The sequence below is a fragment of the Bifidobacterium intestinale genome (assembly GCF_023656765.1).
Lineage (GTDB): Bacteria > Actinomycetota > Actinomycetes > Actinomycetales > Bifidobacteriaceae > Bifidobacterium > Bifidobacterium hominis.
This window is the reverse complement of record NZ_JAMOKR010000002.1, coordinates 403,701-448,464: the sequence shown is the minus strand read 5'-3', so window position 1 is coordinate 448,464 and position 44,764 is coordinate 403,701. Positions and strand designations below refer to the sequence as shown.

General features: G+C 56.9%; 36 protein-coding genes and 1 tRNA gene (1 of these 37 running past the window's edge). 13 read left to right on the top strand and 24 right to left on the bottom strand.

All coding sequences use genetic code 11. The features are described 5' to 3' along the window. The 3 genes from NBH13_RS04775 to NBH13_RS04765 all read left to right on the top strand — a co-directional run. The coding region (locus tag NBH13_RS04775) for a hypothetical protein (protein ID WP_250779136.1) at nt 1–196 on the top strand (196 nt) is incomplete at its 5' end. 43 nt (nt 197–239) lie between these two features. Further along, a complete protein-coding gene (locus tag NBH13_RS04770) occupies nt 240–599 on the top strand; it encodes a MarR family transcriptional regulator (RefSeq protein ID WP_099570789.1) in 360 nt (119 codons plus the stop codon). Next, nucleotides 596–1,396 carry a dioxygenase gene (locus tag NBH13_RS04765; protein WP_099570790.1) on the top strand — a complete coding sequence of 267 codons (801 nt, stop codon included), beginning with the start codon at nt 596–598 and terminating at the stop codon, nt 1,394–1,396. Before NBH13_RS04770 ends, NBH13_RS04765 begins: the two co-directional genes overlap by 4 nt. Before the next feature lie 130 nt (nt 1,397–1,526). On the opposite strand, the gene pafA is transcribed toward NBH13_RS04765, so the two are convergent. The 5 genes from pafA to arc form a co-directional block, all read right to left on the bottom strand. Beyond that, the gene (gene pafA, locus NBH13_RS04760) at nt 1,527–2,993 is read right to left on the bottom strand and encodes a Pup--protein ligase (RefSeq protein ID WP_099570791.1); all 1,467 of its coding nucleotides are present in this window, start codon (nt 2,991–2,993) and stop codon (nt 1,527–1,529) included. Beyond that, nucleotides 2,993–3,184 carry a ubiquitin-like protein Pup gene (locus tag NBH13_RS04755; protein ID WP_099570792.1) on the bottom strand — a complete coding sequence of 64 codons (192 nt, stop codon included), beginning with the start codon at nt 3,182–3,184 and terminating at the stop codon, nt 2,993–2,995. Before NBH13_RS04755 ends, pafA begins: the two co-directional genes overlap by 1 nt. A gap of 85 nt (nt 3,185–3,269) precedes the next feature. Continuing rightward, nucleotides 3,270–4,100 carry an inositol monophosphatase family protein gene (locus NBH13_RS04750; protein WP_099570793.1) on the bottom strand — a complete coding sequence of 277 codons (831 nt, stop codon included), beginning with the start codon at nt 4,098–4,100 and terminating at the stop codon, nt 3,270–3,272. A 132-nt stretch (nt 4,101–4,232) separates the two neighbouring features. Beyond that, a complete protein-coding gene (gene dop / locus NBH13_RS04745) occupies nt 4,233–5,816 on the bottom strand; it encodes a depupylase/deamidase Dop (RefSeq protein ID WP_180753648.1) in 1,584 nt (527 codons plus the stop codon). Between the two features lie 43 nt (nt 5,817–5,859). Continuing rightward, entirely contained in the window at nt 5,860–7,404 is a 1,545-nt protein-coding gene (gene arc / locus NBH13_RS04740) for a proteasome ATPase (RefSeq protein ID WP_099570795.1), read from the bottom strand. A gap of 119 nt (nt 7,405–7,523) precedes the next feature. Here arc and serB point away from each other — a divergent pair, with 119 nt between their 5' ends. Beyond that, nucleotides 7,524–8,198, top strand: coding sequence for a phosphoserine phosphatase SerB (gene serB / locus NBH13_RS04735; RefSeq protein ID WP_250779135.1), 675 nt, complete (start codon nt 7,524–7,526; stop codon nt 8,196–8,198). Between the two features lie 124 nt (nt 8,199–8,322). On the opposite strand, the gene fmt is transcribed toward serB, so the two are convergent. From fmt to rpoZ, 5 genes are all read right to left on the bottom strand, one after another. Beyond that, the gene (gene fmt, locus NBH13_RS04730; protein ID WP_099570797.1) at nt 8,323–9,285 is read right to left on the bottom strand and encodes a methionyl-tRNA formyltransferase; all 963 of its coding nucleotides are present in this window, start codon (nt 9,283–9,285) and stop codon (nt 8,323–8,325) included. Between the two features lie 116 nt (nt 9,286–9,401). Beyond that, nucleotides 9,402–10,112, bottom strand: coding sequence for an HAD family hydrolase (locus NBH13_RS04725; RefSeq protein WP_250779134.1), 711 nt, complete (start codon nt 10,110–10,112; stop codon nt 9,402–9,404). 76 nt (nt 10,113–10,188) lie between these two features. Next, the gene (locus NBH13_RS04720; protein WP_099570799.1) at nt 10,189–12,420 is read right to left on the bottom strand and encodes a primosomal protein N'; all 2,232 of its coding nucleotides are present in this window, start codon (nt 12,418–12,420) and stop codon (nt 10,189–10,191) included. A 14-nt stretch (nt 12,421–12,434) separates the two neighbouring features. Then, nucleotides 12,435–13,649 carry a methionine adenosyltransferase gene (metK, locus tag NBH13_RS04715; protein ID WP_250779133.1) on the bottom strand — a complete coding sequence of 405 codons (1,215 nt, stop codon included), beginning with the start codon at nt 13,647–13,649 and terminating at the stop codon, nt 12,435–12,437. Between the two features lie 176 nt (nt 13,650–13,825). Further along, entirely contained in the window at nt 13,826–14,110 is a 285-nt protein-coding gene (rpoZ, locus tag NBH13_RS04710; RefSeq protein WP_003836480.1) for a DNA-directed RNA polymerase subunit omega, read from the bottom strand. Between the two features lie 213 nt (nt 14,111–14,323). Here rpoZ and ilvD point away from each other — a divergent pair, with 213 nt between their 5' ends. Beyond that, nucleotides 14,324–16,183: a dihydroxy-acid dehydratase gene (ilvD, locus tag NBH13_RS04705; protein WP_250779132.1), complete on the top strand. Its 1,860-nt coding sequence runs from the start codon at nt 14,324–14,326 to the stop codon at nt 16,181–16,183. A gap of 134 nt (nt 16,184–16,317) precedes the next feature. On the opposite strand, the gene gmk is transcribed toward ilvD, so the two are convergent. From gmk to NBH13_RS04650, 11 genes are all read right to left on the bottom strand, one after another. After that, on the bottom strand, nt 16,318–16,905 hold the full coding sequence (gene gmk / locus NBH13_RS04700) for a guanylate kinase (protein WP_250779131.1): 588 nt from the start codon (nt 16,903–16,905) through the stop codon (nt 16,318–16,320). 74 nt (nt 16,906–16,979) lie between these two features. Continuing rightward, the gene (gene pyrF / locus NBH13_RS04695) at nt 16,980–17,924 is read right to left on the bottom strand and encodes an orotidine-5'-phosphate decarboxylase (protein ID WP_099570803.1); all 945 of its coding nucleotides are present in this window, start codon (nt 17,922–17,924) and stop codon (nt 16,980–16,982) included. Then, nucleotides 17,924–21,304 carry a carbamoyl-phosphate synthase large subunit gene (carB, locus tag NBH13_RS04690; protein WP_099595468.1) on the bottom strand — a complete coding sequence of 1,127 codons (3,381 nt, stop codon included), beginning with the start codon at nt 21,302–21,304 and terminating at the stop codon, nt 17,924–17,926. Before carB ends, pyrF begins: the two co-directional genes overlap by 1 nt. After that, complete coding sequence (gene carA / locus NBH13_RS04685; RefSeq protein ID WP_284703013.1) at nt 21,297–22,487, bottom strand: glutamine-hydrolyzing carbamoyl-phosphate synthase small subunit; 1,191 nt, start codon at nt 22,485–22,487, stop codon at nt 21,297–21,299. The genes carB and carA overlap by 8 nt, the downstream gene beginning before the upstream one ends. Nucleotides 22,488–22,601: 114 nt before the next feature. Continuing rightward, nucleotides 22,602–23,045: a transcription antitermination factor NusB gene (gene nusB / locus NBH13_RS04680; RefSeq protein WP_099570806.1), complete on the bottom strand. Its 444-nt coding sequence runs from the start codon at nt 23,043–23,045 to the stop codon at nt 22,602–22,604. Nucleotides 23,046–23,067: 22 nt separating this feature from the next. Continuing rightward, nucleotides 23,068–23,631, bottom strand: a complete 564-nt coding sequence (gene efp, locus NBH13_RS04675; protein ID WP_003836469.1) for an elongation factor P — start codon at nt 23,629–23,631, stop codon at nt 23,068–23,070. Nucleotides 23,632–23,811: 180 nt separating this feature from the next. Then, nucleotides 23,812–25,011 (bottom strand): elongation factor Tu, encoded by a 1,200-nt coding sequence (tuf, locus tag NBH13_RS04670; RefSeq protein ID WP_003836467.1) that lies wholly within the window; start codon nt 25,009–25,011, stop codon nt 23,812–23,814. Nucleotides 25,012–25,180: 169 nt separating this feature from the next. Beyond that, nucleotides 25,181–27,310 carry an elongation factor G gene (gene fusA / locus NBH13_RS04665; protein ID WP_022244930.1) on the bottom strand — a complete coding sequence of 710 codons (2,130 nt, stop codon included), beginning with the start codon at nt 27,308–27,310 and terminating at the stop codon, nt 25,181–25,183. 30 nt (nt 27,311–27,340) lie between these two features. Continuing rightward, nucleotides 27,341–27,811 (bottom strand): 30S ribosomal protein S7, encoded by a 471-nt coding sequence (gene rpsG / locus NBH13_RS04660; protein ID WP_003836460.1) that lies wholly within the window; start codon nt 27,809–27,811, stop codon nt 27,341–27,343. A 5-nt stretch (nt 27,812–27,816) separates the two neighbouring features. Next, nucleotides 27,817–28,188, bottom strand: a complete 372-nt coding sequence (gene rpsL / locus NBH13_RS04655) for a 30S ribosomal protein S12 (RefSeq protein WP_003808601.1) — start codon at nt 28,186–28,188, stop codon at nt 27,817–27,819. Nucleotides 28,189–28,932: 744 nt separating this feature from the next. Beyond that, nucleotides 28,933–29,973 carry a bile acid:sodium symporter family protein gene (locus tag NBH13_RS04650; RefSeq protein ID WP_033501328.1) on the bottom strand — a complete coding sequence of 347 codons (1,041 nt, stop codon included), beginning with the start codon at nt 29,971–29,973 and terminating at the stop codon, nt 28,933–28,935. Between the two features lie 277 nt (nt 29,974–30,250). Here NBH13_RS04650 and NBH13_RS04645 point away from each other — a divergent pair. Beyond that, nucleotides 30,251–30,323: transfer RNA gene (locus NBH13_RS04645), tRNA-His, on the top strand. Between the two features lie 111 nt (nt 30,324–30,434). Then, nucleotides 30,435–31,460, top strand: coding sequence for a threonine aldolase family protein (locus NBH13_RS04640; RefSeq protein WP_126016117.1), 1,026 nt, complete (start codon nt 30,435–30,437; stop codon nt 31,458–31,460). Nucleotides 31,461–31,616: 156 nt separating this feature from the next. Here the strand turns inward: NBH13_RS04640 and NBH13_RS04635 are convergent, their stop codons facing one another. Next, complete coding sequence (locus NBH13_RS04635; protein WP_126016115.1) at nt 31,617–32,795, bottom strand: glycosyltransferase; 1,179 nt, start codon at nt 32,793–32,795, stop codon at nt 31,617–31,619. 26 nt (nt 32,796–32,821) lie between these two features. On the opposite strand from NBH13_RS04635, the gene purT reads away from it, so the two are divergent. From purT to NBH13_RS04620, 3 genes are all read left to right on the top strand, one after another. Beyond that, nucleotides 32,822–34,075, top strand: coding sequence for a formate-dependent phosphoribosylglycinamide formyltransferase (gene purT / locus NBH13_RS04630; RefSeq protein WP_099570810.1), 1,254 nt, complete (start codon nt 32,822–32,824; stop codon nt 34,073–34,075). 169 nt (nt 34,076–34,244) lie between these two features. Continuing rightward, nucleotides 34,245–34,997: a phosphoribosylaminoimidazolesuccinocarboxamide synthase gene (gene purC / locus NBH13_RS04625; protein WP_099570811.1), complete on the top strand. Its 753-nt coding sequence runs from the start codon at nt 34,245–34,247 to the stop codon at nt 34,995–34,997. A gap of 108 nt (nt 34,998–35,105) precedes the next feature. Beyond that, entirely contained in the window at nt 35,106–38,840 is a 3,735-nt protein-coding gene (locus NBH13_RS04620; protein WP_099595477.1) for a phosphoribosylformylglycinamidine synthase, read from the top strand. A 120-nt stretch (nt 38,841–38,960) separates the two neighbouring features. Here NBH13_RS04620 and NBH13_RS04615 read toward each other — a convergent pair whose 3' ends face one another. Next, on the bottom strand, nt 38,961–39,188 hold the full coding sequence (locus tag NBH13_RS04615) for a hypothetical protein (RefSeq protein ID WP_099570813.1): 228 nt from the start codon (nt 39,186–39,188) through the stop codon (nt 38,961–38,963). Beyond that, nucleotides 39,185–40,810 (bottom strand): Y-family DNA polymerase, encoded by a 1,626-nt coding sequence (locus NBH13_RS04610; protein ID WP_250779130.1) that lies wholly within the window; start codon nt 40,808–40,810, stop codon nt 39,185–39,187. Before NBH13_RS04610 ends, NBH13_RS04615 begins: the two co-directional genes overlap by 4 nt. A gap of 262 nt (nt 40,811–41,072) precedes the next feature. Here NBH13_RS04610 and purF point away from each other — a divergent pair, with 262 nt between their 5' ends. The 3 genes from purF to purD form a co-directional block, all read left to right on the top strand. After that, a complete protein-coding gene (purF, locus tag NBH13_RS04605) occupies nt 41,073–42,587 on the top strand; it encodes an amidophosphoribosyltransferase (protein WP_250779129.1) in 1,515 nt (504 codons plus the stop codon). Between the two features lie 18 nt (nt 42,588–42,605). Next, nucleotides 42,606–43,640, top strand: coding sequence for a phosphoribosylformylglycinamidine cyclo-ligase (gene purM / locus NBH13_RS04600; RefSeq protein WP_250779128.1), 1,035 nt, complete (start codon nt 42,606–42,608; stop codon nt 43,638–43,640). 99 nt (nt 43,641–43,739) lie between these two features. Then, nucleotides 43,740–44,764: the 5' portion of a phosphoribosylamine--glycine ligase gene (gene purD / locus NBH13_RS04595; RefSeq protein ID WP_250779127.1), read on the top strand. Its footprint extends 235 nt past the window's final position; 1,025 of the gene's 1,260 nt are visible here — the first part of the coding sequence; it begins with the start codon at nt 43,740–43,742; the stop codon falls past the right edge of the window.

Here is a 44,764-nt window from a genome sequence, read left to right as displayed (position 1 = left end):
TCCAGCGCCTCGCGGCGGAACCCGTCGTCGTAACGTCTCCTTCGATCCTCACGCATACGAAAGAACCGCACCTCCGATCATCGAATCTGAATTTCTTCAGTCCAACAATCGGGGTGCGGTTCAGTTCACGATGGTCGGGGCATCTGTTTTTTCTGATTCCCGCATGCAACCGTTTCTCAGGTTGATTCTGCGCTAGACTATGCATATTAGACATCGTGTCCATATAGATGGGGAATCTCATGACCGACCAACGCAAAGAAGTCATCAACCAACTGCACGAACTCAACATCTTGATACTGCACACTAAGCTCAAGGCGACGCGCACACAGAGCGTGCTTCGCGCCGCGACACGGGTACGCAACGTCGAAGCGGCCCGTCGGGGCGTGGCGCCACTACAGCAGCTTCCAAAATCATCAGGCACGGCAGCGCATATGCTTGACTGTCTGAACGAAGAGGAGCTTTCCACTCTCAGCGAACTTCTGCGGCGTATCATCGACAACACCGACACCAGACTCCTCGACGAAGAGTACGCGGAACGACGCAAAGCCATCCATGAATTTCTTATGCTGAATCACACAGACACGGAGGTGCGGGAATGAGCGACGAGCAGGAGGCCACTCCCGAGGCAAACGACCCCAAACCAATTCGTATCGGCAAACGATCCCTATTCGCTCCAAGTGAGGCCGTGGCCGTGGAACAGCATTCCGTGACGCCTCACGTGTCACGCACCCGTTATGGAACCGCGCGCGTCGAAGGTCGTCTCTCCTCCCCCAATGCGCGAGTGCCCGAAGTCATATCGCAGCATTGCGGCGGCATCACAGTCAAAGGCCATACTCTCAAATCGTTCGCCTATACCACCGATGCCGTGATTATTCGCAACACCAATGCCAACGCCATTCTCGCCGTCTACCCGTTCACCGGCGAGCCGGTTATCACACAAGCGCTGCTCACTGTAGCCCAAATGCCGTTGTTCGTGGGCGTGGGCGGTGGCACCACCACAGGTCCACGTGTGGCCGAATTGGCTATGGTAGCCGAAATGCAAGGCGCGGCAGGCGTTGTCATCAATGCGCCAGCTCCTGCGGAAACCATCGAGACCACCATGTTGATGGTTGACATTCCAGTCATCGCCACAGTCACAGAAGACGATGAGATCACCGAATGCAAGATCCTTGCCGGCGCGGCTATCATCAATGTGGCGGCAGGCGCACGCACCGCTCAGGTTGTGGCAAGCATCCGCATGCATCACCCGGAAATCCCGATTCTCGCATCAGGAGGCGGTTCCGAAGAACGCATTCTCGCTACCATCGAAGCGGGTGCGGACGCCATTACATGGACGCCGCCAAGCGCGCAGCAGCTGCAATCGCAGATGATGGCGAAATACCGCGGTGAAGCCTGACTTGAATCGGTCTAAAACGACACTAACCGCTTTAGAATCACGTAACGAAATAGCGGAACACGAATACGAGAGTGGGGCACGGTCCATAAACCTCGACCGTGCCCCACTCTCGTAGATGCATGCAGACCATCTATGCCAAAGCATCAAGCATGGCCTGGAAATCCTCGTTCCCTTCACATTGAAATGGATCGAGCAAGACCATGTCCATCTTCTGCGGCGTCTGCAACGACAACCTGGTCCAATCGCAGGAATACTGCGCGCCATACGCCTTGGCCGCGCAGACAAACCTGCCACGCAATGCGGCACGTGTATCTGCCGGAGGCGTGGTGCGGGCCTTCTGAGCCTGCCGATCGCCAATCAATGAACACAAAGCCCCACGACGAAGCAACGAGTCATACAACGTGCCGTTGGCCACGTCATGATAATCCAAATCCAGTTGCTCCAATTTACACTGTGCAACCTTCCCACCGGAACGGGTACGCAGCGCTTCGAACAGGCGATGCTTGCACACCCAGTCCACCTTGCCGCTCAAGGCATCCACATTGCCGGAACGGAATGTTTCCAACGCATTGCGCCACAGACGAATCACATCGTGCACATCGGTGCGAGGCAACGACGAAGCCACTTCCGGATGCTCATCCACGAACTGTTCCACAGTCTGCAGATAACGTTCCTGCATGGCTACGGCACCACCCTGCAACGTCGATCCGTCGGCCATGTCAAACGACGCATTCACGCCGCTCAGATCATGGCTGACTGCACGATTGGCAGCGCCGGGATCCGTGAACGCGAAACGTGAGAATCCCGATTCATGCCCTTCACGCCCCGCCTGTTCAATGACACACAACACCAGATGCGTGGTGGCAAGCTTCATCATCGTGGCCCATTGGGAACGATTTGAATCGCCGATGATCACATGTAGTCTCCGGAAAGCGTCGGGATCAGCGTGCGGTTCGTCCCTGGTGTTGACCATTGGACGCGATCTTGTGGTGGCCGACGAAACGGCCTCATCCAGAAAATCGGCGCGCTGCGTGATCTGGAAACCCGATTCCGTCACCCTGCCTGCGCCAGTGAACACCTGACGCGTGATAAGAAACGGCAGCAATTCGTGTTCGATGACTTCCAACGGTACAAAACGTCGTACCAAGTAGTTTTCATGGCATCCGAACGAATGCCCCGCGGAATCCACGTTGTTTTTGAACACATGCACTGTGGCATGCGCCCCGTGAGTGGAACGGAGCCTCTGCTGGGCATCCTGCGCAAGGTCACGCATCACCAGTTCGCCAGCCGCATCCACAGCCAGAGCATCCATGGGATCGCAGGCCTCGGACGTGGCGTATTCGGGATGCGAGCCGACATCAAGATACAGTCGCGAACCGTTTTCAATATACGTATTGGTCGATCGCGCGGAGGCAACGATCGGCTGGAACATCATCATTGCCGTCTGGCTGGCGTCGCATGGCGCATCCGCGCCAGTCACACTGACGCCATATTCGGTTTCAATGCCGAAAATACGAGCGAAAGAATGAACCTCACGCAACGTTCCCGCATCAAGCGGAGACGAGGAATGATTGCCGCTGTCTCGCAGCTGTGGCATCACTCGCCGCCTTTTTGCACGAAACTACCGACGTATTCCTCGGCATTGGACTCGAGCACCGATTCGATATCGTCAAGCACGGCATCCAACGCATCAGTGGTTTCGTCGACTTGCACACCGGCGGATTCGACAATGTCACCCACCTCTTGACCTGCGGATGCGGATTGAGCCTGTTCAAATTCCTGAGGCATGACGTTCCTCCCTGTAACTCCCGGTTGCAAATCTACAAAAAACACTGCGCCACACCTTATATCAGGTGTGGCGCAGCATGCAACGCTATGCCAAATACTGGCTCAGATCGTTGGTGATCAGGCCGTTGGTGGCCACCACATCGTTCTCCTGACGCCAGTGAACGCCTTCGCCGTTCCACTGGGTCAGATGGCCTTGAGCCTCCCAAATCACCATGGCACCGGCGGACACGGCAGGCACGTCCCACTCATGCAAGTGCGGTTCGAAATACGCGTCGTACGTGCCGTCGGCCACCTTGCACAAATCAAGGGACGCCGGGCCGACACGTTTAATATCGGCAGGACGCCCGGCGATCTTCGCCACCACATCGAGCGCGCGCTGCGATTCGGACGATACCGGGGACATGCCGAAACTCACCACCGAACCATCGAGGGATGAGGCGGTTGAAGGAATGATTTTCTCGCGTTTGTCTCCCAGCGGGGTCCTGCGAATACGGATCGCGCCGGATCCACGCACCGCAAGATACGTCAATCCCAACGCCGGAGCGTGCACGACCGAAAGAATCGGCTGTGCGGAGCACCGGTCGTTGAATTCGAATAATGTCACGGTGATGGTCCATTCCGGCATGTTGCGTGCGAAATTGATCACGCCGTCGATGCCGCCCACGCACCAGTATCGTTGGCCGGGATAACACTGCTCCGGCCTCAGCTGCCAGAAGCCATCGAACACGTCGACATAGGTCAGACGGTTGCTGATGAACTGCTGTAGGCGCTCGTCGGTGTTTGAAGTGAAGTGGAAGCAGTCTTCGGACGCTTCCAGTTTTCTCATGTCGCGCGGATTCGTCTGGTCGCTCAACGCATGCTTGCCTGCGTCCTGCAGGATGCGTGCGACTTCGAGGGCGATTTGCCTCAGTTCCATAGATATGCCTTTTCGTTTCCTCTGTACAGTCCCGGCACGTCCTCTCCTCAAAATACCGGGATGATGTTACCTGTTGCCAATGGTCGTTCTTCGCGACCAATTGATGGCAATGTTACCCGCACAGATAGCATTTCACCGTAACATTTCCAAAATCGATGCCGCATCTTGGACACGTTCACAATAGCCAGAACATTGAGATTTGCTATATTTCAGAGGGTCTGACATATCCAATGAGACCATCGGATTCTCCACGGTATTATCACCAATCGTTCGATGACGCACGGTGAGATGAGACCATGACGCAGCCACGACCTGCTCGGGGAAGCGACGAATAATCTCAGCACGCAACCACGCACGAGTAGCCGATGGCGCTTCAACCGAAGCCTGTTCCAACTGCTCGTCCGTGACCAGACGTTCCGTTTGGTCACGCAACCGATCGAAAATCGAATCGACGGGATCGATCGCAGCCCATTTCAAATCAACGGCCGCGATGCGCGCATCATCCCAGCCAGAGCCGATCTTACGCCGCAGCTTCTCCAACAACTGCCATTTCAACAGCCATTCGACACGGGAAGCTTCCCCACGCATCGCAAGTCGCATATCATCGTCGGCATGGCGAATGGCCGCCACATCGGCGAGCGCCTGCCCCCACATCACCATGATGTTGCGGGTGGAGCGGTCCGGCCACGCCGGTTCGCCAGACGCATCGGTCCCATACACCACGGCCGAGGCGGCATACACCAGGGAACGCAATGTGACTTCGATCTGCCATGCCGTGGTTTCGCCGCCGTATTCCAGCGGCAACGCGGCACCCAATGTAAGATCGTGCGACACCTCATGCATGGCGTGCACCGGATCGGCAAGAGTGACCGGCTTCAAGGCCTCATCCATGTTCAATCCCGCCTCTTCGGCATGTTCAAGCAGCCAAAGCAGCATGCTGGTGGTGCCAAGCTTCAGCGCTTGCGGCACATCCATACGGTTTGCGTCGCCGACAATCACATGCAGTCTGCGATATTCGTCGGTGCTATGCGATTCGTCCCGCGTGTTGATGATCGGCCTGTCGAACGTGGTCTGCAAACCGACTTTCATATGGAAGTAGTCGGCACGTTGGCTGAGCTGGTAGCCTGTGGTTTCGCTCCGCTCGCCAATGCCGACGCGACCTGATCCCGTGAAGATCTGCCTCGCCACAAAATGGGCCGTCATGAGTTTCGCAACCTGGTTGAATGGCACCGAACGCAGCATCATGTAGTTTTCGTGAGTGCCCCAGCTTGCGCCTTTGCCGTCGACGTTATTGCGATGCAGCACGATTGCGGTGCCGGTCTGTTCGCTGGCTTTGCGTGCGCAGACGCGCATGATGCAGTCTCCGGCATGGTCATAGAGCACGGCATCAAAAGGATCATTGGTTTCGGGAGACGAGTATTCCGGATGCGCATGATCCACATACACACGTCCGCCATTGGCTGCGATCACGTTGGTGATGTTGAGTTGCGGCGCGTCGGTAAGCAGGTCGGGATGTGCCGCGGCGCGTTCCAGTCTGGTGCCTCGCGCGTCGTTGATGGGGTCTTCCTGCCGATAATCCCAGCGGATATGCTTAGTTCGTTCGTTCGCCGCGGCCCCAACCACGTCAAACGACAATTGCACGGGATTGTAATGCCCAAGTTTCGGCGCCGAGACCGCATATTCGGTTTCCGTGCCCATAATTCGACGAACGCTCATCGATATGACTTCCTTTCGTCTGTTTTCACATTGTTCGACGGCATTACGCCACCTGGCGGATGCTGGTCACATGCCCGGCATCCAAACCGTTGATGCGGCTCCACTGCTCCGGATCGGCATCCAGCACCGCATCTTGGGTTTCCATGAATTCCTCGTCGACTGCTTTGGCCAGCAAGTCGACACCGATCGCCGCGGGCTGGCCATCCTCAATGGAGATCTTCACGGCGCGGGTTTTGGCACGATCCACAATGTTCTTCAACACCGCTCCAGACACCACATCTGCCAGATATACCGGATGCCATTGGCCATGCTCATCACGCACATCGCACAGATGCCGATGTTCGTCGTTGGCATAAATGTCGTTGACCAGCACGCCAATCAGGGCCTTCGCATCCAGTCCCGGCGCCAGCGGCAGGTCATCGGTCAGATAATGGCGGATGATCTGCGCCGCCTGTGCCAATTTCGGACGTTCCACACGAATCTTCACGTCCAAACGTCCAGGGCGAAGCACGGCTGGATCAATCATGTCGATACGGTTCGATGCGCCAATCACCATAACATTGTCAAGCGTTTCCACACCGTCAAGTTCGGCCAAAAATTGCGGAACAATGGTTGTTTCCACGTCCGATGACACTCCAGATCCACGCGTGCGCAGCAACGAATCCATCTCATCGATGAACACAATCACCGGCTTGCCTTCCGCGGCACGTTCGCGCGCACGCTTGAAAATCATGCGGATCAACCGTTCCGACTCGCCCACGAACTTATTGAGCAGTTCCGGCCCCTTCACCGACAGAAACACACCCCTGCCGCCGGCCGCGCCTTCGGCAAGCGCATTGGCTACGGCCTTGGCGATCAAGGTTTTGCCATTGCCCGGAGGCCCATACAGCAGCACACCTTTCGGTGGCTTCAAATCATACCGTTCAAACAGTTCACGATGCAGGAACGGCATTTGCACGGCATCGCGAATGCGTTCGATCTGCTCGTCCAAACCGCCAATGTCGGCAAACGTGACATCCGGCACTTCCTCAAGCACCAGATCAGCATCATTCTGCGCGGGAACCAGCGCAAACGCGAATCGCATGGACGAATCGACCGTAACACGATCGGCCACATTGATCACAGCCTTCGCCAACGTGCCCGAACGGCGGACCAATGCAACATTACCGCCATTGTCGGCTACCAGTAATCGTCCATCATCAATAACCTGCTTCACCGTACGCACTGCACCCAACGTGTCGGTGTCAGCCTGCGAAACCACCACCATGTTTTCGTTGAGCAGCACGGTACGTCCCGCCTCAAGCCTGGACGCCTGCACATTCGCCGCAACCGGCACAATCATGCGTCGCGTACCGGAAATCACTTCGGCGCTGGCACGCTGTACACCCTGTTCGTCCGTTCGAGCGGAATACACGCGCACCATGGTGGCAAAGGTCATGGGAGGACCGGCCAACTGGTTCAGTTGCGCTTTGGCTTTGGTGAGCTCCTGAGTGGCGCGGTTCAATGCCTTGGCCAGCGCATGGTTCTTGGCCATCAACTGATCGTTTGCCTCGCCCAATGATGCCAACGTATCGTCACGCCGATCCATGCAGACCCCACTTCCAACACGCGGAAACACTCCGACAAACCCAAACCGGAATGCAACCGTCTCATACATTCACCCATTAAGAATACTCATTGTCCGCATGATTTCCGACAATCAAAACCATGCTTGAACAAGAATCGCCGAACATCGCACCCACGCCCACCCTTTCTCAGCCGGGTCTGCTGGTCATGGATGTGGATTCCACACTGATTGACGAGGAAGTCATCGACGAGTTGGGCGCCGCTGCTGGAATTGGCGAACAGATTGCGTCGATTACCGCACGCGCGATGAATGGCGAACTTGATTTTCGTGAGGCATTGCAGGCTCGCGTCGCATTGCTGAGGGATTTGCCGACTTCGGTATTCGATGATGTATATCGTCGTGTGCATTTTACGCACGGTGCGCTCGATTTGATTGATGCCTTGCATGCGCATGGTTGGAAGGTCGGCGTGGTTTCCGGCGGTTTTCATGAAGTCGTGGATCGTCTTGCCACCGACGCACATCTTGATTTTTGGATTGCGAATCGTTTGGAAGCCGCGGATGGCCGTCTGACCGGCCGTGTGCTTGGCGATATTGTTACGAAAGATGTGAAGTTGCAGTCGCTGTATGATTGGGCTTCACACATGGGCATCAGTATGGACCAGACTGTTGCGGTTGGTGATGGGGCCAATGATCTGCCGATGATTCATGCCGCCGGGCTCGGTGTGGCGTTCTGCGCCAAGCCTGCGGTTCAGGCGGACGCTCCACATCGTGTGAACGAACGCGATTTGATGCGGATTCTTGATTTTCTTCGTTGATTTGCCAAGCTTCGACTCTTCTGATGATTCGAACCGCAGTATCACAAGCTTGATATAGCAAAAGTTGCCGTGTGAAATCATGAGATTCACACGGCAACTTTATACGGCCTACCTGTTTCCGACTCTACTTGCAGTAGGCGCCGTCGAGATGAGCGCCTCTCGCCCAGTCGGCGGCACGCATGGCCTTTTTGCCTTGGGCTTTGACCTCAAGCAATTCCAGAGGATCTGAGGAAGTGCCCACCCATACGTTCTTCTTTCCGGCCACGATCCGCCCCGGCTCAAGCGAAGAGGGCGTGTTGGGATTGCCCATATCGGCGCTCTGCGCTCGAAGCACGTGCAGTATGGTCGGTTCGGCTTCAGCGTTGGCATGCAGTTCGCACCATGCGCCCGGATTGGGTGTGCAGGCCCGAATCTGACGATCCACCGCGAACACGGGAATGTCGAAACGAATATGCGCGTCTTCAACGGTGATCTTCTGAGCCACCTCATATGCGCCGGCAGACTGCTCCACCGGAGCGATCTGATCGTCGGCCATGGCCTGCAACGATGCGGCAAGCAGGTGCGATCCATCTTCGGCAAGACGGTTCAGAAGCTCGCCGGCAGTTTCGTGCGCTCCAATTTCCACGGTGGATTGCGCCAGAATCGGACCGGCATCCATGGCGCGCACAATACGGAACACCGTGGCACCAGTCACCTTTTCGCCGGCCCAAATGGAACGCTGCACAGGAGCCGCGCCACGCCACTGCGGAAGCAGCGAAAAATGCAGGTTATACCAGCCCATCGGCAACGCGTCGAGCACATCCTGCTTCAGGATTTTGCCGTACGCCACCACTGCGGCAGCCTGAGCTCCGGTGGCCGACAGTTCGGAAATGAAGGTTTCCTCGCTCGGATCGGATTCGATCACCGGCAGGCCAAGTTCAAGAGCGGCCTGCTTCACGGGATTCGGCACCAACTTGCGTCCACGACCGGTAGGCGCATCCGGTCGGGTGAGTACTGCGACCACTTCAAAATGCTCGGTGTCTTCAGCCAGCATCTTCAACGACGGCACAGCAACATCCGGAGTACCGGCAAACAGCACTTTCAGCATAGAAAGTCCTCCTTATCAAATCCTCATTCACATCGTTATCATCGTGGAATCATTCCGTCATATCAACAGCACACATATCAGCAGCGTGTGCAACAGGGGAACGCGACGCACCAACACTATGCCTGGCGCACTGCAGGAATCTTCACACCTGCATCGATGAGCAACGCACGCAATGCACGCGAATCCTTGAATCGAACGCCGCGAATGCCAGCATTGTTCGCACCTACGATATTCATGGCCTTATCATCCACGAATACCGCGCCGGAAGCGTCAATGCCGAACTGCTGCAACGCGAACTCGTAAATATCCTTGTTGGGCTTGCGCAGGGAAATGTACCCCGAAACCACACGATCGTTAAGACTGCGCAGAATATCGAAATTCTCAAGCGCGATCGGGAACAGGTCCTTCTGCCAGTTGCTCAATCCCCATACGCGCACGCCGGCAGCTTTCAAATCATTGATGAGCACGCGAGCGCCCGGCACCACGCCGGTCAGCGAGTCAACGAAATTGTCGAGATAGTACTGCAGCATGTCGGCCCACTTGTCTCCGTGACGTTCACGCATCAAGGCGACACCATCATCGTTCGACATGCCACAATCCAACTTGTCATTGATGTCATAAAAGCCGGAAATATCGTTGTCAAGGAACTGCTCAACAAGCTCGTCGCTATACCGTGGCGCCATCACGGCAACCGGATCCCAGTAGATGAGCACATTGCCGAAATCGAAAATCACATCGGTGATCGGTTTGTCCGCATTCGCCGCGGCTTCGCCGTCTGCCATGAGCACGTCGTACTCCATGTCAGGCTCTCCTGGCCAGCCCTTCATATGATCCTCCATTCATGCCATACGGCCTTATGCCGAACTTCAACCTATCTAGTTTTTCACGGCGAGGGGACGTGCGTCAGATTCGCTCCTTCGGATCAAGCTGGAAACGCAGCTCACCGGGCTCACGAGCGGCCACATGGCGGGCACTGGCGGAGCGCAAACGCAACGCCAATTCGCCACGTCGGCTTTGCGGCACACGCACCACGGCCTTGACACGATCCGCAGTACCTTCCAACTCACGTGAATCAATGGTTCGCGGCTGCGGAATGGGCACCGGCCCCAATACGGACGGCAGTACGCCTTCGGCGGTTTCGATGGTAGACATATCTCCCCCGCCCAATGCACCAATCCGCTCCAACGTGGCTTTCACCGCGTCACGGCGGCCCCACACGCAGGCAGCGGCGAACACTGGGGGCAATGCCGTCTGCTCACGTTCCTGTAGTTCGGTTTGCGCCAACAACGTTGAATTCCAAAGCATCAACGATTGGGCAAGCGTGGGATCGGTTTCTCCGATCAGCAGTGCCTGACCTCCCCTGATTCGCGGCGCGCATAGCGAAACCGCACGCATCCACGACGTTAACGTGTCTACGCCCGCGTCGATACCGAACGCGTACAGGCTGGTCCATGCGTCAAGAATGGCCACAGCACGGTATTCACACTCCGAAGGATTCCGCCCACGCACACGGGGTTCGGCACCGGGAGTGGCGATGACCAGCTGCGGCGTAAATCCAATATCGGGAACAATGCCACGCGGCTGGCTCGGCGTTGAAAGCACAATAGGAACGCCACGAAACAGCCGGCTCAGTTCCTGTGCAGTTCCCGCGGCCCCGACACGAACCACTCGCATGCGCTCGCCCTGGCATGCCGGGCAAGCCCATTGCACTGTGGCGGAGCCACACCAGCGGCATCGCACGGACCCGTCCAACAATCGTTCCAAAGGCCCGGTGCAATACGAACATCTCGCCTGTCGGTGACATTTCGCACAGCTCAATGCCTCGCTGATGCCGTCTTGCGGAATACTCAACAACACCGGGCCGCTTTCCAACGCCTTCGACAACACTCGCACCGCGGTGTGCGGCACACGCGCGCCAATGGTTGCATCCGCAAGTCTCGCCAGTTCATCGCGGTTGAGCCAACGAATCCACGGACTTGCCTCCTTGGTCACCGCAGGAAACGCATGAATAGGCGTGCTGAAACCGCTGACCTGAGTGGCTCTGACGTGCGCCGCATCGGTCTCCCACTGGCTTTGCACACTGCGCGCATTGGCCATCGCAACGAACACACCGTTATGCGATTTCGCGCGCAACCGCAGCACTCCACGAGCGTTGGCGTATGGCATCATGCCATCGGCATCCTGATAGCACACGTCGTCGAGTATGAAGAACAACGCATTGCCGTCCACCGGAGCATACATCGCCGCACGCGTGCCGATCACGCACCGAACCTGCCCCTCGCAGATGGCCAGATAGGCACGATACCGTTCCGCCGGCGCCATCTGCGCATTCAGAATGGCGAAATCGCCGTCATACGCTCCATTGGAGGATTGCATCGGTGCGAAAAGGCGCAAACCAATAGCCTGCAGGGTCTCAGCCATATCCTCAATCTCACGCATGGTCGGCAGCACCAGCACTGCCGGTTTACCCTGCAACAGCGCCGAAACCACCATCCATGCCGCACACTGCCGCCAATGATCGGCACCTGGAAGCGGATCGAACACGAACGATTGAAAACGTTGCGATTCCAATGCTTCATGAAGCAGATTGATATTGCCGTATTGCCGTTGCAGTTGTTCGTATGATTCCCGTTCGGCCTTGGCGAGCGACTCCCTGCGCCTGTTTTTTTCGATATTCGTCCGATTGCCGAGGCGCTGCTCCTGTTCGACTCGCGCCACGCGCGCAGGCACCGACAAACGTAGGATGTTGGCTCGTGTTCCACCGAACGCATCCGCGATAAGCGTAGCGTCATTCCGCATGGACGCAGGCACCAGCACACGATCGGAGACCACTCGTTCAATGAATCTCAACGACGATTCCGGGGTTTCGCTGGTGTCAGTTCTGTTCCATACAATGCCGTTAACCCGTTGCCCTCCGAAACGCACGCGCACCATTACGCCGGGTTGCGCATCTTCGGAATACTTCTCCTCGACGTAGTAGTCGAAGGTCTGCCCCAAATGGGTGGCTTGAATGTCCAGCACCACTTGGGCGATGGGATGCTCGGCAGCCGGCGTTTTGGGCGCAGGTGCACGTTTGCGCCGCTTGCGCGGGGCAAGCCCGTCAAGCGCCAGCTGTTCGGCATCCTCAGTACTCATGATTCAAGGGTAGCTCAGCCCTCGATGGCGGCTTTCAGCTCGTCGACCTTATTGGTGGCCTCCCAGGTGAAATCAGCATCGTCGCGTCCGAAATGACCATAAGCAGCGGTCTTGGAATAGATCGGACGCTTCAGGTCGAGCTCGTCGATAATGGCGGCCGGTCGAAGGTCGAACACCGTGCGCACAGCCTGCTGAATCTGCTCGCGGGTCACACCAATTTCAGTGCCATACGTTTCCACATTGATGGACACCGGATCGGCCACGCCAATGGCATACGCCACCTGCACTTCAACCTTATGCGCAAGGCCAGCGGCCACAATGTTCTTGGCCACCCAACGTGCCGCATAGGCCGCGGAACGATCCACCTTGCTCGGATCCTTGCCGGAGAACGCGCCGCCGCCATGATGCGCCGCACCACCATACGTATCGACGATGATCTTGCGACCGGTCAAACCGGCATCCGCGGCAGGACCGCCAAGCACAAACGAACCGGTCGGATTAACGAGCACGCGATATTCATCATGCGCCACACGATCGGCAAGCACATCGTCGAGCACCGGACGAATCACATGCTCCGTCAGCTGCTCCTTAAGCCATGCCTGATCGATTTGAGGATCATGCTGAGTGGAAACCAACACCGTGTCGAGACGAACGGGAGTATCGTTCTCATCGTATTCGATGGTCACCTGGGTCTTGCCATCCGGACGCAGATGAGGAACTTCGCCATTTTTGCGCACTTGCGTAAGACGATATGCCAAACGATGCGCCAAGTAAATCGGCAATGGCATCAACGCATCGGTCTCATCGCATGCATAGCCGAACATCACACCCTGATCGCCGGCACCTTGTGCTTCGTAACGCTGCTCGCGAGATGCCTGCGATTCCGCCTCACCACTCAAACGAGCCACACCCTGATTGATTTCGGAGCTCTGCTCGGTCAACGACACGGTCACACCGCAAGAATCAGCATCAAGACCGACACGGGAACTGGTATAGCCGATATTACGCACCACAGAACGCACAATGTTCTGAATGTCAGAATACCCATCACTCGTCACTTCTCCGAACACGAAGAACTGACCGACAGTGGCGCACGTCTCCACAGCGACATGAGACTGCGGATCCTGAGCAAGCATATCATCAAGAATCGCATCGGAAATCTGATCACAGACCTTGTCCGGATGCCCCTCCGTTACCGACTCAGCGGAAATCAACTTCAATTCAGCCATCTGGCTGCTCCTTTCACGAACGCCCCACACGTTCGTCCCTTCTGATTGCTACGAAAAACGCCCCGTCCTTCGCATACGCAATCAATAGTTTCATTGTGGACTATTCAAAGCGCACCGCTCAGGTATCGGGGCGAATGAAAATTCAAGATTTAGCTCTTGTTTCAAGAGCCGTCTCGTCAGTTGCCTTCGGTCAGATCGTCTTCGCCGAGGGTCTCCTCAAGCAGACCGTCGTTGATTTCACGGAAGGCGATGGATAGCGGCTTCTCCTGATTCTGATACTCCACCAGCGGACCGACGTTCTGCAGCAGGCCCTCGTTAAGCTGGGTGAAATAGGAATTGATCTGACGGGCGCGCTTGGCTGCAAAAATAGCCAGTGCATACTTGGAGTCAGCATGCTCCATCAAATCATCGATCGGCGGTTCCGCAAGACCGGTCGGGGTTGGCTGAGTGCCGAATGCCATATTGATTATCTCCCAATCATCAGATAAGCCAAAAGCTTCTTTTTCAAAGTCTCAAGTATAGGGCCGCCACTGGACCTGATTCAAGCCCTTTCTCTCATGTTTTCGGCAAACGCAAGCATCTTCGTCAACGCTCGCGAATGTAACGCTTCTGGAAATTCCACATAGTGACTCTTGACAAAACGCGTGTCCCACTTAACTACCACAATAGAGAACATGGAAATGCGATCTGCAAAACTGATGAATGGACGAGTATTCGCGGGCGCACGCGCCCTCTACCGTGCCGCTGGCGTGGACGGCAAGGATTTCGGCAAACCGATTATCGCCATTGCCAATTCCTTCGATGAGTTCCTGCCCGGCCACGTGCACCTGAACAAGGTCGGACGACTGATCTCCGAGGCCATCAAAGAAGCCGGCGGCATCCCGCGTGAGTTCAACACGATGGCCGTTGACGACGGCATCGCCATGGGCCACACCGGCATGCTGTACTCCCTACCGAGCCGTGACATCATCGCCGACACCGTCGAATACCAGGTCAACGCGCACTGCGCCGACGCCCTGATCTGCATCCCGAACTGCGACAAGGTCGTACCGGGCATGCTGATGGCCGCGCTGCGTCTGAACATTCCGACCGTCTTCGTCTCCGGCGGTCCGATGGAGGCCGGCACGACCGTGCTGCCTGACGGCACAGTGAAGAAGAACACCGATCTGATCGACGTGATGTACGCCTCCGCCGACGACAATCTGAACGAAGAGGATCTGCTCGCCTATGAGAAGACCGTCTGCCCGACCTGTGGTTCCTGCGCCGGCATGTTCACCGCGAATTCGATGAACTGCCTGACCGAGGCCATCGGTCTGGCCCTGCCAGGCAATGGCACCATTCTGGCTTCACACTCCTACCGCAAGGATTTGTTCAAGCGCGCCGCCGAACAGATCGTCAAAATCGCCAAGCAGTATTACGACGATGATGACGAGAGCGTGCTCCCGCGTTCCATCGCCACCAAGGAAGCGTTCGAGAACGCCATGACCATGGATGTGGCCATGGGCGGCTCCACCAACACCGTGCTGCACATCCTCGCCATGGCGCAGTCCGCCGACGTGGACTTCACGCTTGACGACATCGAGCGCATCTCCCACACCGTGCCCTGCATCTGCAAGGCTTCGCCGTCCGGCGAATGGGAGATCTCCGACGTGCATCGCGCCGGTGGCATCACCGGCATTCTCGGCGAGCTCGACCGCGCCGGCAAACTGCACCGCGACGTGCATTCCATCGATTACAAGACACTGGAAGACAAGCTCAACGACTGGGACATCATGCGCGATACCTGCACCGAGCAGGCCAAGCAGATGTATCTGGCCGCTCCGGGCCACATTGTCTCCCCGGATCCGTGGACGCACACCACCCTGTTCGATTCCCTCGACCGCGACCGTGTGAACGGCGCGATCCATGACATCGACCATCCGGCTGTCACCGAAGGCGGTCTGGCCGTGCTGCGCGGCAACCTCGCCCCTGACGGCTGCGTGGTGAAGACCGCCGGCGTACCGAAGGAGATCTGGACCTTCCGTGGACCGGCACTGGTCGTCGAATCCCAGGAGCAGGCCATCGAGGTCATCCTCAACGATACTCTGAAGCCCGGCATGGCGCTGGTCATCCGCTACGAGGGCCCGAAGGGCGGACCGGGCATGCAGGAGATGCTGTACCCGACCTCCTTCGTCAAGGGCAAGGGCATCGGCAAGCAGGTCGCCATGCTGACCGATGGCCGCTACTCCGGCGGTTCCTCCGGTCTGGCCATCGGCCATATCGCTCCCGAGGCCGCGAACAAGGGCCCGATTGCCCTGATCAAGAACGGCGACATCATCAATATCGATATCCCGAACCGTACGGTGAATGTCGAGCTGACCGATGAGGAGCTGGCCCAGCGCCGCGCCGAACTCGAAGCTGGCGACGGCTATGTGGCGCACCGCGACCGCAAGGTCTCCCAGGCGCTTAAGGCTTATGCGGCCTTCGCCCGTTCCGCAGATAAGGGCGCCACACGCGATCCGGAGCTGATCGACAAGCTTTCCGGTCTCGCCTGAGTTCTGGTGAATCTCAAATAATACATAATGAGGATTGCGCAGTTTATTTACTGCGCAATCCTCATTTTCTTTTTTTTTAAAAAAACATGCGCCCGATATATTCGAACGCATGTTGCAGTCTTTAATTATTATGATTACAGATTGAATTCCGTTGCAATAAGATTCCACAGTTCATTTGCAGCATCATCGACAACATTATTGACGATGACTTTGTCAAATTCAGGTTCAGCTGCAAGCTCGATTTTCGCGGTTTCCAAACGTTTCGCCTGCTGTTCCGGGGTTTCAGTACCACGCCCGACAAGACGGCGTTTCAATTCCTCGAACGACGGCGGCGCAATGAACACGGTCATCACATCAAGACCCAACTCCCCCGCACGCTGCTTGACGCTACGGGCACCTTGGATGTCGATTTCCAGAATGACGGGAATATTCTGTTCGAGATGTTCCACGACTGGTTTCACGGGCGTGCCGTAGTGAGCAAGACCGAAGACGTCAGCGGTTTCCAAAAACTCACCGGCATCTTCTTTGGCGAGAAACTCCTGTTCAGTCATGAAGAAGTAATTGACGCCATCCACCTCGCCTGGACGTGGTTTACGGGTCGTTGCAGATACCGATAGCCAGATCTGCGGATGCTGCTCACGTACGCGTCCCAAAACGGTGCCTTTACCAACACCGGCGGGGCCACAAAGTACAATCAAACGGCCATGACGAGAATCAGTCATTACATCCTCATTCTTCATAACAATCAACAGAACATGGAATATGGAATCTCAGCATCGGATTTGAGAACGCGCGATCACTCTTCTTCGTCGTCGTCCAAAACCTCATCATCGATTTCGTTCTGCGCTTCGATAAGCGCCTGACGAATATCGAGCGCCACGGATTCCGTGGCCGCGCTCAGAGAGGCAATATCCGGACCATGTGTGGCGATAAAACGAGATACGGTGACAAGCACATTGCCTTTAGTACCTTTGAATACCGTCTTAAGGTCGCGGGTTTCAGCACCTTGCCATCCGTAGCCCGGAGACAGAATAGGGCCGGTGAACTTGGCTGGGTCGATGCCGGAATCATTGATCCACTGACCGATGGTGGCTCCGATGATCAAGCCAACGGAACCCATACCGTCATTGCCCTTGTTGAATTTCTGCGCGGTGCTGGCGATGCCGTAGGCCACGGTTCTGCCCTTGTATTCGCCCGCCTGACGAATGGCTGTCTGTAGGCTGGCACCCTCTTGATTCGAGGTCAATGATGCGATGAACACGCCTCGACCGTTGTTGAGCGCGTCGTTGATCACGCCACCCAAAGAACGTGCGCCGTAGTACGGCAGCAAGGTGATGGCATCGGCCAGCAGAGGAGCTCCCGGCTTGAAATAGGCGTCGGCGAATGCGGACACTGTGGTCGGCAGACCGCCGTGCAGGCAGTCGACAATGGTGATGATTCCCATCTGACGGGCCGCATACAGTACCCGTTCGAGCGCCGCGATGCCTTTCGAACCGTAGCGCTCGAACATGGAGAACTGGAATTTGACGGCCGCCGCTCTACCATTGGCTGCCTGCAACATACGCATGGAGTAGAGCTCCGCGCCTAAGGCATCCACATTGTAGCCCCAGTCGGTAAGGAGTTGCCGATGCGGGTCGATGCCCACACACAGCGGACCATATTTGGCCATGGAATTGCTCAGACGCAGACCGAAATCCGAACGCTGGGCACTCATCTCTTCACTACTGAGGCTACTTACCATTACTCACGGCTTTCCAACTCGAACAGCTGCTGGGAATGATCCTGAATGCTCATGATCTGATAATCATTATTGCGCACAGCCTCGATGGCCATCAACACGGCGGAGAATTCCGTCATGGTGGTGAACTGAGGCAGATCCGCAGCAATGGCCGCCGAACGGATGGCATAGCCGTCGGAACGGGAGCCACGGGAGTTCGGTGTGTTGAGAATCAGATCGATGGCACCTTCTTCGATCAGCTGTACGACATTCTTGCCGACGCTGCCTTCCGCATGGTAGGTGGTGATTGGATCATCCGGATCGGAATCCATACGAACGCTGATCTTATCAACGATCTTGGAGTCGATGCCATAGCGGCGCAACACGGATGCGGTACCCTCGGTGGCCCAAATGTTGAAGCCAAGCTCCACCAAGCGTGCGGCGAACAACGGTAGCTGACGCTTGTCGGTGTCGTTCACGGAAATGAACACGTTGCCGCTTGTCGGCAAGCCACCGTCATAAGCGGCCAGCTGGCTCTTGGCGAACGCATGCGGGAAGTCACGGTCAAAGCCCATGACCTCGCCGGTGGAACGCATCTCCGGTCCAAGCAACACGTCGACGGTCTTGCCGAGCGGCGTGCGGAAACGCTTGAACGGAAGCACGGATTCCTTAACGGCAACCTGCTGACCGCGGCGAATATCACCACCATCGCCGTGAGGCAACAGCAAGTCGTTGTCACGCTGCTGCTGAATGGTTTCGCCAGCCATGATGCGGGCCGCTGCCTTGGCCAGTGCCACGCCGGTCGCCTTGGAAGCGAACGGTACGGTACGGGAGGCACGCGGATTCGCCTCGATGACGTACAGCGTGTTGGCCATGAAGGCGTACTGCACGTTGATCAGGCCTTGCACGCCACAGCCCTTGGCGATGGCATAGGTGCCTTCGCGCAGACGACGAATCTGATCATCGGAAAGGGTGCTCGGAGGCAAGGTGCATGCGGCATCGCCGGAATGCACACCGGCTTCCTCGACATGCTCCATAATGCCACCGATATACAGCTCCTCGCCGTCGAACAAGGCATCAACGTCGATTTCCACGGCGTCCTGCAGGAACTTGTCGATCAGCAGCGGAGAAGGCAGACGGCCAGAAACCACGGTATCGGCCTGGGCTTCCTTCAATGCGCGATCCACGTACTTGCGCAACTGGGCATCGTCATATACGATTTCCATGCCACGACCACCAAGCACGTAGCTCGGGCGCACCAGCACCGGGTAACCGATGTTGTGTGCCGCTTCACGGGCTTCATCAAGGCTCAGAGCGGTGCCGTAGCGAGGCGCGTTCATCTCGGCCTTCTTCAGCACTTCGCCGAAGAGCTCACGGTTTTCAGCCAGATCGATGGATTCAGGCGTGGTGCCGAGAATCGGCACGCCAGCAGCCTTCAGGCGAGCTGCCAGAGACAACGGGGTCTGGCCACCAAGCTGAACGATAACGCCCTTGACTGGGCCCATCTTCTTTTCGGCCTCGTAGATTTCGAGCACGTCTTCGAAGGTGAGCGGTTCGAAGTACAGGCGATCGGACATGTCGTAATCGGTCGACACAGTTTCCGGGTTGCAGTTGACCATGATGGTGTCATAGTCCTTGCCCAGTTCCTGCACGGCATGCACGCAGGTGTAGTCGAACTCGATGCCCTGACCGATACGGTTCGGACCGGAGCCGAGAATGATCACGGCTTCGCGCTCACGCGGGCGCAGTTCGCTTTCGTCCGCATAGCAGGAGTAGTAGTACGGAGTCACCGCGTCAAACTCGGCGGCACAAGTATCGACCGTCTTGAAGACCGGGCGAAGATCATACGACCAGCGCAGCTCGCGGATCGCGTTTTCACCTTCGTCTCCCAAGCGACGCAGGTGGGCGATCTGCAGATCGGAAAGACCAGCCAGCTTCGCCTTCTTCAACAGCTTGCGGCTAAGCTTCTCCGCTCCCTTGATTTCAAGAGCTGTCTCATTGATGAGTTCGAACTGGCGAATGAACCACGGATCAATCTTGGTGGCGTCGAAGATCTGCTGTTCGGTGGCGCCTCCCCACAGGGCGCGCTGGATTTGCAGATAACGATGTTCGGTCGGCACCTTGATGGCGTCCAGCAGCTCATCGACTTCCTGTGCGGAGGGCTTGTCGCCGTCCCAGTTAAAGCCCATGTGGCGCTTGTCGATGGAGCGCATGGCCTTGCCGAGGGATTCCTGGAAATTGCCTGCCAGAGCCATGGCCTCGCCCACGGACTTCATGGAGGTGGTCAGTGTCGGATCGGCACCCGGGAACTTCTCGAAGGCGAAACGCGGGACCTTGGTGACCACGTAGTCGATAGTCGGCTCGAAGCTGGCCGGTGTGGACTGCGTGATATCGTTCTGGATTTCGTCGAGCGTATAGCCAAGAGCCAGCTTGGTGGCGATCTTCGCGATCGGGAAGCCGGTTGCCTTGGATGCCAGAGCGGAGGAACGGGACACACGCGGGTTCATTTCGATGACGATGATGCGTCCGGTGTTCGGGTTGATGGCGAACTGGATGTTGCAACCGCCAGTATCGACGCCCACGCCGCGAATGATGGCGATGCCGATATCACGAAGCTTCTGATATTCGCGATCAGTCAGAGTGAACACAGGCGCCACGGTAATGGAATCGCCGGTGTGCACACCGACAGGATCCACGTTCTCAATCGGGCAGACGACCACGACGTTGTCTTTCTTGTCGCGCATCAGCTCGAGTTCGTATTCCTTCCAGCCTTCGATGCCTTCTTCGATCAGCACCTCGTCGGTCGGGGAATAATGGATGCCTGCGCCTGCGATGCGGTGCAGTTCCTCTTCGTTGTGCGCAATACCGGAACCGAGACCACCCATGGTGAAGCTCGGTCGCACAACCAGCGGATAGCCGAACTTCTCAGCGATCTTATCGACTTCTTCGAGGGAATGGGCGATGTCGGAACGTGCGGATTCGGCGCCAGCCTCCTCAACGACCTTCTTGAAGAGCTCACGGTCCTCACCACGGTCGATGGCTTCAAGGGAAGCGCCGATCAGCTCGACGTTGTACTTCTTGAGCACACCGGCCTCGCCCAGCGCCATGGCTGCGTTCAGTGCAGTCTGACCACCTAGGGTCGGCAGCAGGGCGTCAGGACGTTCCTTGGCGATGATCTGCTCGAGGATCGGCGTGGAGATCGGCTCGATGTAGGTGGCATCTGCCATTTCCGGATCGGTCATGATGGTGGCCGGGTTGGAGTTGACGAGAATGACTCGGATGCCTTCCTCACGAAGCACGCGGCAGGCCTGAGTGCCCGAGTAATCGAATTCTGCGGCCTGGCCGATCACAATCGGACCGGAGCCGATGACCATCACGGACTTGATGTCTGTGCGCTTAGGCATTGCGGGTTCCCTCCTTGGCGGAACGCATGAGATCCACGAAACGATCGAACAGATATGCGGCATCGTGCGGGCCGGCTGCGGCTTCCGGATGGTACTGCACAGAGAATGCCGGAATATCGACACACTGCAGGCCTTCAACCACGTTGTCATTCAGATCGATGTGGCTGACGAACACCTTGCCGTACTTGCCGTTTTCGAACGGCGCGTCAACGGTTTCACCAATCGGCGCGTCGACGGCGAAACCGTGGTTGTGCGCGGTGATTTCGATTTTGCCGGTGGTCATGTCTTTGACCGGCTGGTTGATGCCACGGTGGCCGAACTTCAGCTTGTACGTACCGAAGCCAAGCGCACGGCCGAGCAGCTGGTTGCCGAAGCAGATGCCGAAGAACGGATGGCCTGCATCAAGCACCTGACGAAGCAGGTCCACTTCAGGGGCGGCCTGTTCCGGATCTCCCGGACCATTGGAGAAGAAGACACCATCAGGATGAAGAGCTTCAAGCTCGTCGAACGTGATGGTGGATGGCACCACATGCACACGGCAACCACGCTCCGCCATGCGATGCGGAGTCATGGCCTTGATGCCCAAATCGACGGCGGCGACGGTGTACAGCGGCTCCTTGCCTTCGAATTCACCGCAAGGTTCGATGGTGTAGGCCTGCTTGGTGCTGACCTCGTCGTAGAGGCTCATCCCCTTCATCTGCGGAGTGGATTTAACCTCGTCGAGCATGGATTCGATAGTACGCAGCTTGCCATTGTCGTCAAGCAAAGCGTCACCGGAGAAAATCGCAGCACGCATCACACCGGCGGAACGCAGGTGACGCACCAGCTTACGGGTATCGATATGGCTGATGCCAACAATCTTGTTGGCTTCCAGATCGTCATCAAGGCTGCCGGTTGCGCGCCAATTGCTCACGCTCGGGCTAGGATCGCGCACGACGTAGCCGGCAACCCAGATTCGCGAGGATTCCGGATCCTCCCCATTGATTCCCGTGTCCCCAATATGAGGGAACGTCTGTACCACGATCTGACGATCGTAACTGGGGTCCGTAAGCGTCTCCTGATAACCGGTCATGCCGGTTGCGAAAACGATCTCCCCACTGGTCGTGCCGATCGCGCCGTAAGGCTCACCCACATACACCTGTCCGTCTTCGAGAACGAGAACGGCATCTTGAGGGTCAAACATCACGGCTTCGGAATCATACTGGTTCACCAAAACCCCCTTATAGTCAAGGTATTCGTACCAAGGATAGCGGCCGGTTAGGACTCGCGACCCGGCCGAATCGCTTAACTTTCAGCTTTACTCAGCTGAAGGTTCGGTCGGTTGCCCATCCACTTGAACGGCATCCGCATCAGCGCTGACAGCGCTGAGCAGACCGTGGATGAATGCCGGTGATTCATCATCACACAGCGTCTTGGCAAGGCCAAGCGCCTCGTCGATGGCCACCATATTGGGAACATCATCATTGAACATGATCTCCCACGCCGCGATACGCAGAATATTGCGATCGACAACGCCCATACGCTTGACCTTCCAACCGGTGGAATGCTCGTCAAGCGTGGAATCGATGGCTGCGATATGTTCCGCAACGCCACGAACGATTTCGATGGCGTATTCAGGCAGCGGAGTCTGGGCGCCGGGCTGCTCAATGCGCTCAGCAAGAAGGGACAGGATGTCCTGTCCCTTCTCATCCGCTTCATACAACGTATTCAGAGCCCTCTTACGAGCGGTGGAACGTGCCATGAAACTTCTTTCGTCCTTACTCTCAGTTCTCGCGGCCGAGGTAGGAGCCGTCGGTGGTGTTCACCTTGACCTTCTCGCCTTCGCCGATGAACAGCGGAACCTGAATTTCGGCACCAGTCTCAACGGTGGCCGGCTTGGTGCCAGCGTTGGAGCGGTTGCCCTGCAGACCCGGTTCGGTATGGGTGACGGTCAGGATCACGGAAGCCGGCAGTTCGACGGACAGCGGGGTGCCATCGTGGAAGGACACGACGCAGTCGGTTCCTTCCAGCAGGAACTTGGCCTGGTCGCCGACGAGGGTCTTCGGAATGTAGATCTGATCGTAGGTGGTCATATCCATGAACACGAAATTGTCGCCGTCCTCGTAGGAGTACTGGAGGTTGCGGTTGTCGACGGTTTCGAATTCCATCTTCATGCCGGCATTGAAGGTCTTGTCGACGATCTTGCCCGAGAGCACGTTCTTGATGGTGGTGCGCACGAAAGCGGGGCCCTTGCCCGGCTTGACGTGCTGGAACTTGATGACGGCCCACAGCTGGCCATCGAGGTTCAGGACGGAACCGTTCTTGATGTCATTGGTAGTCTGTGCCAAATTAACTCACCTATTTCTTCGTCTAACAGGGAAAGCTTAAAAAGAGCCTTGCTCATTATGCCACGGTGTGCATACTTTGTCGGTAAGCCTTCCATATATAGGAAAACCTCCCTCGGCAAAAATGCCTTGGGAGGTTTTCCTAAAACGCTAGTTCAAGCGTGTCTTGACATCAAGCAGAAACTACTCGATGATCTTGGTGACACGGCCCGAGCCGACGGTGTGGCCGCCTTCGCGCACTGCGAAGGTCAGGCCCTCTTCCATAGCGATCGGCTGGATCAGCTCAACGCCGAAGGTAGCGTGATCGCCCGGCTGCACCATCTCAACGCCTTCCGGCAGGGTGATAACGCCGGTGACGTCGGTGGTACGGAAGTAGAACTGCGGACGGTAGTTGGAGAAGAACGGCGAGTGACGACCGCCTTCGTCCTTGGTCAGCACGTAGACTTCGCCCTCGAACTTGGTGTGCGGGGTCACGGAGCCCGGAGCAGCCAGAACCTGGCCACGCTCGACCTGGTCACGGTTGATGCCGCGGAGCAGCAGACCGGTGTTGTCGCCAGCCTCGCACTCATCCATCTGCTTGTGGAAGGTCTCGATGGAGGTGACGGTGGTGGTCTGGGTCGGACGGATACCAACGATCTCGACGTTGGAGTTGACCGGGAGCTTACCACGCTCGACACGGCCGGTAACCACGGTGCCACGGCCGGAGATGGTGAACACATCTTCGATCGGCATCAGGAACGGCTTGTCCAGATCGTGAGTCGGGGTCGGGATGTACTCGTCGACAGCCTTCATGAGTTCCTTGACGGACTCAACCCACTTCTCGTGATCCGGAGCATCGTCGTGCAGTGCGCCGTAAGCGGAGGTGTGGATGACCGGGCAATCGCGATCGAAGCCGTTTTCGTCGAGGAGGTCACGGACCTCTTCCTCAACGAGCTCGATGAGCTCTTCGTCGTCGACCATATCGCACTTGTTCAGAGCGACGAGGATACGCGGCACGCCCACCTGACGAGCGAGCAGCACGTGCTCGCGGGTCTGAGCCATCGGGCCGTCGGTAGCAGCCACAACGAGGATAGCGCCATCCATCTGGGCAGCGCCGGTGATCATGTTCTTCACGAAGTCGGCGTGGCCCGGGCAGTCGACGTGAGCGTAGTGACGCTCAGCGGTCTGGTACTCGATGTGGGCGATGTTGATGGTGATACCACGCTGCTGCTCTTCCGGAGCGGCGTCGATCTGGTTGAAGTCGTAAGCCGGGTTGATGTCCGGGTACTCTTCGTGCAGGACCTTGGAGATGGCTGCGGTCAGGGTAGTCTTACCGTGATCGACGTGGCCAATGGTACCAATGTTAACGTGCGGCTTAGTACGCTCGTACTTTTCCTTTGCCATGTGTTTTGTCCTCCTGGACGTCTCGTAGTAAGCCTTGAACTCGCTTCAAGGCACTCGCTACATTTTACTGGGTTTGACGGGTTTGTGCCACTTTGGAGCCCGAACCCAGTCAGCGCTACAAAATACTAGCGCTGACTGGAGACAGTTTCCACTTAAGCGGCAGCGCGTGTCACTCGCCGCGCTGGGCCTTGATGATCTCCTCGGAGACGTTCTTCGGAACCTCAGCGTAGGAGTCCATCTGCATGGTGAACATTGCGCGGCCCTGGGTCTTGGAGCGAAGGTCGCCGATGTAGCCGAACATCTCGGACAGCGGAACCTTGGCGTCGATGACCTTGACACCGGTGGAGTCGGTCATGGACTGGATGGAACCACGACGGGCGTTGATATCGCCCATCACGTCGCCCATGTACTCTTCCGGAGTACGCACTTCCACGGCCATGATCGGCTCGAGGATGACCGGCTTGGCCTTCGGAGCAGCTTCCTTGAAGCACATGGAACCTGCGATCTTGAAGGCCATTTCGGAGGAATCGACGTCGTGGACCTGGCCGTCGGTGACGGTAGCCTTGACGCCAACCACCGGGAAGCCGGCGAGCACGCCGGATTCCATGGCTTCCTGCACACCAGCATCGATGGAAGGAATGAATTCCTTGGTGATGTGGCCGCCGGTGACCTCGTTGACGAACTCGTAGGTCTCGCCCTCTTCGGTGTTGAGCGGCTCGAAGTTCATCAAGACCTTTGCGAACTGGCCGGAACCACCGGTCTGCTTCTTGTGCGTGTATTCCTGGTTCATGACGGCCTTGCGGATCGTCTCGCGGTATGCAACCTGCGGGTTACCCACGTTGCACTCCACCTTGAATTCACGACGCATACGGTCGACGATGATGTCGAGCTGCAGCTCGCCCATGCCGGAGATCAGGGTCTGGCCGGACTCTTCGTCGGTCTTCACCTGGAAGGTCGGATCTTCGTCGGACAGCTTCGCCAGAGCGATGCTCATCTTCTCCTGATCGGCCTTGGTCTTCGGCTCCACGGCCACCTCGATCACCGGATCCGGGAAGGTCATGGATTCGAGGGAGATCGGAGCCTTTTCGTCGCACAGGGTGTCACCAGTGGTGATGTTCTTCAGGCCCACAAAGGTGTAGATGTTGCCGGCCTCGGCGGCATCGACCGGGTTCTCCTTGTCGGCGTGCATCTGGAAGATCTTGCCGACGCGTTCCTTCTTGCCCTTGGTGGAGTCAAGCACGGTGTCGCCCGGAGCGACGGCGCCGGAGTAGACGCGCACGAACACGAGCTTGCCGTAGAACGGGTGGGTAGAGATCTTGAAGACCAGAGCAGAGAACGGATCATCGGTGGTCGGCTTGCGATCGATCTCGATGGATTCGTCCTTCGGATCGAAACCGACGATGGACGGAACGTCCTCCGGGCTCGGCAGGTAGTCGACGACGGCGTCCAGCATCGGCTGAACACCCTTGTCCTTGAAGGCGGAGCCACAGAGCACCGGGTAGGCTTCACGGTTGATGGTGAGCTTACGGATGCCGCCACGGATCTCGTCCTCAGTCAGTTCGCCGGACTCGAGGTACTTCTCAAGCAGCTCTTCGTCGGACTCTGCGACCTGGTCGAGCAGCTCTGCACGATACTGCTCAGCCTTGTCCTGCAGGTCGGCCGGGATGTCGGTGGTGTCGTAGTGAGCGCCCATATCGCCGGAAACATCGTTCCAGACGTAAGCCTTCATACGAATCAGATCGACGACGCCGGCGAAGTCGTTCTCAGCGCCGATCGGCAGCTGCACGACAAGCGGGGTCGCGCCCAGCTTGGTCTTGATGGTGTCGACGGAGTAGTAGAAGTCAGCGCCGAGCTTATCCATCTTGTTGATGAAGCAGATACGCGGAACGCCGTACTTGTCAGCCTGACGCCACACAGTTTCGGACTGCGGCTCCACACCTTCCTTGCCGTCGAACACGGCAACGGCACCATCGAGCACACGCAAGGAGCGCTCCACCTCGGCCGTGAAGTCCACGTGACCAGGGGTATCGATGATGTTGATCTGGAACTTCTGCTTCTCGTCATGGGTCTGACGGTTCCAGAAGCAGGTGGTTGCAGCGGACTGGATGGTGATGCCGCGTTCCTGTTCCTGAGCCATGAAGTCCATCGTCGAGGCGCCGTCATGGGTCTCGCCGATCTTGTAGTTCTTGCCGGTGTAGTACAGGATACGTTCGGTGGTAGTGGTCTTACCGGCATCGATGTGAGCCATGATGCCGATGTTACGGATCTGGTTGAGATCATTGAGCACGTCTAGTGCCATGAGTGTTCCTTAACTCTCGTTCTCGACTAATTACCAGCGGTAATGAGCGAAGGCCTTGTTGGCCTCTGCCATCTTATGAGTATCCTCGCGACGCTTGACAGAAGCACCAAGGCCATTGGAGGCATCGAGGATTTCGTTGGCCAGACGCTCAGCCATGGTCTTCTCACGACGGGCGCGGGAGAAGTCGGTCAGCCAGCGCAGGGACAGGGTGTTCGCACGAGCCGGCTTCACTTCGACCGGAACCTGGTAGGTAGCGCCACCGACGCGGCGGGAGCGAACCTCGAGGGACGGACGGATGTTGTCGAGAGCGCGCTTAAGCACTGCCACCGGCTCCTGATCGGTCTTTTCCTTGACCATATCGAGAGCGGAGTAGACGATATCTTCAGCGATCGACTTCTTGCCGTCGAGCAGAATCTTGTTGATGAGCTGTGCCACAACGGTGGAACCGTAGATCGGATCCGGCAGCAGCTGATGCTTCTTGGAAGGTCCTTTACGTGACATATCTCTTACTTCGCCTTCTTTGCTCCGTACAGGGAACGACCCTGCTTGCGATCCTTCACACCCTGGGTATCGAGGGCGCCACGAACGATGTGGTAACGAACACCCGGCAGATCCTTGACACGGCCGCCGCGCACGAGCACAATGGAGTGCTCCTGCAGGTTGTGGCCTTCGCCCGGGATGTAAGCGGTGACTTCCACACCGGAGCTCAGGCGCACACGAGCGACCTTACGCAGTGCCGAGTTCGGCTTCTTCGGGGTGGTGGTGTAAACACGGGTGCACACGCCGCGGCGCAGCGGGCTTCCCTTCAGTGCCAAAGTCTTGGACTTCTTCGGCTTTGCCTGACGTCCCTTACGGACGAGCTGTTCAATAGTAGGCAACTTGAATTCTCCGATTCAGTGGTTTCTCTTGCTTTCGTGTGACCGCCGCACTGCACCCACACTCCACGCATCTGAATCGTGAAGATAGCCACAGTCCACCGGCCCGATGGCCCATCCCTCTCTCACCGCCGCATTGCTGCGCGTGATGCAATCGAGTTCCGGGATATCCCAACCCGCACGCCTGTTACATAAGGCATGCCGTTGGCACACACGAATTACTATTATACGGATCCCCGAGACATTCCAACATGCCGTGTCGCAAGTCGCAAAAGGGATGGCCCCGAATCCTTTCGAATCCGGGGCCATCCGTCTGGGAAGGAGGTTCCCACTTCTTTGCCACGCGCCGCCTTGCGCGCACTCTTCAGTCTCGTTGTCTGTTTTGCATTTGCGGCCCGGCGCGTTCGCCGTACTACCCCATCGCCGCCATCTCGAATCGCTATTGTTCAGTTATATCTTAAAGGCGTTGCGCATGAACCTCGCGGCCATAGACGCTTCGTTGCGACCTGACGAATCCTCGACTGATCCACAACTCCGGCCTTCGGTTACAGTATACCTTAAAACGAACAAAAAATACAGGTGAAAACGCCCTTAAATCCCAATAATTTCAATCATTTTGTCTACATCAGCGTAATGTAACAAAACATCACAACGACACGTTTACACCACTCAAAATAGAACATTCCCTGAATCATTTTGAAAGATTCAGGGAATGCGCAATATAACGACGAAATCTACTGACGACTGTCAGCCGTTGGCCGTTTCGACGGCGTCTTCACGGGCCTTCGCAGCCGAGCCCTTCTCGCCATTGTCGGAATCAGGATGAATCTGATGCCTGTCATCATGCTCACGCCACCAGCTGGACAGCACGGAGCCGGAAATGTTGTGCCAAACGCTGAAGAACGTGGACGGCACCGCGGCCAACGGATTGGACGCGAACGACGTCAGTGCCAAAGTCGCCCCCAACGCGGAATCCTGCATGCCGACCTCGAAGGTGATGGCCTTCTGTTGCGCATAACGGAAGCCCTTCGGATACACCTTGTACATGAGCTTGGAGAAGCCGAAGCCCAGCGCATATCCGCACAGGTTGTGCAGAATGACCACCGGAATGGCAAGCAGCGAGGAAGCCACGAACAGCTTCGGACCGTTGGCCGCGACGACCACGCCGATGATAAGCAGAATGGCCACCTGGGACACGATCGGCAGAGCGACCGTGATCTTCTCGATCTTCTCGCCGAAAATGGCATGGCAGATCACGCCAAGAGCGATCGGGAACAGCACCACCTTAACCGCATTGAGGAACAGGGATTCCACCGGAACCGACACATACTGGGAAGCGAGCCACTGCATCAACAGCGGAATCATGAACGGCGCGCACAGCGTGGACAGAATGCCGATGGACACATCCAGCGCCACATCGCCACGGCTCAGATAGCTCATCACGTTGGACGAGGTTCCGGACGGGCAGCAGCCGACCAGAATCACACCGACGGCGAGCGCACCATCAAGACGGAAAATCCAGCACAGCAGCACAGCCACCAACGGCATGATGACGAAGTGGGCCACGGTGCCGACGATGACCATCAGAGGCTGGGTGAGAATGCGCTTGAAATCGTCGAGGGTCAAGGTAAGACCCATACCGAACAGCACGATACCCAGGAAATAACCGGTATAGGACTTGCCCCACAAGCTTGCCTGCGGCACGAAATAGTTAAACACGGCCCACACAATCACAATCGCGGTGAACCACTTGGTAAGCCAATCACCAAACGCTTTGACCTTCTGCATGAATATCTCTTCCTTCACACTTCACAGCTTTTCGGCCGATGATCCACATACGCCGAAAATACTCCGAGACGGCTCGCACCGCCGTTACCGCACACCCTCCCGCATGCAGCGACTACAAGGTACGCGTGAGTTTCTGCTTTGCGTAGCATGCCGTTCACATAATGAACGTTCCGCAGTGCAAGCCAACGACAGGCACGCGCAACACGCCGATGTAGACATATCGGGAAAATCGTGTATAGTTTTCACCTGTTGCGCTTCTACATGAAGCGAGAACATGGTGGCTATAGCTCAGTTGGTAGAGCATCTGATTGTGGTTCAGAAGGTCGCGCGTTCGAGCCGCGTTAGCCACCCCGATAGAGACCTCGGAAGAAATTCCGAGGTTTTTTGTTATCCAGACGGCTTGAATACAGCAAACCGCCGATCGCAAGTCATCAGCATAAGTCAGATACAAGGAGCGCATCATGCTGTCTTTTGAAAACGACTATTCCTGTACGGCAACACCGGAAATCATCGAACACATCGAACAGATCGCGCAGAACCAATATCCGGGTTACGGCAATGACAGCATCTGCGAAAGCGCGAAAACCAAGATTCGTGAGGCATGTTCCTGCCCCGACGCTCAGATCTTCTTCCTGGTAGGTGGCACGCAGACCAATCAGACCATCATCGACTCCATCACACCGCAGTATGCCGGCGTGGTCGCGGCAAGTACCGGCCATGTGAACGTGCACGAGGCGGGCGCCATCGAATTCACCGGACACAAGGTGCTGACGCTCCCCCACCATGACGGCAAAATCGATGCGACCGAACTCGACGAGTACTGCGCCACGTTCTACGCGGACGGCAACTACACGCACATGGTGTTCCCCGGATGCGTGTACATTTCACAGTCCACCGAATATGGCACGCTCTACACGCTCGCCGAACTCGAGGCGATCCGCAAGATCTGCACGAAGTACGACATGCCATTGTTCATCGACGGCGCACGACTCGGCTACGCGCTGACCGCAACCGGCAACGACGTGACGCTTGAAGACATCGCACGCATCGCGGACGTGTTCTACATCGGTGGCACCAAGGTGGGTGCCATGTTCGGCGAAGCGGTGGTGTTCACGCATGGCAACATGCCGAAGAACTTCGTGACGCTTGTCAAGCAGCATGGAGCTTTGCTCGCCAAGGGCTGGCTGCTGGGCGTGCAATTCGACACGCTGTTCACCGACAACTTGTACTGCAGAATCGCACGTCATGCCAATGACGCGGCCGACCGCATTCGCAAAGTGCTCGTGGAACGCGGCTATACGCTCACCTTTGACGCGCCGACCAACCAGATCTTCATCACGCTTGACAACGAGACGTCCGAACGTTTACAGCGCAACGTACGCCTCGGCTTCATGGAAAAGGCCGACAACACGCACACGGTGATGCGCATCTGCACCAGCTGGGCCACCACCGACAAGCAGGTTGAGCAGCTGATCGCACTGCTGTAGCGCATCGCCGATGAGAATAGGCATAGACTAATTCTCAAAAAAACGAACAATAAGAGGCGCGGGACTTGCATCCCACGCCTCTTTTGTTTACACAACAGCCATTAATCGCATACGTGGCTTCATTTACGCCGCGTATTACGCATATTACGCATTACTTCATTTGCTGATATTGTCAGAGATTGCCTCGCGTTCCATCGCAATGAACTTATGCACGGACGCCTCCACTGAATAATATTCCTTGGTGTGCTCGGCGTAGACTTCGCCCCATTTCGACAATTCGTCGGGGTGGTCGATCCACCAATCGATACGTCTCGCCAACGATTCCACATCGTCAACGGGGAACAGCGACTCATCCCGCAACGCAAACTGGCCTGCCGCACTCAACGGCGACGAGGCGATCACAGGAACCAAGCCGGCAGCCATACCCTCGATCACACTCACCGACTCAAGATCGGCAATCGAAGGATGCACCAGCAGATTGCTGGAACGCAGCAAAGCCGGCATTTCTGCGTTCTTATGAAATCCAATCGACGCCGGTCTGGAAAGCAAGCGTGACGCAAGTCGCTGCAATTTCTTTTTTAGAGGACCAGTGCCGGCAATCGTCAATTCAATATCTTGCGCATGCCTGCAACGCGCGATCGCCTGAATCAACGCAACATGATTCTTTTCGTTCGTCAATCGTCCGGAAGCAACGATATGGAACGGAACCGGCGCGGACTTCCCTGCATCGCGCTGCGTTTTCGGAGTGAATCGCGCTTCGTATCCGTTGGAAATCACGTGCAGTTTCGCTTTGTATCCGTGGGAACGCAGCAGACTTGCGCCAAGTTCGGTGGGCACATGCACATGGTCGATTTTGCGATACAGCCACAGATTGAACAGCCAGTAGATAAACGAGTCGATACCCGGAATATATTTCAGCGGGCCCGCCGAATACGTGATGTTCTCCGGCTGCACATGATAGCCCGCAGTAACCGCGATTCCCATCTGTTTGGCGACTTTGCAAGCATGTTGACCGAAACGGAACGGGGTGTAGATATGCACCACGTCCACTCCTTGAAACGCGGTTCTGAACAGCGTGTCGCTCGGCTCGGCGAACTGCATCTGCTGCTGCTTCGCCACCCAACTGACCAGAGGCACATGGTTGACTCGCGCCGGGTATTCAGGCGCACCAATGCCTACGAGTCTGACCGTATGGCCTTGCCGTTTCAATTCCTCCGCCCATTGCAATGCCGAATTCGAAGTGCCATTGCCTCGGTTTCCCGACGTGTCGACCACCATGGCGATGGTCAGGGGGCGTTGCGTTTCTTCCTGTTCCGTCTCAGACATGCACTCCATCCTACGCCGATGGCACAATAGAAGACATGACTGAAGAGAATCATGCCTTGGGCACTCCGCTTGGTAAGCATCCGACTCGTGTTCTATTTCTTGGCTCCGGCGAGCTAGGCAAGGAAGTCACCATTGAATTGATGAGACTTGGCGCATGGGTATGTGCGGCCGATTCCTATGAAGGCGCTCCGGCACAGCAGGTGGCGCACGAATACCGTGTGCTCGACATGGCCAATGCCGAACAGTTGCGAACATTGTTCGACGAAATTAAGCCGGACATCATTGTTCCGGAAGTTGAAGCGATCGCCACCAGCGAACTGGCCGCCGCGGCCGAACGTGGCGCCCAAGTGGTACCTAGCGCCGAAATCGCATCCATTTGCATGGATCGCGAACGTTTGCGCGTGCTCGCGCATGAGGAATTGGGTTTGCCGACCACCCCGTACCGCTTCGCAGGCTCGCTGGAAGAGCTTCGCGCTGGGGCAGAAACGGTTGGCTACCCGTGCGTGGTCAAGCCGATTATGAGTTCTTCCGGTCATGGCCAGTCCGTGGTTCGTTCCGCCGATGCGATTGACGCGGCTTGGGTTGAGGCACAGGAAGGTCGTCGCGCGCACGACGAGGGTGACGTTTCCCGAGTGATTGTAGAAGCGTTGGCTCCATTGGATTACGAACTGACCGTGCTGACCGTCAGCTCCAGCGCCGGTATCGTGACCTGCGCTCCGATCGGACAGCGTCAGGAAAATGGTGATTATCGCGAATCCTGGCAGCCTGCTTCCTCCACTCCACAAGTGCTTGAGCAGTCGCAGCAGATCGCACGCCGTGCGGTGGAAGGCTTGGTGGGCAAGGCCAAGGCTTCTGGCGAACATGGTTGGGGTGTATTCGGCGTGGAATTGTTTGTATTGACCGACGGTTCCGTATTGTTCAATGAGGTTTCGCCGCGCCCGCACGACACGGGCATGGTGACGATGGCTTCCCAACGGTTGAGCGAGTTCGCCCTGCATGCGCGCGCGATTCTTGGACTTCCGATCACGCAAGATCATGTCGCGCTGTCGATTCCGGAAGGTTCGGTTGCAGCCAGCCATGCGATTGTGGTGGAAGGCGACGGCGAGGCTGAATTCCGCAATGTCGGTGCGGCATTGGCTGAGCCGGGCACCGACCTGCGTATCTTCGCCAAGCCGGAAGTGCACGGCCATCGCCGCATGGCAGTCGCCTTGGCTCTTGGAAGCGACGAAAGCGACGCACGCAACAAAGCCGCACAGGTCGCACGGTCACTTGATATTGCAGTCATCTGACCCTATTTCAACCTCAATGTGATTCCACGATAGAATCTTTGTACGGAAGTCGCACGGGAGGCTTTCACAACTCGGCCGGGAACGCGCCGATTGTAGCCTCCCGTTGGTATCTTGTTAACCATCAAGTTCACCAAACTATCTACCTCCCAAACACCAGGAAAGGCGAGTAATGGAGAAGTTGGAAAAGCTCTACGAGGGCAAAGCCAAGCAACTGTACGCAACTGAAGATCCGGAAGTACTCTGGGTCGAATACAAGAACTCCGCTACCGCAGGTGACGGCGAAAAGAAGGAAGACTTCGCCGGCAAGGGCAGGCTGAACAACCTCATCACCACGCTGATCTTCGATCTGCTCAAGAAGCGTGGTATCGACAGCCATCTGGTGGCCCGCGTGGGCGAAACCTCCCAGCTGGTCAAGAAGGTCACCATGTTCCCGCTCGAGATCGTGCTGCGTAACACCGCCGCCGGACACTTCTGCTCTCGCTTGGGCGTGGAAGAGGGCATCGAGCTCAAGGAGCCGGTGCTGGAGTACTTCCTGAAGAACGACGATCTGCACGATCCGTTCGTGAACGATGACGATCTGGTTGCGTTGGGCGTGTGCACCCGTGAGGATCTGGCTGAGATTGCTCCGCTCGCCCGCCGCATCAATGAGGCCCTGATCGAGATCTTTGCCAAGATCGATGTCAAGCTTGTGGACTTCAAGATCGAAATGGGTCGCACTTCCGACGGCACTCTGCTGCTCGCCGACGAGATTACCCCGGATTCCTGCCGTCTGTGGGATCAGCGTGATCATTCCGGCAAGGTGGAGCATCTCGACAAGGATCTGTTCCGCCGCGACCTGGGCGACATCATCCCGGCCTACGAAGAAATCGAAAGCCGTTTGGCCGAACTCGCCAAGTCCGAAGGCATTGAAGTAGCCGAATAATACTTGCGATAGCCCGCATCTGCAGTACAAACTCGGATGCGGGCTTCATCGTTTTTGAAAATCTTACTTTTATCAATCTCACCAAGCCCCTCTTTCAAGGAGTCAACCATGGTTTTTCGCGTGTACGTGGAAAAGAAGCAGGGTTTTGATGTCGAGGCCAGGCAGCTCACCAACGAGCTGAAGACCATTCTTGGCATCGCATCGCTGAAGAATGTGCGTCTCGTCAATCGTTATGACGTGGAAGGCATTAGCGAGGAACTGTTCGCACAGGCTACCCCTACCGTGTTCAGTGAGCCGCAGGTCGATAATGTTTCCGCCGATTTGCCTGATTTCGGTTCTGATATTGTGTTTGCTGTGGAGTATCTGCCCGGCCAGTTCGACCAGCGTGCGGATTCCGCCAGCGAATGCATTCAGCTGATCTCCCAGGGAGAGCGTCCGACTGTTCGTTCCGCCAAAGTGTATGCGCTTGAAGGCGAGCTGAGCGACGCCGATATCGCCGCCATCAAGCATTATGTGATCAACCCGGTCGAGGCGCGCGAAGCTTCGCTGGAAACCAAGACCACGTTGAAAACGCAGGTGCCGGTACCGGGCAAGGTGGAGGTCATCGAAGGCTTCCGCACCATGAGCGACGCCGATCTCGAGCAGTTCATCGTCGATCGTGGCCTGGCCATGGATTTGGCTGATCTGCAGTTCTGCCGTGCTTACTTCACCGAGGAACAGCGTGATCCGACGATCACGGAAATCAAGGTGATCGACACGTATTGGTCCGATCATTGCCGTCACACCACGTTCGGCACACAACTTGATGATGTGCAGATCGATGACGCGACCGTGCAGGCCGCGTTCAATAAGTATCTTGAGATGCGTCACGAGCTTGGCCGCGACGAAAAGCCTGTATGCCTCATGGATATGGGCACCATCGGCGCGAAGTGGCTCAAGAAGAACGGCATTCTGAAGAATCTTGATGAATCCGAAGAAATCAACGCCTGCACCGTCAAGGTAAAGGTTGATGTGAATGGCCATGATGAGGATTGGCTGTTCCTGTTCAAGAACGAAACCCACAACCATCCGACGGAAATCGAACCGTTCGGCGGTGCGGCAACCTGCATCGGCGGCTGCATCCGCGACCCGCTTTCCGGCCGTTCCTACGTGTATCAGGCCATGCGTGTGACCGGTGCCGCCGATCCGACCGTTCCTGTTTCCGAAACCCTCGAGGGCAAACTCCCCCAGCGCAAGCTGGTCACTACCGCAGCCGCCGGCTATTCTTCATACGGCAACCAGATTGGTCTTGCCACCGGTCAGGTCGACGAGATCTATCACCCGGGCTATGTGGCCAAGCGTATGGAGGTCGGTGCGGTTGTGGCCGCGACTCCGGCAGATCATGTGCGCCGCGAAACCCCCGCTCCGGGCGACAAGATCATTCTGCTCGGCGGCCGTACCGGACGTGACGGCATTGGTGGTGCCACCGGCTCGTCCAAGGCTCACAATGTTGAGTCTCTGGAGCTTGACGGTGCCGAAGTGCAGAAGGGCAACGCTCCTGTCGAGCGTAAGTTGCAACGTCTGTTCCGTCGCGGTGACGCATGCCGTTTGATCAAGCGTTGCAACGATTTCGGTGCTGGCGGCGTTTCCGTTGCTGTTGGTGAGCTCGCTGACGGCCTGTATGTCGATCTCAACAAGGTTTCGAAAAAGTACGAGGGCTTGGACGGCACGGAACTTGCGATTTCCGAATCGCAGGAACGTATGGCCGTGGACGTTGCAGCCGAAGACGTCGACGAGTTCCTCGGCTACGCCAAGGAAGAGAATCTCGAGGCTGAAGTCATCGCGACCGTAACCGAAGATCCGCGCATGACTATGGTGTGGAACGGCGACGCGATCGTTGATCTGTCTCGTGAATTCCTCGCTTCCAACGGTGCCCCGAAGCATCAAGTGGCCCACGTCGAAGCGCAGCAGTCCTACACCACTCCGTGGGTTTCCGGTTCCCTGTCTGACCGTATGCATGCCATGCTCACCGATCTGAACGTGGCTTCCAATAAGGGTCTTTCCGAGCGTTTCGATTCCACTATCGGTGCAGGTACCGTACTCATGCCGTTCGGCGGCAAGAAGCAGCTGACCCCGAATATGGCCATGGTTGCCAAGCTTCCGGTGTTCGGCGAAACCACTACCGCGTCCGCGATGGCTTGGGGCTTCAACCCGTTCATTATGGAGAAGAACCAGTTCACCGGCGCTTACCTGTCTGTGGTTGAATCGCTGTCGAAGCTGGTTGCTGCCGGCTTCGAGCATGAGAAGGCGTACCTGAGCTTCCAGGAGTATTTCGAGAAGCTTCGCGATGAGCCGACCCGTTGGGGCAAGCCGATGGCCGCCGTGCTTGGCGCGCTGATGGCTCAGGTTGATCTTGGTGCCGGCGCGATCGGCGGTAAGGATTCCATGTCCGGCACGTTCGAGCAGCTTGATGTGCCGCCGACGCTGATTTCCTTCGCCGTGGCCGTGGGCAATATGAAGCGTGCCACTTCGCCGGAATTCAAGGGTGCCGGCCATCGTGTGGTTCGTATCGCTCCGCGTTATCTCGCTGACGGTTTGACTCCTGACAAGGATGCGCTGCTTGAGACGTTCTCTGTGGTTGAGGAGCTGACTGATTTCGGTGATGCTCTGGCCGTGTCCACTCCGGGTTATGGCGCTACTGCCGAGGCTATGTTCAAGATGACCGTCGGCAACCAGATTGGCGTGGCTCTTGATTCCAAGATTTCCGTGGATGATCTGTTTGCTCCTGCTTACGGCTCCTTCATTGTGGAATTGGCTGATGGCGCCAAGCTTCCGTCAGTGTCGAATCTGGTTGAGATCGGTGAGATTGGTAAGACCACCGAAGCTTACGATTTCGTTGCTGCTGGCGAGACGTTGGATTTGGCTGAATTGCAGGATGCCTGGGAGGGTGGCATCGAGTCAGTGTTCCCGTACCGTTCCAAGGGCGATGAGAAGGGCAAGACCGTTGAGGCTGTTTCCTTCGACGCTCCGAAGAAGACCGTCTACACCGGTACCGGCATTGCCAAGCCGCATGTGATCATCCCCGTGTTCCCTGGCAACAACTGCGAATACGATTCCGCTGCCGCGTTCGAGCGTGCCGGTGCCGATGTGAGCACGTTGATCGTGAACAATCTCACTCCGGCTGCCGTTGCCGAATCCACCCAAGCGCTGGTTGAGGAGATCAAGAAGAGCCAGATCATTATGATTCCGGGCGGCTTCTCCGGCGGCGACGAGCCTGATGGCTCCGCCAAGTTCATCACCGCGTTCTTCCGCGCTCCTGCCGTCACCGAAGCGGTGCGTGACCTGTTGAACAACCGCGATGGCTTGATGCTCGGCATCTGCAATGGTTTCCAGGCTCTGATCAAGCTCGGCTTGGTGCCGTACGGCGATATCGTGCCGATGACTGCAGAATGCCCGACGCTGACGTTCAACACCATCGGCCGCCACCAGAGCCGCTTGGTGCGCACCCGTGTCGCGTCGAACCTGTCTCCGTGGCTTTCCAAGACTTCCGTTGGAGACATGCACACCATCGCCATTTCCCATGGTGAAGGCCGTTTCGTGGCTTCCGATGACGTGCTTGCGCAGCTCAAAACCAACGGCCAGATCGCCACGCAGTATGTAGACGAAGCCGGCGTGCCTGGCATGGATCTGGACGTGAACCCGAACGGTTCGCTGCTGGCCATTGAAGGCATCACCAGCCCAGACGGCCGCGTGTTCGGCAAGATGGGCCATTCGGAACGCTACAGCAACGGCACATTCAAGAACGTTCCGGGCGAAAAGGATCAGCCGCTGTTCACAGCCGGCGTGGAATACTTCACCGCCTGATCCGCGACCGCATCCATAAAAGCGTTCTGACGTAGATTCGAACATACAGAGGCTGTTTGGTTTGATCGGGATTCCTCCCTAATCAAACCAAACAGCCTCTTTTCTGGTCTCCGACACATGTTAGGCGGAGAGGTAGCCTTCGTCGAGATTGACGGGGGTGTTGGCGCGTTCCACTGCTTCGTTCGAATGGGTGGCGGTTTGTTTGATGATGTCGTCGTAGCCGGTGAGAGCGGCGAAAGGCATGAATTGCGCGGCACGGTTGTGCATGCTCATGTGCGGGCGCGTGCACGAGCGATGATGAGGCAAGTTGATGATGTCATCGTAACGGTCGGTTTGCTGCAAACTCATGCTGCATGACCTCCAATCTGCCGGTTGCGCTGTTGACCTGTGGCATCAGCGAACATGTCCATCCCTTTAATGACGGCGTTTTTGCCGAACTTGCGTTTGATGTCAAGAATCGTCTGCTGAACGTGCTGTTCGGAAACCTCATTGATACCATGCGCATCTTCAGCATGGGAAGATTGTGTGCCGCTATTGTCGCTACCTTTATAATTGCCATCATTGGAGACTTCCTGCATATCCGAAAACAGATCGGGCTGAACGTAATTCGCCGCAGCATTCCGCTCAGCCAGCTGTTCGACCGTTTGCAAATCAGAAGCAACCACATTCAATCGACGTACCAACAGCCGATGATCGACGATTCTGCAGAACAATTCGTCAACCGCATCGCATATGCGCGTGGTGGATGACGTATGGTCGCCCAGACCAATCGACCCTGTAGCCGGCTTGGGCACACGCCGACCATACCTATCAAGAGTTACGGGACCGCTATATTCGGCAATAGCTCGCTCAGCCATCGCCTTCAATTCCGGAGTGCCACACTCCCCTAGCCGCTTTGGATCAAGACTGGCGGTATCGTAACCGACCACCAACCCCATATGGCCGGCCTTCACACCTTTGGCAACCAAATCCAAAGACAAGGTGTCCGCCATTTCTCTCACAATCAGCCGCGCCGAGTCAAAACCGACCGCGCCCGTAAGCACCTGCCCCGAACTCATACTATGACCAGCTGGCTTATACGCTTTGATGTCGGCGATCGTGCAAGGTTCCCAACCCCACGCATGGTCGATAAGCAGCTCGGCGTTCACACCGAACATCTTGTACAGCAGGCCCTCGTTGTAATACTCGTCGGCACGGCCTATGGAACATCGGGCTATATCGCCCATTGTCATTAGACCTTGGGCTTCGAGCTTCTTCGCATACCCTCGTCCCACACGCCAGAAATCAGTCAACGGCCTGTGCGCCCATAACAGCCGACGATACGACATCTCATCCAATTGCGCGATACGCACGCCATCCTTATCCGCGGGAATATGCTTGGCGACCACGTCCATAGCCACTTTCGCCAAATACATATTCGTACCGATACCGGCCGTTGCGGTGATGCCCGTCTCCCGAAGAATCTGCTGGATCATTTCACGGGCCATATCATGCGCGCTTTTGCCGTAAGCCCGCAAATACCCGGTAACATCCATGAATACTTCATCTATCGAATAGACATGAATGTCAGCTTCGGATACGTACCTTAAATATATGCTGTAGATTTTCGCACTGATGTTGAGATAATGCGACATTCGAGGCTTGGCTATATACACGCCGGCAGCCAGATTCGGATTAGCTGCGAGCGCTTTCGCATCATACGATTCACCTCTCAGCACACCGCCCGGTGCCGCCGCCCGCCGTGCAGCATTGACTTCTTTAAGCTTCGCTTTGACTTCGAACAGTCTCGCCCGCCCCGGCAGTCCATATGCTTTGAGCGATGGCGACACGGCAAGACAGATGGTTTTGTCGGTGCGCGATTGGTCGGCCACTACCAGATGCGTGGATAGAGGGTCGAATCCGAGTTCCGCACATTCCGAAGACGCATAGAAGGATTTCAGATCGATAGCGATATAGGTACGTTCGGCCATCTTCAGACTCCTTCCATGATTTGGCTCCATCTTGAAACGTCAACGAGCACTTCGCCTCGCAAAGCACCGACAAAGCATCGCCGATGCACCGCACTGTATTTTCCTGCATTCAGCATATCAGAGAGTTCGAACAATTGTTCGACACACCCGACATGCCAAGTGCCCCTAAGGACTCCACGAAAACCGCCAATTGTAGCCTCCGGTTGGTAGGGTTGAACGGTAGCGAATCCCTTGTCTCCATGGTTTTGGAAGGAGCTTTGGCTTGTCAGCTGAACTCGAAGACATCCACGAGGAATGCGGTATTTTCGGCGTTTGGGGCCACCCGGACGCCGCCCGACTCACCTACTTCGGCTTGCACGCGTTGCAGCATCGCGGTCAGGAGGGTGCCGGCATTGTCTCCAACGATAATGGTCATCTCATCGGTCATCGCGGAACGGGTCTGTTGACCCAGGTGTTCAGCGACGAGCGAGAAATCGAACGCCTGAAGGGAGACAGGGCGATTGGCCACGTGCGCTACGCCACTGCCGGCTCTGGCGGCACCGACAACATTCAGCCGTTCATTTTCCGTTTCCATGATGGAGATATGGCCCTGTGCCACAACGGCAACCTCACCAACTGCCCGTCCCTGCGCCGCAAGCTGGAGGACGAAGGTGCGATCTTCCACTCCAATTCCGACACCGAAGTGCTTATGCACCTCATCCGCCGTTCCTCGAAGCGCACTTTCATGGAGAAGCTCAAGGAAGCGCTCAACACCGTTCATGGCGGCTTCGCCTATCTGATCATGACCGAGAACGCCATGATCGGCGCGCTCGATCCGAACGGCTTCCGTCCGCTCTCCCTTGGCAAGATGAAGAACGGCGCATATGTGCTCGCCTCCGAGACCTGCGCGCTCGACATCGTCGGCGCCGAGCTGGTGCGCAACATCCGCCCGGGCGAAATCGTGGTCGTGGATGACCACGGCTACAAAATCGTGCAGTACACCAATCAGACCCAACTGGCCATCTGCTCGATGGAATTCATCTACTTCGCACGCCCGGATTCCGATATTTACGGCGTGAACGTGCATTCCGCCCGCAAGCGTATGGGAGCCCGTCTCGCGCAGGAGTCGCCGGTTGAGGCCGATATGGTCATTGGCGTGCCGAATTCCTCGCTGTCCGCGGCCTCCGGCTATGCGGAAGAAGCCGGTCTGCCAAACGAGATGGGCCTGATCAAGAACCAGTATGTGGCTCGAACCTTCATCCAGCCGACGCAGGAACTGCGCGAGCAGGGTGTGCGTATGAAGCTGTCCGCCGTGCGCGGCGTGGTCAAAGGCAAGCGCGTGATCGTCATCGACGATTCCATCGTGCGCGGCACCACGTCCAAGCGCATCGTGCAGCTGCTTAAGGAAGCCGGCGCAGCCGAAGTGCACATGCGTATCAGCTCGCCGCCGCTGAAGTACCCGTGCTTCTATGGCATTGATATTTCCACCACCAAGGAGCTGATCGCCGCAGAGAAGTCCGTTGAAGAAATTCGCGATTTCATCGGCGCCGATTCCCTGGCCTTCCTTTCGCTTGACGGCTTGGTCGATTCCATTGGTTTAGGAGCGGACGCCCCGTACGGCGGTCTGTGCGTGGCCTACTTCAATGGCGACTATCCGACCGCACTCGACGATTACGAAAGTGACTTTTTGAAGTCCCTCACTCCTGAAGATCGCGTGCGTCTGCCTGAATTCGCCTTGTATAAGAGCAAGTACGAGGGCAACGAATACACCACTACTTCATCCCAAGAAGAACACTGAACCCGAGAAAGGTTTGATATGCCAAAAGCTTATGAGGAAGCCGGCGTAAGCGTCGAAGCCGGTTACGAAGTCGTCAAGCGCATCAAGTCCCATGTGGCGCGCACCAACCGTCCGGGCGTAATCGGCGGTATCGGCGGCTTCGGCGGTCTGTTCGATCTGGCTTCCCTCGGATACAAGGAGCCGGTGCTGATTTCCGGCACCGATGGCGTCGGCACCAAGCTGGTCGTTGCCAAGATGGCCAACAAGCACAACACCATCGGCATCGACTGCGTGGCCATGTGCGTCAACGACATTGCCGCTCAGGGTGCGGAACCGTTGTTCTTCTTGGATTACATCGCCTGCGGCAAGAACGATCCGGCACTGCTCGAGCAGGTTGTGGCTGGCGTTGCCGACGGCTGTGTACAGGCTGGTTCCGGTCTGATCGGTGGCGAAACCGCTGAAATGCCGGGCATGTATGACGAAGACGAGTACGATCTGGCCGGTTTCGCGGTCGGTGTTGCCGAGAAGTCCGCAATCGTGGACGGCTCCACCATCGCTGAAGGTGATGTGCTCATTGGTCTGCCGTCCACCGGCGTGCATTCCAATGGCTTCTCTCTGGTGCGCAAGGCCCTGTTCGAGAAGGCCGGCTACACGGTCGACACCGTGCTTGACGAACTCGATGGCGAAAAGCTCGGCGATGTGCTCCTTACCCCGACGAAGATCTATGTGAAGGCTCTGTCCCCGCTGTTCAAGGCCGGCGTGGTCAAGGGCGTCGCCCATATCACCGGCGGCGGCTTCATCGAAAACATTCCGCGTATGATTCCGGACGGCTTGGCTGCACACATCAATCTCGGCTCTTGGCCGGTGCTGCCGATTTTCGACGTGCTCGAAAAGGCCGGCGAAATCGATCATATGGAAATGTTCAACATCTTCAATATGGGTATTGGCATGGTGCTGGCAGTCAACGCCGAAGATGCTGATAAGACCATGGAATTGCTCAAGTCCAATGGCGAAGCCGGTTATGTGCTCGGCAATATCGTCAAGAAGACCGATAGCGACGTCGAACTGCAGTAAATACATATACGGGGGTGAGCCATAACGGCCACCCTCTTTTATTTCCAAAGACTTTCCTGAACATAGGATTTTCCCAGAAGGGACATAACAGGAGGAAACATGAAGGTTCTGGTCATTGGTTCCGGTGCACGCGAGCATGCCATCGCTCATGCGCTTATGCGTGGCGGCAGCGTCAGCGAAGTCACAGTGGCTCCGGGCAATCCAGGTATGGAGCTTGACGGCATCCGCATCACGCAGATCAACCCGTCCAATCATGCCGCGCTGATTGATTTCGTAAAGAACAACGGCTATGACTGGGTGTTCGTCGGTCCGGAAGTGCCGCTTATCGAGGGTATCGTTGACGATTTCGCTCAAGCTGGCATCAAGGCGTTCGGTCCGAGCAAGGCCGCCGCACAGATCGAGGGGTCCAAGGATTTCGCCAAGCAGCTGATGGAGCGTCACAGCATTCCGACCGCAAAGTATCAGACGTTCGGCGATTTGGAGCGTTCCACGACTTATGTTCGTGAGCATGGCGCTCCGATTGTGATCAAGGCTGACGGTTTGGCCGCCGGCAAGGGCGTGACCGTTGCCATGGATGAGGAAACCGCCATCGCCGCTCTTGAAGACATTTTCGTCGATCATCGTTTCGGCAACGCCGGTGCAAAGGTTGTTATCGAGGACTTCCTGGAGGGTCAGGAGTTCTCGCTGATGAGCTTTGTGAACGGCACTGATTTCTGGCCGATGCCGATTTCGCAGGATCATAAGCGCGCATATGATGGCGACAAGGGTCCGAACACCGGTGGCATGGGTGCGTACAGCCCGGTTCCGCAGATCGGTCAGGATGTGGTTGATACCGCTATTGAAACCATTGTAAAGCCGACCGTTCAGGCTATGGCTGATGAGGGAACGCCGTTCACTGGCATTCTGTACGCTGGCTTGATTGCCACCGCTGACGGTCCGAAGGTCATCGAGTTCAATGCTCGTTTTGGCGATCCGGAAACGGAAGTCGTGCTGCCGAAGCTCACGTCTGATCTTGGCGCTGGCATCAGCGCTCTGCTCAATGGCGAGACTCCGGAATTCACTTGGGATAACGACAATGCCACGCTTGGTGTGGTGCTCGCCGCCGACGGCTATCCTGTCGATGT

What these genes read in the sequence shown, in the direction of transcription:
- NBH13_RS04755 (WP_099570792.1), bottom strand. Translation starts at nt 3,184, where the DNA reads ATGCCTCAGGAATTTGAACAGGCTCAATCCGCATCCGCAGGTCAAGAG.
- NBH13_RS04720 (WP_099570799.1), bottom strand. Translation starts at nt 12,420, where the DNA reads ATGAGTACTGAGGATGCCGAACAGCTGGCGCTTGACGGGCTTGCCCCG.
- dop (WP_180753648.1), bottom strand. Translation starts at nt 5,816, where the DNA reads ATGAGCGTTCGTCGAATTATGGGCACGGAAACCGAATATGCGGTCTCG.
- metK (WP_250779133.1), bottom strand. Translation starts at nt 13,649, where the DNA reads ATGGCTGAATTGAAGTTGATTTCCGCTGAGTCGGTAACGGAGGGGCAT.
- arc (WP_099570795.1), bottom strand. Translation starts at nt 7,404, where the DNA reads ATGGATCGGCGTGACGATACGTTGGCATCATTGGGCGAGGCAAACGAT.
- NBH13_RS04620 (WP_099595477.1), top strand. Translation starts at nt 35,106, where the DNA reads ATGGTTTTTCGCGTGTACGTGGAAAAGAAGCAGGGTTTTGATGTCGAG.
- nusB (WP_099570806.1), bottom strand. Translation starts at nt 23,045, where the DNA reads ATGGCACGTTCCACCGCTCGTAAGAGGGCTCTGAATACGTTGTATGAA.
- rpsG (WP_003836460.1), bottom strand. Translation starts at nt 27,811, where the DNA reads ATGTCACGTAAAGGACCTTCCAAGAAGCATCAGCTGCTGCCGGATCCG.
- NBH13_RS04770 (WP_099570789.1), top strand. Translation starts at nt 240, where the DNA reads ATGACCGACCAACGCAAAGAAGTCATCAACCAACTGCACGAACTCAAC.
- NBH13_RS04635 (WP_126016115.1), bottom strand. Translation starts at nt 32,795, where the DNA reads ATGGAGTGCATGTCTGAGACGGAACAGGAAGAAACGCAACGCCCCCTG.
- purM (WP_250779128.1), top strand. Translation starts at nt 42,606, where the DNA reads ATGCCAAAAGCTTATGAGGAAGCCGGCGTAAGCGTCGAAGCCGGTTAC.
- fmt (WP_099570797.1), bottom strand. Translation starts at nt 9,285, where the DNA reads ATGCTGAAAGTGCTGTTTGCCGGTACTCCGGATGTTGCTGTGCCGTCG.
- purT (WP_099570810.1), top strand. Translation starts at nt 32,822, where the DNA reads ATGACTGAAGAGAATCATGCCTTGGGCACTCCGCTTGGTAAGCATCCG.
- NBH13_RS04750 (WP_099570793.1), bottom strand. Translation starts at nt 4,100, where the DNA reads ATGGAACTGAGGCAAATCGCCCTCGAAGTCGCACGCATCCTGCAGGAC.
- pafA (WP_099570791.1), bottom strand. Translation starts at nt 2,993, where the DNA reads ATGCCACAGCTGCGAGACAGCGGCAATCATTCCTCGTCTCCGCTTGAT.
- NBH13_RS04725 (WP_250779134.1), bottom strand. Translation starts at nt 10,112, where the DNA reads ATGAAGGGCTGGCCAGGAGAGCCTGACATGGAGTACGACGTGCTCATG.
- NBH13_RS04640 (WP_126016117.1), top strand. Translation starts at nt 30,435, where the DNA reads ATGCTGTCTTTTGAAAACGACTATTCCTGTACGGCAACACCGGAAATC.
- purC (WP_099570811.1), top strand. Translation starts at nt 34,245, where the DNA reads ATGGAGAAGTTGGAAAAGCTCTACGAGGGCAAAGCCAAGCAACTGTAC.
- carA (WP_284703013.1), bottom strand. Translation starts at nt 22,487, where the DNA reads ATGTTTGACCCTCAAGATGCCGTTCTCGTTCTCGAAGACGGACAGGTG.
- NBH13_RS04650 (WP_033501328.1), bottom strand. Translation starts at nt 29,973, where the DNA reads ATGCAGAAGGTCAAAGCGTTTGGTGATTGGCTTACCAAGTGGTTCACC.
- serB (WP_250779135.1), top strand. Translation starts at nt 7,524, where the DNA reads ATGCTTGAACAAGAATCGCCGAACATCGCACCCACGCCCACCCTTTCT.
- tuf (WP_003836467.1), bottom strand. Translation starts at nt 25,011, where the DNA reads ATGGCAAAGGAAAAGTACGAGCGTACTAAGCCGCACGTTAACATTGGT.
- NBH13_RS04610 (WP_250779130.1), bottom strand. Translation starts at nt 40,810, where the DNA reads ATGGCCGAACGTACCTATATCGCTATCGATCTGAAATCCTTCTATGCG.
- rpoZ (WP_003836480.1), bottom strand. Translation starts at nt 14,110, where the DNA reads ATGGCATTCGGCACTCAGCCAACCCCGACCGGTCTTGCGGAACCGCCG.
- fusA (WP_022244930.1), bottom strand. Translation starts at nt 27,310, where the DNA reads ATGGCACTAGACGTGCTCAATGATCTCAACCAGATCCGTAACATCGGC.
- pyrF (WP_099570803.1), bottom strand. Translation starts at nt 17,924, where the DNA reads ATGGTAAGTAGCCTCAGTAGTGAAGAGATGAGTGCCCAGCGTTCGGAT.
- carB (WP_099595468.1), bottom strand. Translation starts at nt 21,304, where the DNA reads ATGCCTAAGCGCACAGACATCAAGTCCGTGATGGTCATCGGCTCCGGT.
- NBH13_RS04765 (WP_099570790.1), top strand. Translation starts at nt 596, where the DNA reads ATGAGCGACGAGCAGGAGGCCACTCCCGAGGCAAACGACCCCAAACCA.
- ilvD (WP_250779132.1), top strand. Translation starts at nt 14,324, where the DNA reads ATGGAAATGCGATCTGCAAAACTGATGAATGGACGAGTATTCGCGGGC.
- NBH13_RS04615 (WP_099570813.1), bottom strand. Translation starts at nt 39,188, where the DNA reads ATGAGTTTGCAGCAAACCGACCGTTACGATGACATCATCAACTTGCCT.
- gmk (WP_250779131.1), bottom strand. Translation starts at nt 16,905, where the DNA reads ATGACTGATTCTCGTCATGGCCGTTTGATTGTACTTTGTGGCCCCGCC.